This window comes from Vreelandella sp. H-I2 (assembly GCF_052959335.1).
Genome location: NZ_JBRAMC010000003.1, coordinates 453,521 through 511,191, shown reverse-complemented (window position 1 = coordinate 511,191; position 57,671 = coordinate 453,521). Strand labels below are relative to the sequence as shown.

Sequence of the window (57,671 nt, the reverse complement as noted above, 5' to 3'; positions counted from 1 at the left end):
GCGCACCTCGCTGGAAAAGGTTGGCGCTCAAGTACGTGTTGTGGCGCTGCCTGAACTGCCAGAAAAGGGCGACGTTTCAGACTGGCTGAGCGGTGGCGGAGGTAAAGATGCGCTCATTGAGCTGCTTAAAAGCCGTGACTATGACGTGCCATCAACGTCGCTAGCTGCTGGTATCGATGATGCGGCATTAGCCGGAGAAGATGATGAAGGCGATAAGCAGGCGCAGTCCGACAAAATCGTTGCCTTCGTGCGAGCTTGGAGCGACTTGTTTCATGATGATAATGATGTTGCTTATGCTCGGCACCGACAGACCGGCGAAGTAAGGTCTATGTCTAGCAGGTCGTTTCGTAACTGGCTTACCGCTGCTTTTTATGAGCAGACAGAGAAAGCCGTTCGAGACCAGTCTTTAAGAGAGGCCCGCATGACCTTGGAAGGTCTGGCGATGCAGGATCATCGAACCGTTAACATTCGTGTTGGTGGTTCAAACGGAGACTATTGGCTCGACTTAGGTAGGCCCGGCAGCAATCTTGCCGTCCATCTGCGCGCTGGTCGGTGGAGCATTGAAGAGTCGAGTCTCATGTTTTGCCGGTCGGATAGCGCCCAAGAATTGCCCGAGCCGGTGCGTAATGGAGATATCAATCTACTTTGGCGAATTGCCAATGTGCCTGATGAAGCTCGCTTACTGATCATAGCTTGGCTTGTTGACTGTCTGCGCGCTGATACACCTTATCCCATTCTAGAATTACTAGGCGAACAGGGCAGTGGAAAATCTGGCACTCAGACCGCTATCCGCCGCGTTATCGACCCCAATGGCGCAGACTTGCGTGGCGTACCTAAATCTGCCGAAGATCTGTTCGTGACGGGTGGTGTAAACCACGTCATTAGTATGGAAAACGTCAGCCATCTACCCGCGCCCCTGCAAGACGCTATGTGCGTGGTGGCGACCGGCGGCGGCTTCGCTAAGCGGAAGCTGTACTCAGACAGCGACGAAACCGTTATCTCGCTAAAGCGCCCAATCATATCGAATGGTATCGCCGCTGCAATAACTCAGCAGGATGCCGTCTCAAGAGCTGTCACGGTCGAGCTGCCTATCCTTACCGATGCTCAAGCCAAAAACAATTTAGAAGCTGAGTTTGAGGCTAACCGCGCCAGTATCATCGGTGGCTTGCTAGATATCGCTGCCAATGCACTTGTCCACCTCCCCGAAATGAGCCTGCCGGCTGGTGAGCGCCCGCGACTGGTCGAGTTTGCTTATCTCGGCATGGCTGTTGCTAGGGCGATGGGGCGCGAGCCCGAAGAGTTCACAAAGCAGTTCAACACCGCTAGACAGGACGGCTTAGAACGGACACTTGACGCTAGCCCGGTAGCCACCTCCATTCGTGAGTGGGCGGAGAGGCACCCCGGAGAAACCGAGGAGAGGTCCGCCAAAGAATGGCTGCGGGTGATAGAAAGCTATAAACCGCTCGGCTGTGACTCATGGCCCCGCAGTGCTAAAGGTCTCGGTGACGCTATGCGTCGAGCCGCCCCCGCACTCCGCCAACTAGGCATAGAGTGCAAGTGTCTTGGTAAGACTGGCGGCACGGTAAAATGGCGTATAGGTCAAAGAAAGTTATCAAACCAAAGTCCTGAATGTCCTGAAGTCCTGGTTGGTGAGAGCGCAAAGCAGGACATTAGGACTTCTAGGACTTCACATCGGGAACTTTCTTTTGATCGTGTATCGGGGGAGGAATTCTAATGGCCGCACTCGACTACCTCAGAAACCATGATCTTCATGCCGAACCGCTACCCGGTGAACGTCTCTATATATGGCCTAGCGAGAACATCAGCGATGATGTCCGTTCATGGATCAAGTCACACAAAGCCGCCCTACTGCGTGAACTGGTGCCCGCTAACGATAATCGCCGCATGGCTTGGCGGGTACTCAGGGATGGCAAGCCCTTCACCACCCTGGTTGGCCGCTTGATTACACGAGAGGAGGCGCTACTAGCAGCACGATGCCGCTGGCCTAATTGGAAAATCGAGGTGATGCCCAATGGGTAAGGCTGTCACGATTCCAGAGGCCGCACGGGCTTATGGTGCGAGTGACAGCACTGTACGCCGCTGGATTGCCAGCGGCTGCCCTGTGGAGCGCCGCGGAGGGAGGGGGCGCGGTCATAGCACCTTGCTGAATATCGATGCTGTAAACGGCTGGTTGAATTCGTGTGATGGAGATAGCGGTGACGCGCTTGCTGAGTTTTATGGGCGCGTCCCTGAGCTGGTCGCCAGTGCTGTATGGCAAACGTTCGTGGCTATGGAAGGGCCACACAAAAGAGCGTGCGCTGGGACATTGGCTTACAACTGGTATCAGGTATGTGCTTCATTGGCTGATCAAGTAGGGGCAGAACCGCCCACGACTCGACCGGAGACCATTCAGCGCCTAGTAAAAATAGCCAATAACTGAGTATTTTTACAGTATCCGGATAGCCTGTGTATGAACTCACAAGTCACAGGCTATTCAAATATGGATCCGATTCAGCTCGCTCAACTCCACCGCGCCCGCACCTCCCTAGAAGCCGCTGCACGCCCGAACCGCGCCCGAGAATACTTAAAGGCCGTTCAATGCCTGGCTGTCTCTGGGAACCCAGCTAATGCTAAAAACCGTGCTAGCCACCTATATGGCCATGAAAGTAAGGCGGCATCCTTCCTCGCTCGTGGGCTTATCTCCACTGAATCCGTCGCCGACCCTGATGACGAGTTCACCCTGGCTCAACACGACTTCTTAGCCCTGGTGGCCGCACGTTCGTTAATCGGCAAGATCAACGCAGTGAGACCACTCCGCCGCACTCAGTTTTATCAGCCAACGCTTGTGCAGACCGCGCGCAGCAAGCCGTCATGGGTGGGCGAAGGTCAGCCAATTTTGGTCGCTGGTGGTGAGTTCGAACTTCAGAAGCTCGCCCCGGCCAAGATTGGCGTGCTCATTCCGATGACTCAGGAAGTCGCCGGCGGCCGCTTCGAAGATGGCTTCGAGCGCGACCTGACACGAGGCATCGCCATGCTCGAGGGCGAATCCTTCATCGACCCGGACAACGCTGGTAGCGATGAAGAGCCTGCCTCGATCACTCACGGTGCTACTACCGTCCCGTCTAGCGGCATCACTGCCGATGATGTGCGGGCCGATATTGCTGCCTTGTTTGAAGCCTACGCAGGCGACCTCGAATCCGCTGTTATCACCATGCACACTGAAACCGCCTTGAAGCTGGGCCTCATGCAAAGCCCGCTTGGCCAGGTCAATCTGACGGTCAATGGTGGCGACCTGTGGGGCGTGCCCGTCGTGACCAGCGATTCTGTACCTGCCGATTCCAGCGGCTCGAGCGTGGCGATCATGGACACCGACCAGATCCTGTTCGCCGATGAGGGTGTCGTGATCGATGCCAGCACCAATGCTGCCGTGAACGTCACATACGACGGTCAGCCAGGCGTTTGGAACGCGTTCGAGCAAAATCTGGTAATCCTGCGCGCTATCCGCCGGTTGAGTTGGAAGGCTGTCCGCCCTGGCAGCGTGGCCGTTTTAACCAACGTCGCCTGGGGAGCATGAGCCATGGAAAAGCACTATCAACAAGCAATGCGGTTCGCCGAGGAATGCGCGAATAGCTACGCGGAAACCGGCGACCCGGCTTTGGTTGTCACTGCCAAGCGTGAAAATGGCGTCGTGTATATCGTCGGTGAGCTGGTCGGAAACACTGCGCACGCAGCCTTAGATGACGACGGGAGTAGCGTCGAGCTAGTGCGGCAATACTTCGAGGTATATGCGAAAGCGGCCGTCACCATGGCTGACCTGATTGCGGTCGCCCATCGCTCGCGGTCTCAGCCGAAAATCCGAATTGTTGGGGGCGAGAATGAAGCTACTCGATAGCATCAAAAAGCACCTATCGCTTGTCCCGAATAGCGGCGGTGGGTGGCAGCCAATCCACGAACCCTTTGCCGGGGCATGGCAGCGGGGCGAGGAAGAGACACAAGGCACGATAACCGCTTATCCAATCGTGTTCGCCTGCATGAGCCGCATTGCTCAGGACGTTGGCAAACTCCCTTTCCAATTGAGGGCGCGGGACGAGGGCGGCTTATGGCGAGAGGTTCGAAATCCCGCTTACTCTCCATTCCTACGAAGCCCCAACAGCTACCAGACGCCTCAACAGTTTAGGGAGGCGTGGGTACTCAGTCGCCTGCAATGCGGTAACACATATGGCTTGAAGGAGCGGGATAACCGAGGAGTAGTGACGGCTATCCATCTCCTCGATCCGCGCCGGGTACAGGTCTTGGTCTCGAATAGCGGCGATATCTTCTATGAACTGGCGACCGACACTCTGAACGGCATAGAGGAAGCGGTAAGAGTGCCTGCCCGAGAGATCATTCACGACCGAGAGCCAACATGTCTGTTTCACTCGTTAGTCGGCGTTCCGCCTTTGGCAGCGGCCACCATTGCGGCTTCAAAGAACTCTAAGATCGACCGCAGCCAATCGGCGTTCTTCGGTAACTTTGCCCAGCCGGGCGGCATCCTGACCGCTCCGGCTGGCATGACGGATGATGATGCTAAGCGGCTGAAGAAGTATTGGGACGAAAATTTCAGCGGTAAGAATTCCGGCAAAATCAGCGTCATTGGTGCTGATATGAAATTTACCAGCCTGGCGTTCAATGCCGTCGACAGCCAGTTGGTCGAGCAGGTGCGATACAGCGATGAGCAAATCGCCCATGCTTTCGGCATACCGCTATGGAAGATTGGATTAGAGCAGCTCCCGGTCGGCGCTAACGTTGATGGCATGAACGCCAGTTACTTTGCCGAAGCTTTACAGGCTCGCATTGAGGCAATGGAAGCATGTCTTGGTGAAGGGCTAGGACTGCCCGATCAGTACCGCATCGAGATAGACACAACAGTCCTGCTGCGCCTGGATGAACAGCAGCAGACCGAGATCCTGCGCAACCTTGTAGGCTCCGGCATCCTCGCACCGAACGAGGCACGGCGTCGGCTCAACCTGCCGTCAGTGATTGGTGGCGACTCGCCGTTAATGCAGCAACAGAACTACAGCCTAGAAGCACTGGCACGGCGTGACCAAGGCCCTGACCCATTCGCCACCGGTACGGCTGAGGAGAGAGCGATGAGCCCTGGGCTACGACAGTTGAAGGCGATCCACGAGAGGGCAGTGAAGCGGCGCGTTCGATTCGATTGGACGACCGGTAACTGGATGGACGTGTGATGGCGCGACTGAAGACCGTGCAGCCTAGGGTTAGCGTGATGACACAAGCCACGCGCAAGCCCCACACAGTGGCTGACAGGCGCATTACGGGACGCGAGCTACAGCGCCGACGCTTCAGTATGTGGCAGGCCAGCCCGTATTGCGCTGATTGCGGGAAGGTCGTCGAGTATCCGCATGGTTTCCACCTAGATCACAAGACACCGCTCGAACATGGTGGCGCTGACAGCGAGGAGAACTGTCAGCTCCTCTGTGTGGTTATTGAGGATGGCAAAGATATAGGCTGCCATGCCCGCAAGACAGCAAAGGAGAGGTGTGACTAGCCCCATCGGGGGATGCCCTTATCGGCTTTTCGCTGCTTGCGAAAACCTCTCGCCATAATATTTGGAGATTTTTTCCCTTCACGAGTTAACAGTTAACTCATGGCGTTAACTGAACAGGCGGCGGTGAGAGTAACCCCACGCGCACGGGCGGGAGGGCCGTATGTCGAACGAACAAATCAAATGACCGCCCGCCAAACTCTCTTTTATTCGTAACTCACTTGAGAATGTTTTATGAGCAAGCCCTTCAAAGATTTAACTCCTAAAAAAGTTAATGATTGAGGGGTAGGCACTTTAATCCCCTGGCTAACGCTGGGCTTTGCGGTTTGAGATAGAGGAAGTGAAGAGGGATTCCTTGGTATTAAGGGCTCCTCCTGAGGCTAGCCTAAAGCGCGGGAGTTTGTCGGTTTGAAGCCGGAAAAGATGGGCAACCGCATCTTTTAAATGTGGGCCTGCGTCACTTTTGGCCGTGGTCAACCTGACCACCCCAGACGGTCAAATAGACCTTCCCGGCGATGCCCGAGCCATGTGCGTTTTGAAAACGCTAATGGGCTTGGAACCTAGCCGATTGTATCAGGCGCTAACAGAGTCATTTGAAGGCACTCTGTCTTGATGTGGGGAGGTTATTCGATCTAATCCCCTAATGCCGGAGTACCCGTCTTTTCCCCCAACTTTGGGGAAAAGGTGTCTCAGAGACAGAATTAAATAAAATTAAAGACCTGCATGGTCAAATTGACCGACTCGGCTGCGAGTCGTTTCAAGCTACTCACAAATCCCCCAATGCCGGGTATTAGGAAAGTGCTGAGGGACAATTCCTTGGTTCCAAGAATTGGCGGTGTTCGACACGCCAATTAAGTGGGTACTTATTGGGGGCATAATTGGGGGCATATTGTAATTGAAGATAAATGAATTCCGCTATTTACGGCGGTTCTAGGCGTCTTTTTGAGAGACTGTCCCTCCGCCACTAATCTCGAAAGCCCCTGATTCGTCAGGGGCTTTTTTGTTGCCTGAAAATTTTTGCCCCGCATTTTGACCCACACCTTGCAATTGGCTTTCTTCGAAACGACTGGTATGCCTATGGAGAGCTTTTCTATCCCTGCAGCGTCCATTGAGCATCCTTTCCCAAAGCTTTATCCGCATGACAGCCCTAAGCTGCTATTCCAAAGATGACACAGGCTACATACATCGCTATTGTTGTCTAAGAATTATGAATACTTGTTATAGACAGATGTCGACCCGAAGCTGACGGTCGGCTTGGCTTAGGTTCAGATTGAGCAAGCCGGCCTCTCACCCAACCGCTCTACCAACCTTACGAGATAACCATTGGCGATGAATTCGCGTTGGCCTACTTCTATTTTGTCAGCCCGATACCAGGTGTCTTTGCATTCTCGATAGAGTGGAAACCCAGCCTGATCAAGTTCTTGGATGATGGATGCGACAGCTACAACGTCAATCTGTAGGTTAATTCCTCTTCCAAACGGCTTAGACAGGGGGCAGTCAGCCATTGACCCGCTTCCGAATCAACCTGCTCAAGCATTACTTGAGCGCCATTCAAATCGAGATACGCGAATCCGTCTTCTAGGCGTTGATAAGCTAGTTCGAATCCCAGGCAGGAAACCCAAAAGTACAGGCTGTTAGCCAGGTCAGTGACCATTAACTCTGGAACCAGTTTGCTACGTTCGAACATAAGGTGACTTCCATTTCAACAGGCTCATTCGCTGGGAGCGGACTGGGTACAAAGCGGACTCGTGAAGTCAGACTCTGCACCTCTGGCACTTGTACCACAGCAGAAGGGTGGCGAGCATCATGATGCTCGGTCGGCGGAGGATTATCGAGTTGAGTTGAATATCCGCTCCTGGCCGAAAACAGCCTTCCAAGGCTCTCATGTGTCATTTCCAGAAAGTGACTACCTGAATGTTCTCAGTGGGCGCATTCACCTTTTGCCTTAGCCATACGCTTGCGCCAAAAACGCGATGTCCGATCGGTTGAACCGTCGAAACCATGAACGTAGTCAATGGCAGGGTAGGGCAACGCAGGCTTGATAAAATTCAGGCGTTATGGCCAAAGGTTTTGCGCCAGTCGCGTGGGTTGACTTGATGATGATGCCTAAAGTGTTGCCGGAAAGAGGTCGCTGTGTGAAATCCAACCCTCTCTGAAATCGCTTCCACCGACAAGGAGGTGGTTTCCAGCAGTTCGCGCCCACGTCGTAACCGCTCGTTAACTAACCACTCCACGACAGTCATGCCGGTCGCTTTTTGAAAGTGACGCGTGAAGGTACGTCTGCTCATGGCGGTACGCGTCGCTAGGTCATCAATGCTATACGAAGCGGCTAGGTTTTCTCTCAAATAGTCCAATAAGCGATTGATGTGGGCATCCTGGGTGGAGGTAGCCACCGGTTGTTCAATGAACTGCGCCTGACCACCCTCACGATGCGGCGCAACTACCATAACCCGGGCTACCTTGTTGGCAATTTGCGCGCCGTAATATTCGCGCACTAGGAACAAGCAACAATCCAGGCCAGCAGCAGTGCCTGCAGAGGTCACCAGCCGATCCTCTTCCACATAGAGCGCATTGGTATCCAATTTGACCTTGGGGAAGCGGCGACTGAAATCCTGCTCGGCCAGCCAGTGGGTCGACGCCCGCTTACCGTCGAGCAGCCCCGCGTAAGCCAAGGCGTAGGTGCCATAACAGAGCCCTACCACATGAGCACCCCGCTCATGACAGCGGATGAGCGCTTTAACTAAATCGGGCGGCGGGGCTTCGTTCAAGTCATGCCAGCCAGGCACCACCGCGATATCCACGTTGTCCAAGAGCTCTAAACCGCCATCGGGACGGATCGTCATGGCGTGCTCGGCCTCCAATGATTCTCCGCCTGGAGCCACAATGGATAGATCGAATAGTGGGCGATCGATCATCACCATGCCGAACAGCGTGTAGGGCACTGAGAAGTGGAAAGGGCTAATACGTGGGTGGAGGATCAGTCCGACGCGAGGTAGAGACAAGACTTGGCTCCTAGAGTTGTATTTACTCAATACTACTACGCTGGCCCAAAAGTTTCGATCATTGGCTTTCAGGCCAATGTTTCTATTGTTTGAACGCCACTACACTGCTCGTTATCAACCCACCCACATTTTGATAGGAAGAACGTAGATGTTATTTAAAACATTAGCCAGTTCTCTCGTCCTAGCCACAGGACTCATTGCCGGTAACGCCTTTGCGGACTCAAACACCCAGGCGTCAACGCATCAAGTGCAGCAGATTCGTAATGCAACGGTGAAAATCACCTATGGGGACACCACCTTTTTGGTTGATCCGATGCTGGCCGAGCAGGGCGCTCATCCTGGCTTCGAGAATACCTATCGTAGCGAGTTGCGTAATCCGCTTGTGGGGCTACCCATGCCCTTTGAGGAGATGATCGATGACGTCGACGCTGTCATCGTTACTCACACACACCTCGACCATTGGGACGATGCCGCCCAGGAGCTTCTGCCGAAGGACATTCCCCTGTTTGCACAGAATGCTGCCGATGCTGAGCTGATTTGCTCACAGGGTTTTAGCGATGTGCGTATTTTGGATGGTGATGCGGAATTTGGTGGAGTGAAAATGCATAAAACGGGCGGTCAGCACGGCTCGGATACTCTCTATGCTGTTCCCGAACTGGCAGAAGCCCTCGGTGACGTTATGGGTGTCGTCTTCGAAGTCCCTAACCAAAAAACCACGTATCTAGTGGGCGACACCATTTGGCGTGACGAGGTTGAGCAGGCACTGACGCAATACAGGCCCGAGGTGATTGTGATGAATGCCGGCGCCGCCGAGATGACTGCTTTTGAAGGTGACCCAATCATCATGGGTAAGGAAGATACGCTGCGTATGCATCAGGCAGCCCCTAATGCTGCAATCATCGCGGTGCATATGGGCGCCGTGAACCATATGACGCTAAGCCGTGACGAGCTGTCTGATTACGTGCAAGAAGTTGGGATCCAGGATCACGTCTCTATTCCCGCTGATGGCGAAGTCATCTCCTTTTAATGCCATGGATCGCCTGTGATGGCGGCCTGTTTCTTTTTATCAATGTCTAAACGCTGGCACGTTGGCTTATTGCCTTCATTTCCCAAGCATCAACGCACTGGCTACCATACTGAAAAAGGAATAACCCCATGAGTAATCGCGCCATTATCGTCGTCGATATCCAGAATGAGTATTTTTCCGGTGGCAAGCTTCCACTAGAGGGAATTGAAAAGGCAGCGGCGAATGCCGCCAAGGTCATTGAGCATGCGCGGTCGGCAAAAGATTTCGTTATCTATGTCCAGCATGAGTCTGCTGATCCAGAGATTCCTTTCTTCACCCCGGTACGTCAGAGGTCGACATCCAATCCATGGTCGCGCCGTTGGAGCAGGAAACAGTTCTAGTGAAGAATTTTCCTAACTCGTTTCGCGAGTCTGGCTTAAAAGAGAGCTTGGCCCAACAACACATTGAGGAGGTCGTCATTATTGGCGCCATGAGCCATATGTGCATCGATGCAACCAGTCGGGCGGCGTCGGACTTCGGCTACAAGACAATCATCATCCACGATGCCTGCGCCACGATGGATCTTGACTTCGAAGGCGTTACGGTGCCAGCGTCTCAGGTTCACGCAACGATAATGGCAGCTTTGGCATTCGCTTATGGCACGGTAACTACAACGGAGTACTATATCGGGTAATGGCATAGCCCTGTACGACGTGGCCACCTCATCGCCGCCTTCGAAGCACCACGATGGGAGGCTGCACTCGGGAACTGGTTCACTCCTGATGACTTCCCGCGTGAATCGACTTGAACCAGCTGAGCAAGAGGGAAGCAATCTCATTTTTGATCTTTGCGAAAGCGCTGACACAAAGATGGGATCCCAAAGTCAAAAATGCTAAATTAATTTAAATGAGAATTAACTGAAAGACCGCTCTTGGTCGGAAACGGAGGTTAGGTCTATGCTGATCAATGGTGGCTATAGTTCATGATTCTTATGGTCTTTCCGGGTGTTTCTTGTCTGTTTACCGATCTTAGGTTTTAAGACTTTAATAAATATTTATGGGTTATATTAATACATTAATTTTAGTAAAAAAGACAGGAAGTTGCGTATATTGGTCTTAGATCTGGATGAGGTTTAAAAATAATTTCCATCGAGCTTTAGGAGATTGCGATGAAATTATCGATTGCAAATATTTTCTTGATATTCATTGTCGTCTTGGCGCTTTGGGCTACCGTATCCTACGCGGCCTACTTTTATTTCCAAGATTGGGCTGTGCTTGGACAGTTTGGGAGTTTGTTTGGGGCTGTTAACGCTCTTTTTGCTGGCTTGGCATTTGCTGGGGTTGTGACGACTTTGTTGCTTCAAATGAAAGAGATTGATGCGACACGCAAAGAGGTATCTATAACAGCAGAGCTGCTGCACAAGCAAACAACGATCTTGGCATCCCAAGCACGTTTTCTTGAGCTACAAGAAGGTGTTCAATATAGGCAGTTGCAGACTTTAGGTAATCAGCTTCGTGCTGAAATACTCCAGTTTATGTGGCAAGCGGAGAAAAGTAAGTTAGAAGGTGTAGAAGACTCTAATCAAGAAAAAGTTATTCGCCAAAATATGAAGCTATACGAGGACAAACTTAATTCAATATTTTCATCGCCATTTGGCTAACGTTTTAGATTAATTGACTATAGATGTTATGTTCCTTAGATATCGAATCTGGGGTGGCGCATATAAAGTGTCGACTGAGTTTATAACAAGGTCAGGCACTACGACGGTTTTGCCTCTAATAAAAAGCCTCGCGTCCTGACAGCATTATATTACTTTCACCTAAAAGACCGCTTCTGGCCGATGGTCGCTGCTAGCGAGCCAAAGACGACATGTACGAAAAGACAGCATGCGCGTTCAAGTGGAATATTAAGCACGCTATCTAATACAGCATTAGGTAGCAGTCATTCTCGTTGGTGATCAATATCTTCGCTGTGGCTTGGTCATGGTCTATACCCCTGCATGGCCAACCTAGCAAGGCATCATTTAATCGACAGCAGACAGCAAAACGATGACGCCTGCACCGGCAAGCAGAAATCCGCTGATCCGACTAACCCGTTCTGCGTGTGGGAGTAGCTTCTCTGCCAGAAAATAAAGAGCTAGCCCCGCCATCCAAATCAGGCTCATGACGCCGCCAACAAACATCAGCAGCATCAAAGCCCAGCAACAGCCGGTACAGTAAGCACCGTGTCTGATCCCCATGATCAGCGCTCCAGTTTTACCTTCACGCCACTCGGTCATCAGAAAGCTCAGCGGCGAGCGGCACTTGCTCAGGCAGGCCTGTTTAAGGTCGCTGAATTGGAAAGCGCCTGCAGTCATCAGCAAGGCGCCCCCCAGTAGTGGGCTCACATGCCCCATGGATGAGCTCAGCAGGGCACCCTGCTGCAAAGCCCACTGTATAATGGCGGCAACCATCGCAAACGCTAGCCACACTACAAGGTAACCAGCTACGAATATCCAGATAGCAGAAAGTGTCCCACCTACGCGCCCGTGTTGCTGGTTGATCCGAAGGTAAGTGAGAATCATCGGGCCTGCGCTGGGCAGCATCATGGCCACCATCATCACGCTCCACATTAGGGTGGCCATCCCGAGTAATCTCAGGTCGGGATAGCTTGCTCTGTCCATGCTCTCGTTCATCGGCATCTGCATGTGTAGGCCGTGCATAATCAGGTAACCCCACGCCAATATTGCCAGCGTCATCAGCGCCAACCAGGTCAATAAGCGCTCTCGCGCATGAAGGGTGCTCAACGTCAGTTCCATCGCAATTACTCCCCTCATGGTCCGCTGTAAGCGAAGGGTGAATAAAAGGCGCTGCGTTCACTGAGATCAAGGTTGATGCCGTGAGAACGATGCAATAACGACTGCGATTTTGCGACTACCAGCGTCTCGCCTGGAGCTACCGCCAGCGGATGATTGTGGATGGTAACCTCGGCCCCATTCTGGCCCTCCACAGCGGTGATTTCGGTTTCGGCGGATTCGCCGAGTTTCAGGTGTCGACGCCCCTGTTCCACTACAAAATGGATCGGAAGGGACTCTATCGCGACAACCTCGCTGATGAACGATGCCAGTAACGCCGGGTGGCCCCCGACCTGGCCGCCGAATATGCTGCCGAGTGCTTCCTGTTGACGAACGTCTGCTCGTTGGTCGATATAAAGCACCACTTTCCAGTTACCTTCAGCCATGTGGCCGGGGGAGTGCAGGGCTATAGCTACATTCCTATCGCTGAGATCCACCTCTTCGAACAGGCCCTGGGTGATATGCCAGCCCACCAGCGCGGTACATTCGCCCTCGGTAGGATTGCCGAGGTAAATGCAGGGGCAGGCGCCTTTGCAATTACAGCTTTCAAGGTATTCGCCTCGTATGTACCATTGGTGACTCATGTCGAGCTCCTCCTAGCGTCGTTGGGGGGTATTCGTCTTCTGTTAGTTTCGGTATAGCGCTAAATGGCCTGCCAGGTGTGAGGAGCTGATGAGAATTACGTGAGAATTATTTCTGAAGGTCTAGTTGTGAGCGCAGTTACTGCCCCGGCGGGTGTTTGAGACTATGCTGAACTTAGGTATCAGCCAGGTCTGAATACAAAGGGTAACCAGCCATGTGGCAATGGATGTCGGATGTGACGACCAGTCGGGTAGATAAGGCTTTTATTGGTCGCGATAGTGAGCTTGATGCCCTTCGCGGCGTGCTTGCGATAACAGGGCCTCAGGTGGTGCATGTCTATGGTATTGCTGGCATCGGCAAGACGGCACTACTGGACAGGTTGGCGACCGAGGCGAGAGACGTAGGCGCTAGCGTCATCCGGCTAGATTGTCGCCATATAGAACCCACGGAGGTAGGGTTTCTTCACGCGCTAGAAGGCACCATTGGTGGTGATCCCAGGATAGATGCACTCGTGGAAAGGTTGGGCTGGCTTGGGCCTACAGTTCTCATCGCCCTGGACACCTATGAAGTATTTAGATTGCTCGATACCTGGCTGCGGCAGATATTTGTGCCGTTGTTACCTGACAACGTACGGATTCTCTTTTTTAGTCGTCAACGCCCTTTAGATAACTGGTTTTCGGCTCCGCGCTGGGGACGATTAGTTCAGTGCGTGCCTGTACTGCCTTTGAGCCAGTCGGAGGCAAAAGCACTCCTGAGCATGCATGGCATAAAAGAAGAGGATGCGGTGTCCCTTGCTCGGGCTACCCATGGGCATCCGCTGGCGCTGACACTGGCGGCTACTGCCAGCCGAGAAAATCACGCCCGGGCATGGCCGCAAGAGACGGTGCTGCAGCATGCGGTTGATGAACTAAGTCGTATGTTTCTTGCTGATGTGGACGATCCGGTGAGTCGGCATGTGCTGCAGGGAGCTGTGGTGCTGCGCCGTGCCACCGTTACACTATTACAGGCAATGTTTCCTGAATTTGGCCCTCAAGATGCCTACGAGCGGCTGCGGAGGTTGCCATTTGTGGATGGTGTGCATGATGGATTGATTATCCATGAGGCCATTCGTGATTCGCTTGCTCGCTCCTTACATGCAAGCGACCCTAGCCGATATCTAGACTACCGGCGGTCAGCTTGGCGACAACTGGTTTCCGAAGCGCAATCCGCCGCTTGTGACGATCTGTGGCGCTACACCGCGGACATGCTCTATTTAATTGAAAATCCAGTGGTGCGTGAGGCCTTTTTTCCTACCGGTACAGCGCTTTACACGATAGAAGTAGCACACTCTCAAAACACTGAATCACTTACCAGGATTGTCCGAACCCATGATGGACGCCAGGCCAGTGAGCACCTTCTGCAATGGTGGCGGCGCTTGCCGCAGACCTTTTCTATTGTACGAGGGCAAACGGGGCAGGTTGAAGGCCTGTACTGCAAGCTGCGTTCCGACCAGATTGAACCCGCGTGGTTGTTCAATGACCCTGTGACCGCTCAGTGGTGTTCACATATAGAACAGAACCCTATGCGGTCGGGGGAAGTAGCGCTATTTTGTCGCCGTTGGCTTAGCCTCAATGAAGGCGATTCACCCAGTGAAATACAGGCGGCAGTCTGGCTGGATCTTAAGCGTAGCTACATGGAACTGCGCCCTCATCTTCGCCGGGTCTATCTTACGGCTACCGACCTAGGTGCCTACAGCCAAGTGGCACAGCGACTGGGATTTGAAGTGCTTGCCGGGAGGGAAGTTGAACTGGATGGTGTCAGTTATCCTAGTGCGGTGCTCGACTTCGGTCCAGCGTCTGTGGATGGTTGGCTGAAAGAGCTCGCCGCTGCAGAGCTGGGAATAAAGCGAGCCCATGCCTTGTTGGATGAAGAATCTCGGCAACTGATCTTGGCGGAAGGCCCCATTGCTCTTACTCCGCTGGAGTTTGGCGTCATGCGGTACCTAACTGAACGCCAAGGCAAAGCAGTGTCCCGAGGTGAGCTTTTGCAACATGTCTGGGGCACACATTATCAGGGAGGCAGCAATGTGGTTGATGCCATTGTGCGCACCTTGCGCCGCAAACTTGGCCACCTCTCTGCGCGGATAGAGACGGTGATAGGGGTGGGTTATAGGCTGCGATGATCGATAACGCTTATCCCTTCTTGATCAGTGACAGAGAAGAAAGTGACAGGCTTAGACTAATTTAATAGCTTAGCAAATCGCCACGGCTACTCTAGACGCCCGTTGGGTTCTTAGAAATAACGCCGTTCATGCTCGACCGGTGACAAGTTATTACTCCTGCCACCGTCTCGCCATTACCAGAAACGGTCATAGAACACCCGCCAAGGGCCTTAACTCTTTGGAAGATTCATATAATTAGAATTACGCAGTATTGTCTTTCGTTCAGTCGTCTGCCCTTCGGCCTGCGGTGCGAGTGAGGTAAAGATATGATCGACCACGATTTTCTTTCCGAAATGCTGCGCAGCGTCCGTCTGTCCGGCGCGGTGTTCTTTGAGGTGGACGCGGCAGCGCCCTGGGTGGCGGCAGCGCCGCCCAAAGAAACAATTGCGCAGACAGTGGTGTCTGGCGCGCAGCACGTGATCGATTTCCACGTCATTGTCGAAGGTAGCTGCTGGACAAGGCTGACCAATCCCGACAGCCAGCCGATCAAGCTGGGGTCAGGAAGCGTAGTGGTTTTTCCGCACGGCGACACGCATGTCCTTGCCAGTGATCCGGGACTTGATGCGGAGCCGAACCTAGCTGCATTCGATGAGGTTGCGCGCGGGCGCTCGCTGCCGTTCCACATTGACTTCAGGGACGGCGAAGTTGGTACCACTCGGCTTCTGTGTGGCTTCCTCGGCTGTGACGGGGCACCCTTTAATCCGCTGATCTCGGCGCTCCCTCGGGTCATTCATGTACCTAATGGTTACGGCAGCGGCGACGGATTCCTTGGACATCTGATCGGCGCTGCTGCGCGCGAGACGGAAGCGACCGATGCTGGCAGCGGCGGGGTTCTGGTAAAGCTGAGTGAGCTCATCTTCATAGAGGTGATCCGGAGGCACGCGGCTTCCCTGCCTTCTAATGCGGATGGCTGGCTCGCCGGTCTACGCGATCCAGCTGTAGGCAGAGCGCTGCGCCTGTTGCACCGCAATTGCGCCCGCCACTGGACGGTTGCAGAACTCGCGCGCGAGGCGGGAATGTCGCGCACCATTCTTTCAGAGCGATTCACAGCGCTTCTGGGCATACCGCCCATGAGCTATCTCACGAGTTGGCGGATGCAGCGAGCGGCAAGTCTGCTTAGTGCAGGGACGGCAACGCTCGCCCAGATTACGGACGAGATCGGTTATGAGTCCGAGGCCTCGTTCAGCCGTGCCTTCAAGCGGATGACGGGCCTATCACCAGCGCACTGGCGGCAAAAAGCGCGGCATCGCTGACTGCCCCGGAAGCTCGCGTCCCCGAGGCTATCCCCAGCGGCACATTATGAGCATCACCCGGCCAGCTGTACCTCAGCGTCGGGTACTATGTTCTGGTTGAGACGGAACCGGTTCTCCGGGTCGTAGCAGGCCTTGACTGCGGTGAGCCGGGCATAGTTTGCGCCGTAGGCCTCAGCCACGCGGGCGCTTTCCTCGGCCGGCATGAAGTTGACGTAGACGCCCGCTGAGTAAGGAGCAAGTGCCTCGAAAAGCCCTCGCGCCCAGCCACGGGCTGCGTCGTCCTTTGCCGGATCCTGCCAGCGAGTGTGAATGTTGACCACGTAATGGGGGCGGCGCTGAACGAAGGCGGTCTCATGCGGGGCGACGCGAGACATTGCGCCGCCTATGTGAGCGACAAAAATCTCCGTTTCCGCGTCGGGCAAGCGATCAACGGCCTCGATAAGCGCTTCGACAGCGGTGTCGGGTAATTCGAGCAAGTCATGGGACTTCCAATAGTTGCGCGCACCTGGGATCAGGAGCGGATCGAAGATCTGCTGGAATTCGACAAAGGGCTGAATGCCCGCCAGAAGCGCGAGCGGGTTGTTGATCGCTCTGAGCGGAGCGATTGAGGCCTCGCCCTCTTCGGGTTCTCCTGCGTAGCAAAACGCCATCATTGCGATACCGGTGCCGTGTGATTCCTCGGGCAGGAAAGGCATCGGTGGCGCATTGCGCACCACCATCCACGTCGTCAACGCCTCCGAGCCGCCTTCCATCAGCTCCCGCTGAAGCATGAAGAGCTCCCGTGCCCGTTCGAGCGGCAGGAAGAGTAGGCCGCACAGCAGGTTGGACCGGACAACCCTTGCCTGGAATTCGAAACGGGTGATAACACCAAAGTTGCCACCTCCACCGCGGATCGCCCAGAAGAGATCGGGGTTCTCGTCCGCTGTAGCACACAGCCGCGCGCCATCAGCGGTGACGACATCGGCCGCAATCAAGCTATCGATCGTGAGTCCGTGCGCACGCGTCAGCCAACCAAAGCCGCCGCCGAGGGTGAGACCTGCAATGCCGGTCGTCGAGTTTATGCCGACGGGTACCGCAAGCCCGTAGGGCGTGGTCGCCGCATCGAGAGCGGCCAGCGTGGCGCCGGGTCCCACCTGGACGCAGTGTGTCGCAGGGTTCACATCGACACTATTCATCGCGGAGAGATCAATCATCAGGCCGCCTTCTGTAACCGCGTTCCCCGCTATATTGTGCCCGCCACCTTTTATGGAGATGAGCGCATCGGTCTGGCGTGCGAAGTTCACTACTGCGGCGACATCATTGGCATCGGCGCAACACGCGATCAGAGCGGGCCGATTGTCAATCATCGCATTCCAGACGCAGCGGGCCGTGTCGTAGCCCTCACCGCCAGGCAGCAGCAGTGGGCCGGTCATATCAGCGCGCAGCGCCGAAATCATCTTGGCCGGAAGGCTTCGTGTTCCGCCGTCGAGTGTTTTGAGAATGAAATCGGTCATGGCTTTGATCCTTTTGGAGAGTATGAACCGGCTGCCGCGCTGCCCGCCGTAAGGGCGGGGAGCTACCGTAGATCCCTCTTTCGAGGGCACTCCATAAGCATACGAGCCGGCCGCATTACCAGGAATTGCCGTGCGTCCGGGTGAAACTGCCGTTCGTCCGGAATAGCAGGAATTGAGGGTCAACCTGCTCAGGTTGGTCACTATCAGAAGAGCGCCGGCATGGTTGGCCGCGCGCAGGTAGCCAAACCAGCCCTGTTTGAACGATACGCGCTGCAGGCAATAAGGCAGGTCAAGGCTTGGGCCGGTATGAAAGCTGTTCTGCGGGGCTGGGATAACGGTGGAGTAGGGTTACAGTAACAATAGCTTATTTTTTTATATGAAAATATCTTGAGTACTTAGGGCAATTCAAATATTTACTGCGGGCAGGTGAGGGCATCTTTTGTGCTAGAGAAACCTAAATGGGTAAACCAGGCTATTGCATTACCTCCTGCATTATCGCCATCGCTCATTAAAGCAATGCCATCAATATGGCTAAGATAGCTTCCGAAGAATTCAGCGAAGTCAGCACGTACATCGCGAACTTCAGCTACCCAATCGCCAACACGATTTTCACCGCTTTGTAGAGCGATTGGCTGTGCTCGTTGCGTAAACGCATTGGGCCAGATAGCGTCCTGGGTTGGGTGGAAGCCCACACATAGTTCACCGACTCCACCTGCCAAGGCAAAAGTCCCGTTTTACGTGCAACATAAACGCGAGCAGGGTAGTCATCGCCAGCTTTAGTAGTTTCGTCCCACCCTGGGTAGGTATTGCTGATTTGCCAGCACCAATGCAGATAAGGTGTTTTATTTAAGTCGATTTCACGTTCAAGTTAGCGGGCAGATGCTTGGCCCTGGGATTTGGCTTCCAATACAGGACGGCCTGATTTTTCAACGATAGCGTATCGGGTTTCACCCTCAAAACTGCGGGTGGGCCAAGTCATGATCTGGTTAGGACTGAAATACACTTCCTGGGCGAGTGCCTCCCCAATAAACGGTGAACCGCATATACTAGCCGCTAGCATTAAGACCGCATTGCTACGATTAATACGGGGCATGATGATCGCCTTTATCGTTTTACTAACTTGCCCATTCCTGCAGGAACAAGACGACTTCAAAAAGTTTTCGGTGAGTATTCGGTGTAGGCAAGCCAGAAAGAAAAAACATAAGTTTTAGTAGTCGCCAACTAGGCTCAGTTTTTTGAGCCTAGTTGGCGGTTTAGCGTTACTCCACCTCACCGACTCCCTTGGTCACATCGGCCATGCTGCCATACTCCTGGTCGGGCATGTCGCGGATAACATCACGGACATCTTCTTCTGCTCCGTTTTCCTTGGCATGTCTCTCAAGGTCGGAGCGGCTAGCGGGAAAATCTATACCGCTAAGATGATGCGTCACATTAGCGGGGGATTGACCACCAAGGCCTCTTGTCATGATTCGCCTCCTTTGCTGAAGTTTCCTTTCCAACAGTTTCCTTACAAAACCGAGCAGGTACGAATGTCTCAACATCAACCTGTCTTTGTGAAGGTAGAAGATGCTAAAAGGGAGGAGCAAGGAATTTACTGTATTTACGTTTATTTAACATTTTTAAAGTTATGACGATGTCTCTTTATGCAGCCTGTCAGCATATAGAGAGTGTCAGTGAAAGGAGGCATGTGGCTAAGTTTCATTTCCCTTGCAAAGGTATTCGTATTGGCTACCTTGGAAAATACTAGGCAGTTGATTCATCCTATTAACGGGTATAAGTCTGTCTTGGGTTATCCGCCAGGGCAAAAGCTATCTCATGGAGAAGAGGGAGCATGGTGTTTTAGTTAGGCGAAGCGATTAATTGAGAGGACAAGGAAGTCGATGTCAAATCAAAGACGAGGGAGTGTGGTGGTTTACCCTGGCCCCGATCAAGAAGCCGAGCACGAGCGAGCCACACATCACGAGATTGCCCGGCGGCTCGCCAAGCTTCAAGGTCTGGATTTCGCCGGTGAGTACGACCCGGCGAAGGATTACCCCGAGCCACTTTATTTCGTACCGGTTGACGTATTTGTGGGCGTGGAAAAAGCCCAGCGATTAGACATACGGAACGAATATGATCTGTTCGGTGGTGTCGTGCCCGAGCACTTCATGGCCACGAAATCGATTGCGCACCCTTTGGTCGGCCCCGAGTCGAATGCACCGTTAGCTTGGCCAGAGGAATTTTGTCGACGTGTGCATGAGGTTGTCCTCACCGGATACTCGGCATTTTCATTGGAAGATGCGCAGGTGGCGGGATTGCGTCTACTTGAGTACGGCCCGGTTCGCATGAAGTCGGTACGGGCCACTGCAGGGCGAGGCCAAGCCCTCATCACTTCTGCTGATGAACTCACTGATAAGCTAAATTCGTTGGATGCAGAGGAAGTGGCGAGACACGGCCTTGTGCTCGAAGAACATCTTGCTGATATAACCACCTATAGTGTCGGACAAGTGCAAGTTAGTGATTCCCTGATTTCCTATTATGGTACACAGCACCTCACCACCGATAATCAGGGCGCCGTCGTCTATGGTGGAACGGATCTTGTCGTCGTTGAAGGTAGTTTCGAGGCGCTGCTTGCGTTGGAACTCTCTGACGAGGTCCGCAATGCGATAGCGAAAGCACGTGTTTTCGACACGACGGCAACGCAGTGCCTTCCTGGCTTTTTTGCCTCACGCCGCAATTACGACGTAGCATGCGGGGTGGATGCGACGGGGGCCCGACGCGTTGGCGTACTGGAGCAGTCGTGGCGTATCGGTGGCGCAAGCAGCGCGGAAGTCGTGGCGCTGGAAGCCTTTCAAACAAAACCCGCTTCGAAAATCGTGCACGCTTCATCAATTGAAATCTACGGTACAGAGAGACACCCACCTCCCGATGCAACCATTCTCTATAGCGGGGTTGATGCAGACGTGGGACCGATAACGAAATGCGTCATGTTGGGCTGTTATGACTACATGTAGTGAAGCGATCGAGATCGCGGTCGATAAGGGTAAGGTGGCTGGCACCGTACTGTCTCCTGAAGCCAGGAAACCAGGCGTATTGTTTGTGCATGGGTGGGGTGGTAGCCAGGAGAGTGATCTTATACGCGCCAAGCGTATTGCCGCACTTGGCTGTATTTGCCTCACTTTTGACCTTCGCGGACATGGCGATACGCTGGCGCAGCAGCAAATTGTCAGCCGAGCCGATAATCTTCGTGACGTGATCGCAGCTTACGATGTGCTTGCCAACAATCCAGATATCGATCGCTCGGCGATTGCCGTGATGGGCAACAGTTATGGTGCGTATTTGGCTTCCATACTGAGTACGCAACGCCCGGTAAAGTGGTTAGCGTTGAGCGTTCCTGCGCTTTATCGGGATGCGGAATGGGACGTGCCCAAGAGGCAGCTGGATCGAGAGGATTTGGCCGAGTACCGCAGCATGCAGGTGATTTCGAGTGAGAACAGAGCGCTAGCTGCTTGCGCTCAATTCGAAGGCGATGTGTTGCTCGTCGAAGCTGAGCACGATCACTTGGTCCCCCATGAAACCATCATGAACTACCGCAGGGCCTTCGAGAAGGCACATTCGATGACCCATCGCATCGTGGATGGTGCGGATCACGCAATGACTAGTGAAACCTGTCAGCAGGCGTATACCTCTGTTCTTTCCGCCTGGGCGATAGAAATGATCGTTGGACGCCGTGTTGGTTTCATGGAATCGAGTATGCTGCGCGCACCTTAAGATGAGCGGTCTTATGTGGTGATTGTGCGTTGTCGAGTCGAAGGAGGAGATATGACCCCCCGAGAGTTACGGTACGAAGTGATGCGCGAGCAATATCAGACTCAGAGGGATCGTCGTGAGCAAATAAGGGGTAGCGTGGCAACACCCGTTTCAGCAATGGCTTTTACAGTTTTTAATTTGTCCACGCTTGCTAAGCATATAAACACTCAAAGTATGAATGAGCCGTTGGGGCTTCTACTTGTAGTAATATTCATTGTCAGTATCGTTTTACTTCTTGTTGGCGCTACGTATATTATCATGGTCGAAAGAGGGTTTATTTATGTCGATCCGCCTGATTTGAGAGAAATGCTTTTAGCCGAGGAAAAATTTAGGGGGCGAGAGGAAAGAACCAGTGATGAAGAGGTCGGCGAAGACTTAAAGGAACTGCTTACTGGGAGTTTTGATATAGTTTATCGATGGTATTTTACAGCCAATGAAAAGGCAGCGAGGGAAAGAACTCGTGGCCTGCATCTTATCCTCTTAGCTCTTATTATGATTGTTCTCGGTTATTCTATTCTCCCTTTTACGGTTGAATAAAATGTTTAAAATTTTTAAACGAAATTTAAAGCGAAAGCACATCCATCGTAAACCCGATGAGGTGCCGCCCTGGGTGAGAAAAAGGCTCTATTTTAGCCTGCTGCATCTTCTTGAGGAGGAGCAGCACGAGAAAGAATTATTAAATTTGCCCATTAAGCCAAGGCTCTGTGTGGTCGATGAGGAACAGGTAGTGATGATAAGACCTGTAGACCGCAAGGAAATACATGTGGATGACCAAATGCGTCAGGCCAGGGCAGAAAAGCGAGAGGAAACCGAATCAAGAAAGGAGAGTCGATGATTATAAAAGGTGCTTTAGTGATAACCTACTAACTTATTGTCAAAAGCTGTAAGCCTTATTAACTGCTTTTTAGATGAAAGGTGCGCCTGTAAAACGGTAACAATTAAATTTTTTTCTAGGTAAATAGGTAGATAGGTAGATAGATAAGTAGCTATGTAATGTAATCTCTGGCTTTTGAATGTTGGCATAGCTAGGCCCCTTTAGATTTGCTTTTTGTTAATAAATCCATAGAAAGGATTCGTAATTTTACCAAACACTCCATTTAGGGCTATGGTTTTATTATTAGGCTTTTGGATGCACTAGTCATTCGGTTCTATCGCTGGTCAATGGCATCGAAAATTTAATTGAACACAGGGATTGGGGGTTGCAACGACTTCTGTTTGTCAATCCCACCTGCCAATAAATGTACTGGTCAGTGAGTTTTTTATTTGTTAATACAATAGCAATAAGTGCATCGTCTGCGGTTCTTAGCGTATCTGGAGTACTCCCTGTAACACTTGGGCTGATGTGCAAAATTCAGGATGGGCTGGGTCTCTCCTTACAGAGTCATCCATGAATACTGACACAACGGATAAGCCTGACGTAGTAAGGAGCAGTGAAATGAAACCGGTCTTTATAAATTGCATTGCCTCAGCGGTCCCGGATTTTGATATACATAGCAAATTTATCGAATACTGCCCGCGGCTTATGCCGGACAAGCGGTCAATCAAACTGTTCCAACGGATGGCGGAACGGGCGCAGATAGAACATCGATACTCGTTTCTACAACCCCATCCTGATGAGGATAAGTTGGATGTGGAGGAGTTCTACAGGAATGACGCTTTTCCTGACACGCAGGCACGCATGCAATATTACGAGCGTTTTGCGTTCACATTAGCGAAGCGTGCACTGGACCAACTTGACCTCACCGGCACAACCCATTTAATAACCACTACCTGCACTGGTTTTTATGCACCGGGGTTGGACCACCAATTGATTCGCCATTACGGGCTGCCAGGCAGTATCGAACGCACTAACGTCGGTTTTATGGGCTGTTACGCGGCGATTAACGCACTGAAGTTGGCTCGGCATATTGTCCGTTCCGAGCCACAGGCGAAAGTACTGGTGTTAAACCTTGAACTCTGCACTCTCCATCTCCAACCCACAGGAACACTCGAAGAAATTTTATCGTTCGCCATTTTTGCCGATGGTTGCGCGGCAAGCATTGTGTCAGCGCAACCCGTCGGCATCGAGATAGAGAGTTTCCACTCGGATGTGTTGCCGGAAACGGAAGATCTGATTACTTGGCGTGTTGGTAACCAGGGTTTCGACATGCATTTGTCAGGCAAAGTACCTGGCACCATTGCCAACAATCTACCGCTTGTAATGAACACGCTACTGGACGGCTATAGGCGCAGTGATATTGCGCATTGGGCAATTCACCCAGGCGGACGTACGGTGTTGGATGCTGTGAGAACGGGCGCGGAACTTGAAGAGCATCAACTGACCGAGTCACGGGAGGTACTTAGAAAGTTTGGCAATATGTCGTCGGCCACCATTATGTTTGTACTCCAAACCATGTTGAGCAACGCCAAAAAGCCGGGGCCAGGCCTAGCCATGGCATTTGGGCCTGGCTTAACGGTCGAAAGTATGCGCTTCGTACTTTAGGGATACATCGAGTCATGCCGGACTTCAGTCAACGCAGCGACGAAAAGGAACTCATGGATGAAGAAGATATTTCATTTGAAGAATTCCACGATTGCCTCGTCGGCCTCGAACGTATCAATCATCTAACGTTGGCCTATCGGCCAACTTTGCAATGGCTTCATCCTTGGTTCGAAAACAACGAACATCTTGTCATACTTGATGCCGCTAGCGGCGGTGGGGACATGTTGCGTCAAATCGCCAAGAAATGGCCTAATCGTGCTGCGGCTGAGATGGGTTGGGATCTGGTAGGGGTTGATTTGAACCCGTGGTCGAAAAAGTCTGCTGAAACTCGACCGATGTCTTCCGCCATCAGTTACAAAACGGCGAATGTGTTTGAGTTCGAGCCGGACCAGCCCATTGATATTGTTATATCGTCGCTATTTACGCACCACCTTACCGATAAGCAGATAGTGGAGTTTGTGCGCTGGATGCACAGGCGTGCACACAAGGGCTGGTTTATCAATGATCTGCATCGGCATCCCATTCCTTATTATTTTATCAAGGGAGCCACTGCACTATTTAGCCGTAATCGGCTGATCCGTAACGACGCCGCTGTATCGGTGGCGCGCGCATTAACGATGGCCGATTGGCAGCGGCTGATTAAAGAAGCGGGGCTTGATGGCCATGTGCGTGTTCAGTGGTTTTTTCCTTTCCGTATCTGCGTTTCCTGCAATAAAGAATCACCAACCCAATGAGCGACGAGACGATCATCATAGGCGGTGGGCCAGCGGGGTCTGCGGCGGCAATTAAATTAGCCAAGCAAGGCATGCCTGTGCGCCTTCTAGAGCGCAAACTGGGCCCGCATCATAAAGTTTGCGGCGAGTTCATCAGCTATGAAGCTGCGCAATACCTTGATGAACTGGGTTTGGGCCTAGCGGCGTTAGGTGCTGAGCCCATCCGTCACGCTCGATTTTATAACGGTGAAAGCGAACTTATATTCAACCTGCCTTTCACTGCGTGGAGCCTTTCTCGATGTAAGTTGGATTCGGCTCTGCTTGAGCAGGCTGCATCTGCGGGGGCGAAAGTAGAGCTTGGCACGACGGTCAGACACTTATCTCGCGCAGGCGATGAGTGGGTGTTGCTTACCAGAAATCGATCTAGCAACGGGCAAACCGGCACAGAACTTTCAGCAAACACGGTCTTTCTTGCTAATGGTAAGCATGAACTGCGTGGCTGGAAGCGTCGTACACGTGCGTACCGTCATTCGTCCAATCACCACAACGTCATTGGTCTGAAGATGCACTTTAGCCCCAGCGCATTGCAGCAGGTCGCATGGCCCGGTACCGTTGAGATTCATTTATTCAAAGGGGGCTATGCCGGCCTGGAGCCGATAGAAAAGGGAGGGATTAATCTTAGCTTTTTGATCCAGCAAGATATCTATAAAACATGTGGTGGCCATTGGCTCGGGGTGCTTGACTGGCTTAGACGGACGTCTTCCCACATGGAGCAACGCCTCGCCAATTTAGTGCCACGTTGGGATGAACCCTTGGCCGTTTCCGGTGTTCCTTATGGCTATATTCATACACCCGGTGATTCGATACCAGGCCTATTCCCGCTGGGGGATCAAGCAGCGGTTATTCCTTCATTTGCAGGCGATGGAATTGCCATCGCATTGCATACGGCGTCACTGGCTACCCGCGTTCACGCCTCAGGTGGCGATTCCAAAACGTACCAACGCATGGCCTACAAAGATCTAACGCCTCCTGTACGTAATGCGGAGCTACTTGCCAGCGTGTTAGCCCATCGCCTAGGGCGAAAGGCGGCCTTCATTTGCGCGCGGCAATGGCCAGTGTTGCTGAGGGCAATGATACTCCACACGCGGGTTGGTCAATATTAGCCAATACAGCTAGTTTGCACGAATTGGCCTTGGCTCCTATCTTGGTAATTATTAGCTTGGGCATAAATAGACTAATGGGCTGATAGCGTTTTTTGCTTGTTAACGCGTATTGATCTGAATGATTCGATAAAGGAGAAGTCGAATGTTGAAATTTTTGGCTAGCACCGTAGGGATAATTTTCATGATAGGCCTGTTAGTGGTCATCGGTCTTCTGATGTTGATTTTCTAATCAACCCTCATGTTTATTTAATTATAAACCTGCACTACCAAATTCTTGAGGAAGCGGGCCTTATGGTCATAAGATCTGCACTTCCAAAAAGCAGGCTATGAGCAAGTAGGCCTGTTATTTGGGTTCGCTTCTTCTTGGTAGCTTTGGTCTCTTCCTGACGGCCCCATTGATGGCTCGCCCCCCAGTACACCACGCTATTGCACTGCACTTGAGGTTTTATTCTCGTTGAGGAAAGCGGTGAGAATTCATTTAGCGTACTTCCGTAAAACATAAATTTTCGCTAACAGTTTGGCATGATCGGTAAATTACTCCTATGTTGTCGAAAAGACGCGGGGGTAATGATGATGGAAGCACTAGCGAGAAAGCTGCGGCTTAAGACTGATCCCACCATTTTTTTTACCTCTGCAGGGATAATGATCCTTTTTCTAGTGGTGCTGCTGATTGCGCCTGAGGCAATAGGGGAGGCCTTTGGTGCTGGGCGTGAATGGATCGTTACCAACCTTGGCTGGTTCTTTATTTTTGGTGTGACGAGTTGGGTGGCATTTCTACTGTGGGTCGCGATCAGCCGTTTCGGGTCGATCCGCCTGGGTGGTAATGATGCGAAGCCGGCCTATGATAACGTCTCCTGGTTCACCATGCTGTTCGCGGGCGGTATCGGTACGGTGTTGATGTTCTGGGGTGTGGCCGAACCTATTTCACACTTTGCTACCCCACCAAGGCCGAATGTCGAGCCCTTCTCGGTGGAAGCTGCCGACGATGCGATGAGTTTTTCGATCTATCATTTGGGACTTCATACATGGTCGATTTTCACCATGCCAGGCTTGGCTTTTGCCTACTTTATTTATCGTTATAACCTGCCGATGCGTTTCAGCTCGGTATTTTATCCGTTGATAGGCGACCGCATTTATGGGCCCCTCGGTAAAACGCTTGATGTCTTTGCCATTCTCGGCACCCTCTTTGGTGTATCGGTTTCTCTTGGTTTGGGCACCCAGCAAATTAATGCGGGGCTAACGGAATTGTTTGGTATTCCTGATGCAGTGGTGACCAAGGTGCTTATCATCGCCATCCTGACAGCTGTTGCCGTGGGGTCGATTGTGGCAGGGTTGGATTCAGGCGTGAAACGGCTTTCCAACATCAATATCGGCATGGCCGTTGGCTTGATGCTGTTTGTGCTTTTTACCGGTTCGACTGTTTTTCTTTTACGTGCGGTTGTAGAAACCTTTGGCCTTTACATATCCAACCTACTCCCCATGGCGTTTTGGAATGACACCCTGGCGAGTTATACCAGTGATGATGGAAGTGGTTGGGGGTGGCAGGGCAGTTGGACAGTGTTCTATTGGGCCTGGACAGTGACCTGGTCACCTTTCATCGGGATCTTCGTCGCACGAATTTCCCGTGGCCGGACCATCCGTGAGTTCGTCCTAGGCGTGCTGTTTGCGCCCTCTGTTTTTACACTGGTCTGGTTTGCAGTTTTTGGCTGGTCTGCCATGGAGATTGACGGGATTGGGGCCGACGCACGAGCGGCAATGGGGGCACAAGCCGGTGTTTTATCTGATGCCGTCGGTGAAAGCATTCCTCTTGCCATGTTCGCGTTTTTCGAAAATTTCCCCGCGGCTACCTTAATCCAGGGCCTGGCAGTAGTGGTTGTCGCCATCTTTTTTGCCACGTCATCGGACTCCGCTTCCTTGGTCGTCGATATGCTATGTACCGGCAATGCGGATCCTGGCCCCTGGCATCAACGTGTATTCTGGGGCGTCTCTGAGGGTATGCTGGCTGCCATGCTCATCGTGCTGGCAGGCGATGCTGGGCTTACCGCACTGCAAGAGGTGATCACCGTTGTCGGCCTGCCGATGTTTATTTTGGTATTTGCAATGATGATTGCATTGTTCCGCGGCTTAACCCATGAAGATCTCAGCGAAGTGAAGGTAGGTGCCCCACCCAAGCCCGAAGAGCTGGCACCGGATGACTAATTTAAGAAGGAACTTGAGACATCAGCTTGAGGTGCGGTCATCCTTTGGCTGTGACTCGCTACCCTCTTGGAGACGTTCGATAGACGCTTTTCCCTGCTGCGATAAAGCCGCCAAACGATCAATCTGCTCATCTAGCCGGGGCAGGGCATCCTGACGATAGGTCGAGAGATCATTGATTGCGCCCATCACCTCGCTGAAGGCCTCCTCAAGCACTTGCATGTCGAGCATCGCAGAGGAGGCCCGTTTTTGGATGTCCACGCCTTGCTGGCGCAGAGCTTTCGCAGTCCCGCTAATCATCTGCGCAGTGGTCGTATTGAGCGCTTCGATGCGGTCCAGCACCAAGCGCTGATTGGCCATCGCCATAGCAACTGTCACAGCAACGGTAAGGGCCGACACGGTGACATTAATGGCCCTGTCAACGCCGCGCATCAATTCTCGGTTGTTGCGTATAATAACCTCTAGCGCCAGCACGCCTTGTTGACTCACCGCCAGCTGCTGCTGAAGGTCGACAATGCGTTGGCGTAGAGGAAAAAGCAGCTCTTCTTCAAGGAAGTGACGCCTTGGGTCATCGGGATCGCGAGCGGCGATCTCCTCTTGCAGGCGGTGGTCGATCAAACGGCCCAGCGCAATTTGGCGGTCCAACTCGGCAAGAATTTTATTTAACGCCTGCTGGTCATCGCTCAGGGTAAGGTTGTCGCGATACAGCATATCGCGACCGCCTGTTAAATCATCGATGATGGCGTCCAGTGCCTGCTGGGCATTTTCGAACTTTTGGAAATAGCGCTGCAGGCGGCTGTCAATGCCGGGAATGATCGCCAGAATGCGGTCCAGAGCATTCGGTGCCAAGCGGTGACGAGCGGGATCAAGCCCTTCCATACGCCCACGCAGATCGGTCAGTGCCTTGGCTACCGGACCGCCTTCGTCGCTCTGGTGGGCCAACTGGCGTAGCGGCGTCTGTAACATTGCACTGCGGTGAGCGGCTTGCTGCTGTAGTTCAAGCCCCATCTCATCGACGGCTCGGCGCTGGCGCCCCTTTGATACGTCTTCACCCTCAGCGAGGATATCCTCGATAAAGCGGTCGGCCTTTGCTTCTAGCTCGGCGTCGGATGAGTTAGCCTGGCCATTGCCCAGTTGGCTAGCGATGTCATCTACCGGGGGTAGGGAGAGGGGTTTATCACCGGATGGCTGCGTCATGTAAATCTCCTGATTACTCTTTGCGGGCATAACGATCTGCGCCTTCGACAAAGCGGCGCAGGTCCTCCAGCGCCTTCTCTGTGGTGACTGAAGCCTGAGGGCGAGCCGTTTCGATGCGCGCCATGGAAACAGCGGTATCGTCGAGCACGGTCAGGGCAGACTCGATGCGGGCGGTAAGCCCATTCAGCCGGTGTTCCGTTTCCACCAACAGGTCCAGGCGTCGCACCAGGGCGGCGCGTTCTTCCTCGCTTAATTGCCTACCCTTCTGAGAAAGGCGATGGCGCACGTAATTCCCGTCCACACTGACCACCCCGCGGGCCTGGGACGCCATTGTGGTCAGCGTATCCACTGCCCCGAGACAGACCTGAGTCACCAAACCGCGCGAACGCTCGAAAGCCAGCTCGCCAGTGTGGAAACGGCTACCCAGGACATCTAGCAAATGACGATAACGGCTATATAGCCGATCCGCCTGAATTGCTAGATCGGGGCGATGTACGTCTAGCAGGTGCTGCTTAGCCCGGCACATGGCGAGCACCAGCTCATCTGCTCCTTCGGGCGGTCGTGCCGGGTCGAGCACTGACACTCCCGCTTCATAGGCCTTGTGCTCCTCCTGAACACGTTGTTTATGTGCTTTGGCCACTCTTTGCGCCTCCGCGCGACGTTCACGTCGGCGGGCCAGCCAGCCACGCAGTGTTCGCTCGATTGGCAACGCCACAGGAATAGCAACGAGACCCGCTAACCAACCAAACAGGCTGGGGCTGAAACCACCCCACAGGGAGGTTAGCCATAGCAGCACACTGAGGGAGGGAACCACCAAGCAATAGCGCAATATCACCTGCAGTCGGCTAGGCGCCAACGCCGGATGCGCCAAGCCAGGGTTGAAAAGGCCAACCAAGAGCCAGGGCAGGCAGGTCATAAAAAGACCGTAGGAAAATCCCTGTAGGAATCCCAACATTGATTCGACCATCCTTCATTCATGAATCGCAAACACCCAGTGTAGAGTAACTGAGATAGGGCGCTAAGCACCATTGGTCAGCTACGATCTGGCAACGATGCCTGATCTCCCTCGCCACGCTTATGACCTACTGCCTTCGCGCACTTAGACGGCTTTAAAGCACTAACTTTATACGCTGCTTGAACATTTATGCTGGTGTATCGAAAAGCGAGAGGGAACTTAGAAGGCTTGATTTATATGCCGTAGCTTAAACGATGAAACTTAATGACAAAGATTTATCGTTTTTTAATTTTAACTTTTAATATGCTAGAAGCTTATAAAATATTAATAAAAATAAAATTAATGACCCGTTATGCTGCCTTGTAATCATTGAATTTTGATTTTTTAATTAATATAAAATTATCCCTCTTAGAGGCTCTTATAACGTCTCGACAATACTAAAGGCGTTTACTACGGTTAGTAGAATCACGATTCCAACAGGGATAGAGGGCGTCTTATGGTCAAGGAGAACGACTGCACCATTGTCTATGATGGGAAACAGTTGTCGGGCAGGGCGGGCATGCCGCTGATCGACTTTCTTGAACTTAATAATATCGATTTGCCACATGTTTGTTATCACCCCTCGCTGGGTCCGCTAGAGACCTGCGATTCTTGTTGGGTGGAAGTAGAGGGTGAGTTAAAGCGTGGTTGTACGCTGAAAGCCCAAGAAGGATTGACGATTACCAGCCAGAACGAATTTGCTGTGGCTGCACGCCATGAGGGCATGGATCGCCTACTCAGCAAGCACGAGCTCTATTGCACCGTGTGTGAAAACAATACCGGTGACTGCACTTTACATAACACCATGGCAGAGATGGATATTCCCATCCAGCGCTACGAGTTCCAGCGCAAGCCCTACGAAAAAGATACCTCAAGTCCGTTTTATACGTACGACCCCGACCAATGCATTCTATGTGGACGCTGTGTAGAAGCCTGCCAGAACGTCGAAGTTAACGAAACGCTAAGCATTGACTATTCGATGGAAAACCCGCGTGTGCTGTGGGACGGCGGCAAAAAGATCGACGAGTCTAGCTGTGTGCAGTGCGGCCATTGTGTCACTGTTTGTCCTTGTAACGCGCTGATGGAGCAAACCATGCAGCCCGATGCGGGGCCTTTCACCTCAATGCCGCAGTCGCTAAAGCGGCCAATGATCGACATTATCAAAACTGTCGAGACCACCACAGGCGCGACGGCTGTTACCGGTCTGTCCAAAATGGATATGCATTGGCGCCAGCCCGAAATCAAGCGCACCAAAACAGTATGCACCTACTGCGGCGTGGGTTGTTCCTTCGAGATGTGGACCCGGGATCGGCATATCTTGAAGGTGCAGCCTGTGGTTGACGCGCCGGCCAATGGGATCTCGACGTGTATCAAGGGTAAGTTCGCCTGGGATTTCGTTAATAGCGAGAAACGGCTGACCATGCCGCTTATACGTGACAACGGGCGTTTCCGTGAAGCCAGCTGGGACGAAGCGCTCGATCTGGTGGCTCGGCGTTTGCTGGAAACACGTGATAAGTACGGTGCCGATAGTTTGGGATTCATTGGTTCGAGCAAGGCGAGTAATGAAGAAGCCTACCTGACGCAAAAAATTGCCCGCTTGATCATCGGTACCAACAGTGTCGATAACTCCTCGCGTTACTGCCAAAACCCGGCCACCAAAGGCCTGTTCCGCACCGTTGGTTACGGTGGTGATGCGGGGTCCATCGAAGATATCGAGAAAGCTGAGGTGGTGGTTATCGTGGGTAGCAATACCGCCGAGAACCATCCGGTGATTGCTTCGCGTATTAAAGCAGCACAGAAACTGCACGGGCAAAAAGTCATCGTCATTGATCCGCGCAAACATGAAATGGCTGAGCGTGCTGATCTGTTCTTGCGCACTAACGCCAGTACCGATCTGATATTGGCGTCGGCATTGTCGCGTTATATGTTCGACCACGGCTATGCGGACCAGGGATTTCTCGATAAGTGGGTCAACAATGTCGATGAATACCGTGCCTCGCTGGAGCCGTTTACGCTGGAGTTTGCCGAGCAAAAAACCGGCGTCTCCAAGCAAGAGTTGGTTGATGCGGCTGAGATGATTGGTAAGGCGAGCAGTGTTTGCCTGCTGTGGGCAATGGGGATTACGCAGCATAGCCATGGCTCGGATACCAGCACGGCGCTTTCCAACCTATTGGTAGTGACGGGTAATTATGGCAAGCCAGGCACAGGCGGATACCCGATGCGTGGGCATAACAATGTGCAGGGGGCCAGTGATTTTGGCTGTTTACGTAATATGTATCCAGGTTATGAGAAGGTCTCAGACGATTCGGCGCGCGAACGCTGGGCGAAGGGGTGGGGCGTTCCTAAGGAGCAACTCTCCGACAAGGTCGGTGAAGGTAACTTCTTAATGGTTCAGGCTGCTTCTGAGAATAAACTCAAGGCCATGTATGTGATCGGCGAGGAAACCGCCTTCTCCGACGCCGACTCGCACAATGTGCACTCGGCGTTTACTGACCTGGATTTTCTAGTTGTGCAGGATATCTTCTTGAGCCGCACCGCCGAATTCGCCGATGTGGTGCTTCCGGGGGCGCCCAGCGTCGAGAAGGAGGGCACCTTCGTCAATACCGAACGGCGTATCCAGCGTTTTTACGAAGTACTACCGCCGCTTGGCGATTGTCGGCCAGACTGGCGAATTCTTACCGACTTAGCGGCACGTATGGGGCACGATTGGGGCTACACGCATCCCTCGCAGATTATGGAAGAGTGCGCGAGCATTTCACCTATGTTTGCCGGTGTGACTTACGAACGCCTCGCCGGTTGGAAATCTCTCCAGTGGCCGGTCAACGCGGATGGCACTGATACCCCTCTTCTCTATACCGAGGGTTTCCCCAACGAGGACGGCAAAGCCAATCTGTATCCGCTGGAGTGGAAGGAGCCAGCAGAAGCTCCGGATGAAGAATATCCCTTCTCGATGGATAACGGGCGAATGCTCGAACACTTCCAGGCGACGAATCAGACCGGACGCGGACCACGTGTTTGGTACGAAGCACCCGGCTGGTTTGTCGAAGTTAGCCCGGAGCTGGCCGACGAATATGGCATTGAAGACGGTACCTGGGTGAAGCTCACATCGCGTCGTGACAGTATCGAAGTCCGAGCGTTGGTCACCGATCGTGTTAGCGGGCACACGTTGTTCCTGCCGATACATCAGGGCAAACCTGGGGTTAACGGGCTTACCGGCGAGCACCACGACCCCGATGTTGATACGCCCGCCTATAAGGAAACGGCAGTCAATCTCGAAGTATTACCTCGAGAAAAAGGCGCGCCGCCATTGAGGAGCAATAACTTCCGGTTTGGCCATCGCACTCCTAAAAAAGGTGTTGAGGTCGAGGTTAAGTGGGACAGAAGCGATTACGAGTTACCGCCTGCTCAGCTATCCAACCCGAGGAAAATGTAATGGCAGAACGAATATCACATACCGTCACGCCGCCTAACATCGGGCCGGATGCGCACGAAGAGCTGGAGCGGCTGCTGCAGACTTTGCATGAGCACGGCGTGCTGCGCTTTGCCAACGACTTGGTCGGCGCCAATACTGAGGTTGCCCAGGTGCTGGTCAATGGGCTTGGTAAGCCGGGTACACTCAATGCTATTCAGAACATTTCAATCCTAGGGATGATGTTGTCTCGTATCGAGCCCAGCGACTTCTACCGAGTTACCTTTGCCCTGCGCGATGCAATGGAAACGATCAGTCAGCATCAACCAGGGAAAGACGGAGACAAGGAAGGACACGATGCGCCAGGGGTGACCGGGGCTTATAAGATGCTTCATGATGACCAGCTCTGGCACGCTATCCTGCCTATTGTTGACGGGCTTAAAGCCTTCGCTGAACGCCTTGATACACCCGTTGATAAACCCGTGTCGGATTACACGGGAAAACCCACCAGTGGGCCATGATTGGTCGAAAGAAAACAGCTAGGACAAAACGGCTAGTAAAAAACTGCTTGCTAGCCGTACCGTCATGTCTTATTTGCTTCTGTGGTGCAGGCTGACGATGCAGGCAAATGCTGAGTATTACAGCGCAATCCGCCGGTTGAGTGCGGAAAAATAACTGTCTGGCTTGTCCAATAGCGCCTGTGGCGTCCCCATTTCATGGAGATGTCCATTGTCGAGAACGGCAATCCGGTCCAGTCGAACAAGGCCTATAGGACGATGAGTCACCAGTAACAGTGTCCGCCCCTGGCAGCGTTGCCTTATCTCGTCCAACACTTGGAGCGCCGTGGTTTCATCAAGTCCTTCGGTGGGTTCATCAAGCAGCACGATCGGCGCTGAAGATAGCAGGGCGCGGGCAACCCCAAAGCGGCGAAGTTGCCCGCCTGACAGCGAGCTGCCGCCTTCATCCGGGTAACTATCGAGCCCGGCGGGTTGCTCGCTTAGCCAATGCCTCAGGCCTAATGCCTCTAGTAGCTCGATCATTTCGTCATCGCTAGCTTCTGGATTGGCCAGTTGTAGATTCTCGCGGTAGCTCGCCACGAACAAGTGAATGTCCTGCGGTGCGACAGTGATTGCTTCCCGTAGGGTTTGCTCGCTTAGGTTGTGTAGCGCGACTTGGCCCAACGACAAGCCGCCTCTTTGTGGCTCGACGAAGCGTACCAGCGCATTGAGTAGCGTGGTCTTGCCACTTCCGGAAGGCCCCACTAGGGCGAGGTGTTCGCCTGCGTTGATAGTTAGCGAAACGCCAGTTAGCGCCTGACTACCATCGGTAAAGCCAACGTGAAGATTCTCAATATTGAGGCTGGCATCGCGGGGTTGAGCATGATCTTTAAGAGGATAAACCACTGACGGTACATGAGTACGGACTGCCTCAAGTCGGCTAGCCGCGTGAAGCACCCTGCCTAGCGTTTGCCAGGCCTGGGGCAGTAGTGAGATGGCCTCGAAGCCAGCAAGCACCGTCAGGCCCATCAGGGCAATCAGGGTCGAATCGAGTGATCCGAGACTGATTAGCCAAGCGGCCAGCGCCAGCGTGATAGCCAGGGTCAGGCCCAGTAACGTTTGGGACAACCACTGCGATAACCCCCACACCCTTGCTGTATGGCATTCGGCAGCATCGCGCTGGCGCTGCGCTTTGGTGAGTGTCGTGGTTTCGGCCTGCCAACGGCCGTAAAGCAAAAGTTCAGGCAGAGCATCCAGCCTTTCGATTAACTGCGCGCGCAGGCGGCTATTGAGAGCTTGCCATTGCGACGTAGGGTAATGGCTCAAACGCCAGGCAAGCCAAGGGCCGAGGGTGCCTGAAAAGAGTAGGGCTAAGGCGGCAAACAAGCCGATACCGGGAGAGAATACGCCAATGATAATTCCACAGCCGATAATGGCGAGCAGGGCGACGATCGACGGCGCCACGACCCGCAAATAAAGGCTATCCAGGGCATCGATATCGGCTGTCAGTCGGCTCAACAGCTCGCCACTACCGTAGCGTTGCAGAGCAGTAGGCGATAGCGGCTCGATGGCGTCGTAGACTTGTCTGCGAAGCTGCGATAAAAGGCGTAACGTTCCTTCATGGGAGGCGACACGTTCACCGTAACGACCGGCCGTGCGAGTGAGCACAAACAGACGAATGCCCGCCGAAGGTAGAAAATAATTAAACGTTGCCGCCGAGGTGGCCGAGAGTCCGGCCAGCGCAGAGGCGCTTAAGAACCAACCCGATAGCGCGATCATGCCGATGCTGGAAAGCAAGGTAACCAGACTAAACAACATGCCAAAGCTCAGCCAGAGGGAGAACGGCAGCATCTCTTTAAGGTAGGGCCAAAGTAGGCTGGCAGAAGGTGTCTGCTTCGTATGATCAGACATACTTATCCTCTGCTGTGTCCTCAGCCCTGTTTAAAACCTTACCCTCCGAGAACCGGAAAGAGGCGTTGAATAACGCCGGGTGGGTTGCGTGCAGCTCATCGAGGGTACCCATGGCACGAACCTGGCCGTGTTCGAGCACCAGAATGCGGTCGGCTAACGCCAAGAGGTCGAGACGGTGCGTCAATATCACCAGGGTGCGGGCCTGCTTGAGCTTGGCAAGCGCATCGATGACGTGTGCTTCGCTAGCACGGTCCAGGCTGGCGGTGGGTTCATCAAGCAACAGCAGCGGCGAGCGGCGCAAAAAAACGCGAGCCAGGGCAATACGCCTCGCCTGACCGCCCGCTACCGGCTGGCCTCCGTCACCCAGTAATGTTTCCAACCCTTGGGGCAATGAGTCAACCCAGTCGATCAGATCTACCTCGCGAAGTGCTTGGCGAAGGGACTCATTGTCAGCATCAGCGTCGGCCAACCGCAGGTTATCGGCCAGGGTGCCGGTGAGAATCGTAGGTCGTTGTCCCAGCCAGCCAATGGCACGTTGCCATGCTGCTGGCGCCAGTGAATCGACCTCTATTCCGGCGTGCGTTGTCAGGGACCCTGACGCAGGCGGCAAAAAGCCCATCAGTAGATTGAGCAAGGTCGATTTGCCTGCGCCGCTCGGGCCGATGACGGCTAACGTCTCACCTGGGCGAATGGTGAGGCTGACCTTGTCGAGGGCAGGAGAGTGCTGATCGGCGTAGCGGCAGGTGACATTCTCAAGGGTAACTCCCAATCGCTCGGGCACTCGCCAATCGTGGTTATGCGTTGCGTCAGGCACCGGCGGGGTGAGTAGGGGCATCAACTCTTCCGCTGCAGCCTCCGCTTCGGCTTTGGCATGGTAATGCGTTCCAAGATCACGCAGGGGTTGATAAAAGTCAGGGGCAAGTATCAGGATAAACATACCCGCGAATAGCGTTAGTTCACGTCCCCAAACGCCGAACTGGAAGTGGCCTAGGTAAATAAAGCCAATATAAATGGCCAGTAGCGCAATCGAGAGCGAGCTAAAAAACTCCAGCAGAGTAGAGGATAGGAATGCCAGCCGTAATACACGCATGGAGCGTGCTCGAAAATTTTCTGAAACTTCATACACGACCTCGGCTTGGGCACGGCTTACCCCAAACAGCTTTAGCGTCGGCAGGCCACGCAACGCCTCCAGAAAATGTCGGCTCATGCGGGTCATTTCCTGAAACTGTGCCTGATGCCGCTGCTTGGCACCAATGCCGACCATGGCCATGTTGAGCGGTATAAAGGGCGCAGTGACCAGCAGGATCAGACCCGCCGCCCAGTTCAATGGGAACACGGCGATCAGAATGAGCAAGGGTGTGATTAGGCAAAGCACTCGCTGAGGGCGGTAGTCAGCATAATAGCCGTGAAGTGAATCAACCTGATCCCACACCCGATTACCCAGGGTTGCACTGTGTTGTCGGCGTGCCCATAGCGGGCCGAGTTCGCCTATGCGATGGAACAGTTGGCTGCGGATGGCCTGACGAACTTGCACAGAACCGCGAGTGGCGGCTTCGGTCTTCACCCAAGCCAGTGCACCACGACCACAAAAGGCCAACGGTAGAATCAACAGGGGAACAGTCAAATCGGTGAATGCCGTCTTATCAATCACCATGCGCTGCGTAATGCTGGCAATCGTCCAAGCCTGCACGAAGAGCAGTAGCGTGGAGGCGCTGCCTGATACGACGGTAATATAGGACCAGCAACCACCATGCCGGGCTTGGCTTGCCAACCATCGCCGCAACGCCAGTTTATCCTGTGTCATTCTTCGCTCTCGCGTACCTTGCCACGGAACAACCAATAGCTGTAGGCGGTGTAACCGAGGGTAATAGGTAGCAAGGTGGCGTAACCCACTAATAGGAATTGCTGGCTAGAGCGGCTTGATGCCGCATCCCAGAGCGTGATATCCGGTGGCAACATCACGGGGTAAAGACTAGCAACCAAACCGACCAGGCCCAGCACGAACATGACCCCAATTTGTATGAAAATACGTTTCTCGTGGCGGCGGGTGGCGCTGCGAATAGTTATTATGGCCAAGATCATCATTATTACCGCGGTTATCCCTAGCCACAGCAAGTTGGGCCACTTAGCCCAGCGCTCGGCAATCAGTTGATTAACCAAGGGAGTGATGGCTACCACGGCTAGCATGGCAAGGAAAAAAAGAATCATCAGTGGTCGGATCAGTCGGTAAAACTTTTTTTGCAGCTGGCCCTCGGTTTTGATAACCAGCCAGGCAGCCCCCAGCAGCGCGTAGCCGATTACCAGGGCGATGCCAGTGCATAATCCAAACCACGAGAAGGCACTCAATACATTCTCGGCGAAGTTGCCGTCATCGGTGCCCAGTCCGGCAATCACGCTACCCACAATCATGCCTTGAAGAAAGGCGACGGCAGTCGTCACAATGCAGAAGCCGATATCAAAACTTTTAAGCGAACTTGCTTTGGAGCGAAATTCAAACGTCATGCCGCGAAAGAAAAGACACATCAACATTAAAATCAAAGGCAAGTAAATGGCAGGCAGTAATGAGGAATAGACCAAGGGGAACGTGCCGTAAAGGCCTGCGACGCTGAGAACGAGCCAGGTCTGGTTGCCATCCCAAAATGGCGAAGCGGTCGTCAGCATAACACCGCGTTGTTCAGCGCCTTTGATAAAGGGAAACAGGATGCCTATACCCAGGCTATAGCCATCTAGAATGACATAAATAATCAGCGCAAAACCGATTAACCCGAACCAGATGATGGGGAAGAGTTCATTATCCATAGAGGCTTCCTATTTCATTGGCTCGTGCGAGGTTGCATCCCTACAGGCAAACTCATGGGTTGCGATGAGAGCGTCGGCTGAACGGGTGCCTAGGGAGATTTTGCTCACGAGCTTCGTCATAATCTTCTTTATCTGACAATATACTTTCGGGTGTGGGGCGCACCAATTTGACGAAAAAATAGGCACCTATAAAGAAAATCAGGGTATAGATTCCCCATAGTCCTACCAGGCTGGTGACCAAGGTGGCTACGCTAAATGGTGAAACGCCATCGGCCGTGCGCAATAAGCCATAAATAATCCAGGGCTGCCTTCCGGCTTCAGTGGTAACCCATCCGGCTTCGATGGCCACCATACCGATCGGCGTCGCCAGCATCATGAGGATTAAAAACCAGCGCGACTCATAGAGCTGTTTACGTTTTCGCATCCATAGCGACAACGCGACAAGACCGAGCATGGCGAATCCTAGATAGACCATCAGTCGAAAGGCGTAAAAAATCAGCGGCACGTAGGGGCGCTCGTCTTCCGGCCATTGCTCCAATCCCTGGATCTTGCCTGTTAACGAGTGGGTCAGGTAGAGGCTGCTTAGACGGGGGATTTCCAAGCTAAAACGATTTTCCTCTTGTGCAGGATCAGGCCAGGCAATCACTACCATGGGCATGCCTTCACGCTCAGGTTCAATTTTCCAATAGGCTTCCATGGCCGCCACCTTGGCGGGCTGATGTTCAAGGGTATTCAGGCCATGCACATCTCCCGCAAGGATCTGCAACGGGACGACGAAGGTCAGCATCCACAGTGCCATTGAGAACATTCTTCTGGCGACCGCATCTTGGTGATTACGATACAAATGCCAAGCGGCAACGCCAGCTACCACAAAGGCCGTCGCGATAAGGGCAGCCAACGACATATGCACAAAACGAAAGGGCTGGGAGGGATTAAAGATGACTTCCCACCAGTCTTCGGGAATGATTCGGCCATTCTCGAAGGCATAACCTGCCGGAGTTTGCATCCAGCTGTTCGAGGCGAGTATCCAGAATGTCGATATATAGGCGCCAAGCGCGACCATGCAAGTGGCGAAGTAGTGAACCTTTCGACTAACACGCCCTTCACCAAACATCATGATGCCAAAGAACCCAGCCTCCAGAAAAAAAGCCGTCACTACTTCATAGGTCAACAGTACGCCACTTATGCCGCCTGCTTTTGATGAGAACACACTCCAGTTGGTGCCGAACTCGAAGGCCATAATGACCCCGGACACTACGCCCGCAGCGTAATTCACGGCGAAATGAGGCAGCCAATAATGGTAGATACCCAAGTAGATGCGATTACCCGTCTTTAGCCACATCCCTTCAAGAAAGGCCAGATAGCTGGCTAAACCGATACTCAGCGCCAGAAAAATGATGTGGTACATCACGGTGGTAGCAAACTGAAGGCGGGCCAAGTCGACGGTATCTAACCCCAGCATGGCTGGACTCTCCTTGTCCGAACATCAAACGATGATGACGAGGCTGAACCGAGCCTCTAGTAGATCAGTTATATAGGCTAGCGGTGTGTTAAAGAGATTAGTGAGCTTAGCCAGGGAAACGTTTAAAGTTGCTTAAATCTTGAAAGCATAAGTGGTTTATAACAAATTTTAAAATAGTTTTGAGGGTGCAAATGAAACGCTACTAGCGACAGGGGAAATCACTAGTAGCGTTTAAACTTCCTTGCTTTGTTCTTTCCCACCTTGGGAAGAACTTTCAAGACTTAGCGGCCGCCACTATGGCTATTCTGTCCGCCTTTTTTTCCAGCCTCGGATGCTTTTTCTGGATCATTGGCGAAGTTGCCGCCGCTGTTGTGGCCTCCTTTCTGGCCAGCTTCTGAGGCTTTGTCAGGGTCATTGGCGAAGTTACCGCTGCTGTTTTGGCCACCTTTATGACCGGCTTCAGCTGCTCTCTCCGGGTCATTGGCGAAGTTGCCGCTGCTGTTCTGACCGCCTTTATGACCAATATCTTCGTAGAATTCTTTATCGTGGGTTTTAGCAGTGGTATCACCGCCTTTTTTACCCGCTTCACTGCGTGACATTTTATCAGCCATTACGTTCTCCTTTCAGTAAATTATCAAAGAAATGTATACCTTGGCGAAGTTGCCTAGTGTACTCATTCCTTATCCTTCACTGGCTGACCCAGTGAACTCAGCAATCCTGCGCTGGTGCATTCAACATAGGGTTGAATGATGGTCTACACAAGGTGGAGAAAGTTTTTTTAATGTTTATTAACTAGCATATGGCGAGCTATTCAATTGACTAAAAGTTGCTAGCTTAATCAACATTTAAGGGTAAAAGGATAAACAAAACTTATACAGTTTAATAGCTAATGTGTAAGCTATTCACGCGCAAACTTTTACCAACCTTTCTCCTTATAAGAAGGCAGCATGTGCAAACTAACGTGAGCCTCAAGTGGTCTTCTTAAGAGGGCTGACCGCGTTTTGCCAAAGGATGAAAAGAAGGCCCTTCAATCACTTCGCCTTCTAAATCAAAGCGACTTCCATGACAGGGACAATCCCAGCTCGCTTCAGCCCCGTTCCAATGCACCAGACACTTCATATGCGGACAGACGGCAGAGAGGATGGAAAGCTGACCGGTTTCGTCGCGGTGGATAGCAAGCTTTTCACCCTCAGCTGTCACCACCTTACCTTGACCTAGCCCAATCTCTTCAATTCCCTTCAGTTTTTCAGTGCCGAGATAATCCTTGAAGAAGCTCTTGCTAACGGAGGCATTTTCTTCAACCCATTTCGTGGCCGATTTAGCCGGGGTGAAACGTCGCGCATCGAAGGGTTCATGCCAGGGATTTTCCCGCCCGACGATAAGATCGCTAATGATGTGCCCCGCGAGTGTTCCCCACACTAAACCATCGCCGGAAAACCCGGTAGCGAGATAGGAATGGTCTTGGCCATGAAATTTCCCTATATAGGGCAAGCTATCAGCAGGGCTGTACTGTTGGTTGGACCATTGATGACAGTAGTCTGTCACCTCAAAATGGCTGCCCATATATTCACGCAGATTGTCAAAATGGGCGTTGTTTGAATCACCTTCTCCTGTCTTATGCTGTTCACCGATTACCATTATGTATTGTTCATTTTCATGCTGGTAGCTGCGTATCGAGTGAAAAGGATCGTGCACGAAAAATATGCCGTTAGGGTATGCATCGCTGTTGATTTTAGCGCTTACACCGTATTCGCGGGAGGGCAGTAACATCGTCTGCAGTAGGCTAATTCCCTTAGGCGTATGCGTCGCATGAACAATATGCTTTGCACTAACGTGCGCTGTATCCGTCTCGATAAGCCCTTGATAGTAGTCTATGTTTCGTACCGGACTATGTTCATAAATTTCAACACCCCGTTGGCTAATCGCCTTAGCGAGCCCATGAACATAACTCAAGGGGTTAAACTGAGCTTGTCCTTCTATTTTTAATCCTTGCTCCATTGAGAAAGGCAGGGGAGAGTCCTCAATGGTATCTACCTTTAGTCCTGCGACGACCATTGCTTCATGTTCGGCATCGAGTGTCTTGATGGTTTTCTTGTCTTGGGTTGTTGCGATTCGATATAAGGGGCGACGATGAAACTGACAATCAATACCGAAGCGCTCCACGGCCTCTTCTATGTAGTCGATTGCCTGGGCACGTGATGTGACTACTTTTCGAACCATATCGTCGCCCCATTTCTTACGTAGGGGCGCTAATCCTGTGGCCATGATGCTATAAAGGTTACCCGTCGATCCGCCTGTGCAACCATTACCGACGGTGAGCGCTTCGATCACAACCACACGCAGTCCGGTGTCGGCTAACCGCTCCGCGGTGGTAAGCCCGGTAATACCTGCCCCAATGATGGCAACGTCTGCGTCAATATGACGATTTAAGGTTGGATAATGATCTGCTTGATTGCAGCCTATCTTCCAGATAGCGTCCATACTAACTCCTTAACTACGATTCAAATGGCAAGTTCACACTGTGCTTAATATCTGTATTACCCTGGATGAATCCTGTACGCAGTGTCTCGAACCTTCTTAATATTCAATCGGTATGTACGAGTATAGTTAAACGTTTAATAAAAATTCTTTTAATTAACTATGGCCCATCATCGCGAGGCCTGCTAGCGCCAGAGGCGCGGAGTTGTGGCGCTAGCGGTCATTTGGAATGCGAATGTAGCCCGACAAGGGGGAGCCTAGGAGCCCTGGGGCGATTCAAGCTTTAATAACTATTTTGCTAAAGACGTCATATACATGATGACATATCATTTTTTTAACTTTAATCAAATTATCCTCTATGGCTCTAGCATTCACCGCAAATGGTAAGTAGAAATGTAAACAAGGAAGCAAGTGAGCGCAGCTAGGCGCTTGGAGAACGCATGGAGGCAGTAGAATGAAACGGAATATTTTTATCCCCGCATTGGAAGAACAGCAGCGTACTGAACTTGAAACCGTTCGTAATGCTGAAGATTTTTCTTTTCACAGTCTGTTGGATGTTGAAACATTGGTCGAGGCTGAATCCTTTTCATTCAACGACCTTTTGAATAAAGCGCGTCAGGAACTAAAGAAAACGGTCGATTCTGTCGGCTCCGTCGATGCCATCATTGCTCATTGGGATTTCCCGACCAGTGTCATGGTTCCGATTCTATGCAAGGAGAATAACCTTCCGGCGCCGCCTCTGGAGAGCGTGCTGAAGTGTGAGCATAAATACTGGAGCCGACTAGAACAAAAGAAAGTGATTCCCGAGCTTGTGCCTGATTTTTGCTCTATTGATCCTTTCGCTTCGGACCCTTTAGCACAAGTGACCCTTGATTATCCGTTCTGGCTCAAGCCGGTCAAGGCGTTTTCTTCTCAGCTTGGCTTTAAGATTGAGAATGACGAGCAGTTTCACGCCGCTATAAAAGAGACGCGTGAGGCGATTCGTCATTTCGGCGAACCCTTCAACGAAGCGCTAGAGTACGTCGACTTGCCTGCAGAGATAAGAGAAGCCAACGGCAATACCTGTATTGCCGAACAAATTATTTCGGGTATGCAGGGTGCGCCTGAGGGCACCATGTATAAAGGTGAGTTCAATGTTCATGGGGTGTTCGATCAACCCGTGGATGAAGGTGCGATGCTGTTTGACCGGTTGGAATATCCTTCTAGCATGCCGGAGCGGGTTCAGCGACGTATGATTGATGCGAGTAAGCGCTTTCTAGAGCATATCGGTTTTGATAATGGCTGCTTCAACGCCGAGTTTATGTGGGACGAGGAAAGCGATCAGCTGTGGTTGGTTGAGTTCAATACACGTATCTCACAATCGCACAGCGAAATGTTCATAATGGTCGATGGCATGTCCAATCATGAGGTGGCTATCGATATTGCCCTAGGTGAGCGACCCTCGATGGCCAATCGGCAAGGTCAGTTCCCTGTGGCCGCTAAATGCCTTATTCCTCAAAAGCGAGAAGATGCCATTGTTAAGCGCATCCCTAGCCAGCAGGAGTTGGCTGAACTGAGAGAGCGATTTCCGGGAACCTTGGTCAGGCTGGATATTGAGCCGGGCATGCGGCTGAGTGACTTGGCTAACCAGGACAGCTTCTCTTACCACATTGGTACCATTTACCTGGGTGCAGATACTCACGAGGAGTTGCGACAGCGATATCAAGCCTGCTTGGATACGCTGCATTTCGAATTCGATTACGTGTAACGGGTCGGGCGGGCTTAGGGCGCTAAGCCCGCCCGACATAACGCACTACCTCGGTGTTAGTCGTGTCCTCTTCGCATTACGCCGCACTGGCGACAGGGCGCACAACAATGTCGGTGGTATCGACGTCCGCTGGCTGCCCGACGGCATGAGCGATAGCGTTGGCGATCGCCTGGGGCTTGAGTGCAATTTGGCGGAAATGTCGCATGGCTTCTGCTGCTGACGCATCGGTAATCGTGTTAGCTAGTTCAGATTCGACCACGCCGGGGTAAACACAGGTCACACGAATATCGCTGTGTTCCTGGCGCAGTCCGTCCGAAATCGCGCGTACGGCATACTTGGTTGCGCAGTAGACGGCACCGGTAGGGACGACATATAGGCCGCCGATTGAAGAAATACTGATCACGTGCCCGCTACCTTGGTGCTGCATGGTGGGCAGCACTGCGGCGATTCCGTGCAGCACGCCCCGAATATTGACATCAATCATACGATCCCACTCATCGACCTTGAGAGCCGCGACCGGTGATAGCGGCATTACGCCAGCGTTATTAACGATGACATCGATGCGGCCGAACTTTTCTAGCGCGTAATCGGCAAATACCTGCAAGTCCTCGCGACGAGTCACATCAACCGCACGTGCGATTGCCTTGCCACCAGTAGCGTTGATATCTGCAACCAGTTTTTCAAGCCTATCGATGCGTCGTGCACCGAGGACGACGCTGGCGCCTTGATCGGCAAGAAGGCGGGCCGTTGCTTCACCGATGCCGCTGCTGGCGCCGGTAATAAGGATTACTTTGCCTTTAATGTTGCTCATGTCATTCTCCTGGGAAGAGGGCTGTTACGCGACAGAACTTGCTTCTGCTAATCCGTTTCTCCTGTCAGGCGCTCGGGGCCGAACGCATGGAAGAACTTTAGCGCCACCTCTTTATTAAGAGAAGCTACCCAGGGCTAACCAAATTGGTTAGTATTGCTTACCAATGAATGCTGATTTTAATCTCTTAAACGTATTTCTAGCGGTCGCACAGGCCGGTAACTTTCGCGCCGCTGCCGACCAGCTAGGCGTTACCCGCTCGGCTGTCAGCCAGAGCATGCGGCGGCTTGAAGATGATCTTGGCATCGCGCTGGTCCACCGTTCCACGCGCAGCGTTAGCCTAACCGAAGCCGGTAGTCGTTTAAGGGCGCAGATAACGGAACCATTTACGACTATCGCCTCTGCATTGGAAGACGTCGTGGATGATGGTCCGCCCCGTGGGCTATTAAGAGTAGCGGTTACATCGATCGCCGAACGCTTTCTTTCAGGCCCGCTGATCGTCGCCTTTGCCGAGGCTTACCCCAGTATCACGTTGGACGTGACGGTGACCGACGAGGAATTCGACATCGTTGCTGCTGGGTTTGATGCAGGCGTGCGCTTGGGCGAAGTGATTGAGCAGGATATGGTGGCGGTGCCGCTTACCGGGCCACAACGTCAAGCAGTGGTAGCCTCTCCACGTTATCTGCAGCGGCATGGGACGCCCTTGGAGCCTAATGATCTGCTGGACCATCTATGTATCGGCTGGCGGCCTGCACCCGCCGTTGTACCTTATCGCTGGGAATTTTCGGAGAATGGGCGAGAGTTCGATGTCGGTGTCAATCCACAAATCACGACCAACGATATGTTGCTCATGATACGGACAGCCCTCGCAGGGGGAGGCATTACCATTGGTATGGAGGAGACATTTCTTCCCTGGCTAAAAAGCGGGAAGCTCGTGTCGTTGTTACAACCGTTCTTGCCGTCTTTTCCCGGTTTTTATCTCTATTTTCCCAGTCGACGTAATCAACCCCCGAAATTACGGGCATTGATCATGCATATAAGGGCCTATCGGGAAGCGGTTGAGCCTTCGTGATTGTATGCTCCCAGGCAAGCTATCCAGGTACGTTCTGACAGTGCAGGTAGGCCGGGTCAAACTGAGAAAATTGCTTTAACCGATCCCAGTCAAGTATCGTCAAGCGCTTTTTTTCCAGCTTCACTAGGCCTTCGTGTCGCAGCTTTTGAAGAACGCGGTTGATATGTACCTGCGTTAGCCCCATCGATTCACTGAGTTCCGCCTGGGTCAGCGGAAACTCTATCTCATCATCTTCAGCACAACCAGCAATACGCGACCGTATCAGCATCTCGCAAAACACATGTGCCAAGCGCGCCTCGGCCGGCCGGGTGCCCATATTAACCAGCCATTCTCGTAAAACGGCTTCATCCACCAGTGTTGACCAGAAAAGCGCTCGCGCCAGACGAGGATGATTTTCCATGATATTGCGTATCTCATCCGCTGGAAACTTGCGCATTGTCACCGGCGTAAGCGCACGTATCGAGTGATCCATTTTTTCGAGGATCGTGATATGGACATCACATAAGTCGCCTGGAATCAGGAAGGCCATAATGTGGTTATCACCATTTTCCAGAAGTTTATAGCGACACGCCCACCCCTTTTCTATGAGATAGACGTGTTCAGGCCGCTCGCCTTCATCGATAATAACGTCACCTTTCTCCACCAGAATACTTCGGTTACCTGCTGTTTCCAGTAACTGCTTTTCATCTTGAGAGAGAGTCATGTAGTAGCTCAATTTATTAAACAGGGGCGTAATCATTATCTCTCTCCTCTATGTGGTTGTCTCATTTACAAATAATTATTTTATAGATCAAGGTATTATGGCAGGCATTGAGGAGGGGAAAAGAGGAATTTCCTAGATAATATTGATTAGGGTTTACTACTGTAAAGTCGAATTTAAAATCGAAAATTTCCTCTAAAGAAGTGACTGCGAATCTACTGCCAGTATTGGGCAGCTTGGTTTCGTTTCATAATAGGATGTAATCACCGACTACACCGCCATATTAATAGGCCACCCTGTCATTGTGGATAATGCCGACCTCAAAGGGCCGACCGGGATTCAAAATGCTGAAGACGCCGCTGAACACGACATCAGCGCATCAGAAAAGGGGCAAAGGGAATCATAGCCCCCATACCGATCTAACGTTGCGGGTTTGAGTATAGAAAAGCAGGCCCCCAGCGTTGATAAAAAACATATATTATGAGGACATAGGAATACTCAATATTATCCGTACGAGATTAACGCATGTCCCCACCGCACGATCATCACGCTATGGACGCCCTGCCAATTGTAGGCATCGGGGGATCGGCGGGATCACTCCGGTCTCTTAAATCCTTCCTGACCAATTTGCCTGCCGATACCGGTGCGGTATACGTGATTGTTACCCACCATCCCAAAGGCGAGCGCAGCCTGCTACCTGAAATTTTGGGGCCACATGCGGCGCTGCCTGTGCAGATTGTAGAGGAGGGCGAAGCCCTAGCACCGAACAGGGTTTATGTGGCATTGCCGGACGAGGGTTGGATCCTTAGTCGAGGACAGCTAGTCCGCTCCGAAGGAACCAGCAAACGCTCGGAGGCAAGCTCATCAACGGAAGTGGATCGTCGAGCTGGCCCTCCTCATCCGATCGATACGTTGTTTTACTCGCTGGCGGAGGAGGCGGGACACCGAGCTCTCGCGGTTGTTCTTGCTGGAACAGGCAGTGACGGTACCCTTGGCGTTCAGGCCATTAAATACCAAGCCGGTATGGTCATGGTCGAAGACCCGGATACTGCCGAGTTTGGTGATATGCCGGCGAACGCTATTGCCACCGGCCAAGTGGACTATGTGTTGCCCCCAACGGAAATGCCGGCCACCTTGGCCAGCTATCTGGCATCCCAAAATCACCGTCAGGCGACCCTGAAAAGCCACGAGACCGCGATTCCGCAGGGCCTGTTGAAAAAGATATTGCAACAGGTGAGAAACCGTACCGGTCACGATTTCTCGGGCTACAAAATCAGCACGATTAATCGCCGCCTGGAACGCCGCATGGACTTGCAACGTATCCACGAACCCCAGGCGTACTTGGTCTATTTGCAGGATCATCCCGAGGAGATTGACCTGCTGTTCCAAGAGTTCATTATCAGCGTCACCAACTTCTTTCGGGATCCCCACGCCTGGCTTTCTCTAAGCGAGCAACTACCGGCGCTGCTAAAGCAAGCGGCCCGAACCGGGCAGGAGTTCCGCGCCTGGGTGCCGGGGTGTGCTACCGGAGAGGAGGCCTATACGTTGGCAATCCTCATCCAGGAATGCATAGCGGACTGGGAGCAGCCTCCTGCGGTAAGAGTATTCGCCACGGATGTGGATCAAGCGGCTATTGAGAAAGCCCGGGTGGGGCGTTATCCAAGAAGTATCAGCCAATTTATGAGCGAAGCGTTCATGCGGCGGTATTTCTCCGCTGAGAACGACATCGTTAGAATTGGTCGTGAGGTGCGCGATATTGTGGTATTTGCCGAACACAATGTCCTTCAAGACCCGCCGTTTACCAGTCTGGATCTTATTACCTGCCGCAATCTTATGATTTATTTTGAACGCGACCGTCAGGAGCGCCTCCTGGTACTGTTCCGCTATGCTTTGCGTAGCCAGGGGCTTTTGTTGTTAGGACCTTCGGAAAGTTTGGATTATCAGAGCGAGGCTTTCTCTGTAGTGGACAAGGAAAGCCGAATCTATCGTGTTGCCGAAGGATCCTTGCCACCGCGACTGCTGGAGATGCCTGGGCCTAGCCGCCGCCGACGCTCACCACCCTATCAAGAAGCCGACAGAAACCCGGCAGTGGGGACCAACGATAGCCTTACTCGCAATGTGGAATGTCTACTTGCTTTGCAGTTCGCCCCACCATCGGTGATCGTCAACGACCGTGGGGAGGTCGTGTACGTCCATGGTCGAACCGGCCTCTTCCTGGAGCCAGCCAGCGGCCCCGCCCGTAATCAGTTGCTGGAAATGGCACGGCCTGGCCTGCGGGAGCCGCTTAATCAGGCGCTACAGAAGGTGGCCAACGGTGATACCGATCTAGTGAGCCGGCAGGTACAAGTTCTGGCCCATGGCAGTACCGAGAGGGCCCGGTTGGAAGTGCAACTGATCCGGACACCAAAGGCGCTGGCGGGATTTCGCTTGGTGGCCTTACATCATGAGCCAATGTCAGAGGCAGCTAAGACCGAAAGTGAGAGTATTGGCCCAAAAACCGACCTCCAACGCACAAGTAACGGTGGCACTGAAGCCGAAGCTCACCTTATTGAGAAGCTCGAGGCCCTCAGGCAAGAAAAGCAGATTGCGATCAAGGAGATGCAGGCCGCTAACCAGGAGTTACAGTCCTTGAATGAGGAGCTCCAGTCAATGAACGAGGAGCTCCAGAGCAGCAATGAAGAACTAGAAGCCGCCAAAGAGGAAGTGGAATCCCTCAATCAAGAGCTGCGCAGCGTCAATGCCGAGCTCAATATACGCGTCGACGACCTTACCGAGGTCAACGATGACCTTAAAAATCTTTTAGACAGCACACACCTCGCCACTCTATTTCTCGACGAAGCCCTGAATATCAAACGCTTCACTACCCCTGTACAGAAACTGATCGCAGTGCGCTCTTCCGATATAGGCCGACCTCTGAGCGAGCTGACCACTAAGCTGCGTTATAACGGGTTACTGGAAGACGCCGACGCTGTATTGGATACCCTGGTTACCAAAGAGATAAAAGTACAAACAACGACTGGCCACTGGCACCTGCTACGTATCCAGCCCTATCGCAGCACTCGGAATGTCATCCGCGGCGTGGTTTGTACCTTTCAGGACATCCAGGTCGCCCAGGGAGTGATCCGGAACGAGGCCTTTTTTAGAGCGGTCGTCGACACCGTCCCCGAGCCTCTATTAGTGCTCGATGCTGCTTTTCGAGTGGTCTCCGTAAATGATGGCTTCTATCGTATTTTCCCCCATACCCCAGAAGAAGTGGAAGGCAAAAGCCTGTTTAGCCTGGAGGACGGGCAGTGGGATCATCCGGAATTGAGAGCCCTATTAGCAGAAGTACTGCCGCAGCGACAGGCTTTTCATGACTTCGAACTGAGCATGGATCTCTGTGATGCGGTACCGACTTGCTTGCGCATGAACGGGCGCCGCCTAGAATTGGAAGAAGATTCAGCGATGATTTTGCTCTCTATTGGTATTCACAGGCTAACGTCCAAGCCTTCGGAAAGTATCGGAAGGAATCCCAGTCATGGATCAGAAATATCCTCAGCCACTCTCACCGGAGGCACTAAGGAAAGCGGCTCGCGATAGCCTATGTCATGAACTCACTGACGTCTCCAACTGGACCGAGGAGGATATTCAATCCCTGGTCTCTGAGTTGGAGCTGCATCAGGAAGAGCTTCGCATTCAGAATGAGGAGTTATTGCAGACGCGGGACCGGCTCGATAACGCGCGGGAAATGGCTCAGAAATCCTACCGTGACCTCTTCGAGTTGGCGCCGATGGGAATACTGCTCCTGGATGCCAAAGGACGCATCCAGGAGGCCAACCGAGCCGCTGTCCAACTGCTCGATTCGGGCACCAATCTGGCTGGCTGTTTATTATCTAGCTTCGTAGCTGCCGAGTCACAGGATGCGTTACACCTTCACTGGCGCTCACTTGCCTCTACGAGACGCCAAAAAGCCGTCGATCTGACCCTAGCCGTGGACGAAGAGGCCATGCGCACGGTGCGTATGGAGAGCGTGGTTGAGACTTCCGTTGACTCAGCCACTGCTCGGTTTCGTTGCGCTCTGATAGACATAACGGAGCGGCGGCGTACAGAGGATAAACTGCGCATTGCTGCCAGGGTGTCTGATGAAATCGGTGAAGCCATCGTAGTAATGGATCCCTCCGGCTGCATCCAGTCTATCAATAAAGCTTTCACCGCTATTACCGGCTATACAGAGAGCGACGCCTTGGGCGTTACCATGAGCGGTTTAGTCAAATCTGAACGCCAGGGTCAGTTTTTTTATAAAAAATTATGGGAAAGCCTTAACAAGCGAGGCTGCTGGCAGGGTGAAATATGGGACCGTCGCAAGAATGGAGAAATCTTCCCGGAATGGCTCACCATTAATCGCATTAACGACGAAGAGGGGCTGCCCCGCAATTTAGTGGCCGTATTTTCCGATATCAGCCAGATCAAGGAATCGCAGCGCAAGATTGAATACCTGGCTAGCCACGACGCACTGACGGGGCTACCCAACCGCAGCCTGTTTCGGGACCGGGTTCAACAGGCTATCGCTCAAGCTCAGAACAACGGGGGGCATGTGGCCCTCTTGTTCCTGGATTTAGACCACTTTAAAGATGTCAATGACACGCTTGGCCATGAGATGGGGGACGAGCTGCTGGTGCGGGTGGCCGGCCAGCTTAGGGAGTCGGTGCGGGAGTTGGATACGGTCGCACGGATTGGCGGTGACGAATTCACAATAGTGCTGAACGTATGCGATGCCGAGGAGGCTGGTTTCATCGCACAGCGCCTGATAACGAGACTCGCCGGAACCTTCAAGGTTCGTGGACGTAACCTGCGTGTCACGGCCAGCGCGGGGTTGGCTTTATATCCTCAAGACGGCGAGGACGTGGATAGCTTATCCCAGGCGGCCGACATGGCTATGTACCGAGCCAAGGAGGAGGGGCGCAACCGGCTGCGGCTTTATAAATCGGAACTGCACCAGCAACTGCTTGATGATAGTGCGCTTGAGGAGGCCTTGCGCCGCGCGCTTTCCAATGGGGAGTTACGCCTCCTGTATCATCCGCAATTTGACGCGAGCGACCCTAAACGGCTCTTGGGCGCCGAGGCTTTGCTGCGCTGGGATAACCGCGAGAAGGGACCCATTAGCCCAGAGCGTTTCATTCCCATCGCTGAAAGGTCTGATTTGATTACAGAGCTGGGTTGGCGGGTGCAAGAGTTAATGTGCAAAGATATTCATGAGTGGCAAGCGGCAGGGCTCAAACCACCGGTCATTTCCTTCAATGTGAGTCCTAAAACCTTTCGTGAAGGCAAATTTGCTTCTCGTTTACGCGAAATTATGGCGCGATACGGAATATCACCGGGCCAGCTCCAAGTGGAGTTCACTGAGGGCACGCTCACCGAACACTCCGATACTGTTTACCAAGAAATCCGTGAGCTTCATGAAGGCGGCATTAAACTGGCTATCGATGATTTCGGGACCGGCTATTCATGCTTGGTCAACCTCAAGCGGCTACCTCTGGCCGAACTCAAAATTGATAAAACTTTTGTCGACGGCCTGGGTAAAAACGATCACGACGAGGCCATTGCCCGGGCTACTCTCTCCATGGCCCAGGCATTCGGGCTAAGGACGGTAGCCGAGGGGGTAGAGACGCAGTCACAGCTGGCCTGGCTGCAAGCACACGGCTGCAATCGTATCCAGGGGTTTCTCCTGGCTTATCCCCTTGAGACCGAGGCTTTTCAGAGCATGTTGCAGAGTGCCTAACGCACATTGATTTCCTCTGGTCACATCACAACGCGCAGCGATGAGCTACGCTGACTAATCACTATGCTGACTAGTACTGATGCGAAAAGGAGAAGGGCATGAACAAGGACGTCATCGATGCTATCCGTGCAAAAGAACAGCTACCCGACAGCATGACTGATAGTGAGATAGCAAAGGAATATAAGGGAACGTATACCGCCGCCAGGGCGGCTGTTAGCTTGGATCACAAACCGCTCGATCAAGTGATGGCGGATAGCATGGCGAAGGTGTTTCCTTTCATGCGTAAGAAGAAGTGATCGCAGGATACGTCGATTGCCATTTCTCGTGTTGATTGCTAGCTTTAATCAATACTCTGCAAACGTAGCAAAGCGAGGGATTCGCATGGCGTTACGCCAACTATGTAGCTTTAATTGCAATACGTAGCTTTAATTGCAAATAGATAGCACTAGCCGCCAATAGAGAGGGACCTCTATGCCTCATAACCCGCATCACCACAAAGCGATGCCTATGACATCAATGAAGAGCGGTGACCTCTTCGAGGTACTGCCCGATGTGGTTGGGCTAACGGTTAAGATAGTTAACGTCTGTTTCGTTGGCCTACCTAAGAGCGGCGATTGGGTGTTGGTTGATGCTGGCATGCCCAAAAGCAAGAACTTGATAGCAGAAGCAGCGGCATCACGCTTTGGTGAGAATTCTCGTCCTAAAGCCATCATACTCACCCATGGCCACTTCGATCACGTTGGTTCGGTTATTGAGCTAGCCGAACATTGGGATGTGCCGATTTACGCCCACGCCTTAGAGATGCCCTACCTGACAGGTGAGAAGGATTATCCCTATCCGGATACTCAGGTGGAGGGCGGCCTCATTGCCAAGCTATCAAGCCTCTTTCCCAACACACCGGTGGACCTGCGGCCACGCATCCAGACCTTGCCTGAAGACGGTAGCGTGCCCGGCATGCCGGGGTGGCGTTGGATAGCAACACCCGGCCATACTCAAGGGCATGTCTCCTTTTTTCGTGACTCGGATCGCGCCATGATCGTCGGTGACGCTTTCGTTACCGTCCGACAAGATGAACTCTATCAAGTGCTGACTCAGCATGAAGAGCTTAGCGGACCACCCCGTTATTTTACTCCTGATTGGGACGCCGCACGCGACTCTGTGCGACGCCTGGCGGCGCTGAAGCCTAGCGTCGTGTTAACCGGACATGGGCGGCCGATGGCAGGTGAGGCTTTGAATCGTGATTTAGAGACGCTAGCTCGGGATTTTGACCACATTGCTCGGCCCTCGCACGGTAAGAGCGTTGAGTAGAGATAGTAATTGAAATAGTAATTGAAATAGTGATTGAAGTGTTTTTTTCACATGGAGGTAGAACATGGCACTTACGGCATTCGCAATTAATTGCACTCTCACACCTTCACCTGACGAGTCGTCTTGTGAGCGGCTTATAGCCGAAACACTAGCAGAGCTTGAACGACACGGTGTTACCGGTGAGCAGGTTCGTGCTGTTGATTATAATATCAAGCCCGGTGTGACGTCTGACGAGGGTGAAGGCGATGACTGGCCTCAGCTTCGTCAGAAAATTCTTGACGCTGATATCTTCATCCTCGGTAGTCCCGTGTGGTTAGGGCACCATTCCAGTCTTTGTCAGCGTGTCCTAGAACGGCTTGATGCCTTTCTTGGTGAGACAGATGACCAAGGCCGGCTCGTATCGTATGGCACCGTAGCGGGAGTGGTCGTGGTGGGTAATGAAGATGGCGCCCATCACATTATTGCCGAGCTGTTCCAGGGCTTGAATGATGTGGGGTTCACCATTCCAGCGAATGCTTCTACCTACTGGGTAGGCGAAGCAATGCAGTCAACCGACTTCAAGGATTTGGACCAGACGCCTGAGATTATTCAAACCGCTACGGCTGGGCTTGCGCGCAATTGCGTTCACCTTGCAAAGCTATTGAAGCAAACGCCTTACCCTAATCAAGAAAGCTGACGCTATATGTGATTTGCCGGAATGGGATCTCTGTAGGCGGCGTATCCATCGTTTGGGTACGGCGTCTAACTAGCGAGCCTCGCTGAGCAGTTCACCTAGCTGGTGCTGTGAAAGCCGCGTGTTGGCCATGTAATAAACGATGTCTCCATCCTGTAACGGGCGATCTGTGGCGGGATTTAACATGCTTCCATCGACATCGTCCTGGCCGCTGGCAATTCCTAGCACAGTAGCGTTGCAGACATTTTTCGCTTGTATAAATAGATCACCAAAGGTGGCACCAGCAGGCGGGTGACTTAATCTGGTTTGGTACTGAGTAGCACCGCGATCGACGGCCAGCAGTTCGTTGACTACTCGAGAAATCCCTGCATCTGAGGCGGATCGAACCAACATTTCTAATGCGAGCGCTTGAGTGCATTCGATACCTGGCAAGGTTCGCCGTAACATCGCTGCCGTATCAGGATTAGCGCAGTGCGCAACGATATGAGCATTTTTCCCTTTAAGGCTATAGGCACTCAGTGCGACCGTGGCAACGCGATCATCGCTTGTGTCGTATATGATGATGCGGCTGGCGCTTTCAATACCTGCCCGCTTGAGAAGCTCTGCATTGGAAAAACTCTCGCCTTTAATGAATTTCAAATCGGCCGGGCGCGGATTGCTCATTTCTTTGGTCACGCAAAGCACTACTTCATCAGGCAGGCCTTTATCGGCCTTGAGAATATCCAATATGCGTTCTGTTGTTTCGCCATGCCAGCCAATGACGAGGGTATGGCCGGATAGATGACGAAAATCGCCTTTCCCTTGCATTTGAATTCTCCAAAAATTTGAAATTGTGACAGTGGCTTTACCGATCAATGCTGCAAATAACGCAATACCGCCTGGGATGAGATAGAGGGTAGCGATCCATTTGCCGGCGACTGTTTGAGGGCTGAAATCACCGAAGCCCACGGTGCTTGATACGACAACGTAAAAATAGAGCCAATCGGTAAAGGTGTTGGCCATCGTTTCGCCAACCATTACAAAAAGTGCCCAGGAGGAACCCATATGCGCGAGCACAACAAGTAGAAGAAAAGTCCACGAGATTTGAAGCGTAGATGCTTTAAGTACGCGGAGTAATCGCTGAATAACGGGCATATCGCTCACTTACTGTGATTTTTTGAAGGCCTAATTTGACTGGCGCAGGCGTCGAGGGGACACTATGTATGCATAGTACGTTATCTTCGTACGTTGTTTTCGTACGTTGTTTTCGTACGTGGACTTCGTACATTGTCTTCGGGCTTTGAATAAACAAAAAGGGCCGCTATTGGCGACCCTTTTATATTTTGAGCAGCATTATGAACACGGACCTTGTTTAAGCGAAACGCTTAGCGATCCAAGAAAACGCACTGTCGGATAACGATTTTTTACCGTGGTGCTCTCTATGCTGACTCCAAACCATGCCGCCTGACACAACCGCAAGGCTCATCAACATTCCGGCAAGAATTAATTCATTCATGGCTTATTTTCCTCATCTGAGGTTTTGTCTCGCTCTACATAACCATAGCCGAAAGACCCTACAAAGATCAAGAGTATACCTAGCCCCACGCCTAGCCAAACATTATCGGTATTTAGGCTAGGATTGGTGACTACCCAGCCTGCTGTAAAACAGGTCGCCACCACGATAACGCCCACGTTTCGAGTCGCTTCCAAGAACTGCTGTCGCGTTGCTCGAGCACCAATTCTACGGCGGGGCGCGGAAGCTCTACGTTCTTCCAGGCTCTTCTTAAACCTGGCGCGCAGGGCGTCCCGTCGTCCTTTCTTATGGTGAGTTTCCTTCAAGGCAGGCTCCTGTCATCAACATCGCAAAAAGGGAGATAGGTAGCTTAGCTGATACGGAACATTGTGTGGAAAGTCGCTGTCATATTTAAAGGTTTCTTTCTTAGGAATAAGCATATGGATCGTGTATTTGCATGGGATCATCATCACAATCAAGTGGTTTATCGAATCCCAGGTCATCAGTTCGAGGACGGCAGAGAAGATAGTGACCTTTCACCGGTATGGCTCCCCGCAGATGAGTCGGATTTGCCAGAGGGGGTGACGGTAGAGGATTTGCGAACAGTCTCTTCTAAAGATGAATGACTGCCATCTTCCTAACGCATCGCTCATTTATATTACAACGGCGAGTTATTACGAGTTATTAAAAGGGGAGGCCTGCGCCTCCCTTCTGTAGTTGGAAAATGACTAAATAAGTAAAGCCTAAACAGATGATGTTTCAAAGAGCTGGCGCTTTATTGTCGCTCAGCCAGCATCGTACTGTTCATTAAGCTGTTGCACTTCTTGGTCAGCCTCGGGTTTTGTTGCGCAGCGATGTCTAACAAGCTCCCCATCCCTGTCACTCTCATCACGGGTATCAACTACCCACCATTCGGGTTGTGAATCGATTTCGGCACCTTCCTTGACTGCTCTGTAGACGATAAATGTCGACATCTTCCTCTCCTTGGTTTTGGAACATCTTTCACTGTAGACCATCTGTGAGAAGGGCGACTAACGGCGCTCTTACAAATGTCGTTTTTTGCGCAATTAAGTGGTTACTTAATGCACTTTTCAAGTCCCTCAAATAGA

51 protein-coding genes and 2 pseudogenes (1 of these 53 cut by a window edge) are annotated in these 57,671 nt (G+C 52.5%); 31 read left to right on the top strand and 22 right to left on the bottom strand.

Going from position 1 to position 57,671, the window contains the following annotated elements; translation table 11 throughout:
• The 7 genes in view from ACUVOF_RS10360 to ACUVOF_RS10330 are tightly spaced (at most 60 nt apart) and all read left to right on the top strand, a layout consistent with a single transcriptional unit that may run on beyond the window.
• Positions 1-1,735, top strand: the 3' portion of a protein-coding gene (locus ACUVOF_RS10360) for a toprim domain-containing protein (RefSeq protein ID WP_447044273.1). It extends 716 nt beyond the left edge of the window; the window shows 1,735 of its 2,451 coding nt (coding positions 717-2,451); its start codon lies off the left edge, out of view; its stop codon occupies positions 1,733-1,735.
• Positions 1,735-2,040 (top strand): hypothetical protein, encoded by a 306-nt coding sequence (locus ACUVOF_RS10355; RefSeq protein ID WP_447044272.1) that lies wholly within the window; start codon positions 1,735-1,737, stop codon positions 2,038-2,040. Before ACUVOF_RS10360 ends, ACUVOF_RS10355 begins: the two co-directional genes overlap by 1 nt.
• Positions 2,033-2,440, top strand: a complete 408-nt coding sequence (locus ACUVOF_RS10350) for a hypothetical protein (RefSeq protein ID WP_447044271.1) — start codon at positions 2,033-2,035, stop codon at positions 2,438-2,440. The genes ACUVOF_RS10355 and ACUVOF_RS10350 overlap by 8 nt, the downstream gene beginning before the upstream one ends.
• A 60-nt stretch (positions 2,441-2,500) precedes the next feature.
• On the top strand, positions 2,501-3,574 hold the full coding sequence (locus ACUVOF_RS10345; RefSeq protein ID WP_447044270.1) for a phage major capsid protein: 1,074 nt from the start codon (positions 2,501-2,503) through the stop codon (positions 3,572-3,574).
• A gap of 3 nt (positions 3,575-3,577) precedes the next feature.
• A complete protein-coding gene (locus tag ACUVOF_RS10340; RefSeq protein ID WP_447044269.1) occupies positions 3,578-3,892 on the top strand; it encodes a hypothetical protein in 315 nt (104 codons plus the stop codon).
• A complete protein-coding gene (locus ACUVOF_RS10335) occupies positions 3,876-5,228 on the top strand; it encodes a phage portal protein (protein WP_447044268.1) in 1,353 nt (450 codons plus the stop codon). Before ACUVOF_RS10340 ends, ACUVOF_RS10335 begins: the two co-directional genes overlap by 17 nt.
• Complete coding sequence (locus tag ACUVOF_RS10330; protein WP_447044267.1) at positions 5,228-5,548, top strand: HNH endonuclease; 321 nt, start codon at positions 5,228-5,230, stop codon at positions 5,546-5,548. Before ACUVOF_RS10335 ends, ACUVOF_RS10330 begins: the two co-directional genes overlap by 1 nt.
• Before the next feature lie 1,438 nt (positions 5,549-6,986).
• Here ACUVOF_RS10330 and ACUVOF_RS10325 read toward each other — a convergent pair.
• Together ACUVOF_RS10325 and ACUVOF_RS10320 are read right to left on the bottom strand one after the other, a co-directional pair.
• Positions 6,987-7,232, bottom strand: a complete 246-nt coding sequence (locus tag ACUVOF_RS10325) for a hypothetical protein (protein WP_447044266.1) — start codon at positions 7,230-7,232, stop codon at positions 6,987-6,989.
• A 361-nt stretch (positions 7,233-7,593) separates the two neighbouring features.
• A complete protein-coding gene (locus ACUVOF_RS10320) occupies positions 7,594-8,547 on the bottom strand; it encodes a GlxA family transcriptional regulator (protein ID WP_447044265.1) in 954 nt (317 codons plus the stop codon).
• A 148-nt stretch (positions 8,548-8,695) separates the two neighbouring features.
• On the opposite strand from ACUVOF_RS10320, the gene ACUVOF_RS10315 reads away from it, so the two are divergent.
• The 3 genes and pseudogenes from ACUVOF_RS10315 (at position 8,696) to ACUVOF_RS10305 (ending at position 11,213) form a co-directional block, all read left to right on the top strand.
• Positions 8,696-9,574, top strand: a complete 879-nt coding sequence (locus tag ACUVOF_RS10315; protein WP_447044264.1) for an MBL fold metallo-hydrolase — start codon at positions 8,696-8,698, stop codon at positions 9,572-9,574.
• Between the two features lie 128 nt (positions 9,575-9,702).
• Positions 9,703-10,247: pseudogene (locus ACUVOF_RS10310) on the top strand (cysteine hydrolase family protein).
• A 474-nt stretch (positions 10,248-10,721) separates the two neighbouring features.
• Positions 10,722-11,213 (top strand): hypothetical protein, encoded by a 492-nt coding sequence (locus ACUVOF_RS10305; protein WP_447044263.1) that lies wholly within the window; start codon positions 10,722-10,724, stop codon positions 11,211-11,213.
• A 363-nt stretch (positions 11,214-11,576) separates the two neighbouring features.
• Here the strand turns inward: ACUVOF_RS10305 and ACUVOF_RS10300 are convergent, their stop codons facing one another.
• Entirely contained in the window at positions 11,577-12,350 is a 774-nt protein-coding gene (locus ACUVOF_RS10300; RefSeq protein WP_447044262.1) for a DUF2182 domain-containing protein, read from the bottom strand.
• A 14-nt stretch (positions 12,351-12,364) separates the two neighbouring features.
• Positions 12,365-12,970, bottom strand: coding sequence for a DUF1326 domain-containing protein (locus ACUVOF_RS10295; RefSeq protein WP_447044261.1), 606 nt, complete (start codon positions 12,968-12,970; stop codon positions 12,365-12,367).
• A 224-nt stretch (positions 12,971-13,194) separates the two neighbouring features.
• On the opposite strand from ACUVOF_RS10295, the gene ACUVOF_RS10290 reads away from it, so the two are divergent.
• Positions 13,195-15,129 carry a winged helix-turn-helix domain-containing protein gene (locus tag ACUVOF_RS10290; RefSeq protein WP_447044260.1) on the top strand — a complete coding sequence of 645 codons (1,935 nt, stop codon included), beginning with the start codon at positions 13,195-13,197 and terminating at the stop codon, positions 15,127-15,129.
• A gap of 305 nt (positions 15,130-15,434) precedes the next feature.
• Entirely contained in the window at positions 15,435-16,421 is a 987-nt protein-coding gene (locus tag ACUVOF_RS10285) for an AraC family transcriptional regulator (RefSeq protein WP_447044259.1), read from the top strand.
• A gap of 53 nt (positions 16,422-16,474) precedes the next feature.
• Here the strand turns inward: ACUVOF_RS10285 and ACUVOF_RS10280 are convergent, their stop codons facing one another.
• From ACUVOF_RS10280 to ACUVOF_RS10265, 4 genes and pseudogenes are all read right to left on the bottom strand, one after another.
• Complete coding sequence (locus tag ACUVOF_RS10280; RefSeq protein ID WP_447044258.1) at positions 16,475-17,914, bottom strand: FAD-binding oxidoreductase; 1,440 nt, start codon at positions 17,912-17,914, stop codon at positions 16,475-16,477.
• Positions 17,915-18,327: 413 nt separating this feature from the next.
• Positions 18,328-18,728, bottom strand: a pseudogene (locus tag ACUVOF_RS10275) (DUF3047 domain-containing protein).
• A 54-nt stretch (positions 18,729-18,782) separates the two neighbouring features.
• On the bottom strand, positions 18,783-19,007 hold the full coding sequence (locus ACUVOF_RS10270; RefSeq protein WP_447044257.1) for a hypothetical protein: 225 nt from the start codon (positions 19,005-19,007) through the stop codon (positions 18,783-18,785).
• A gap of 166 nt (positions 19,008-19,173) precedes the next feature.
• Positions 19,174-19,380 (bottom strand): DUF2795 domain-containing protein, encoded by a 207-nt coding sequence (locus ACUVOF_RS10265; protein ID WP_447044256.1) that lies wholly within the window; start codon positions 19,378-19,380, stop codon positions 19,174-19,176.
• A 414-nt stretch (positions 19,381-19,794) separates the two neighbouring features.
• Between ACUVOF_RS10265 and ACUVOF_RS10260 the strand changes: the two genes are divergently transcribed.
• From ACUVOF_RS10260 to ACUVOF_RS10220, 9 genes are all read left to right on the top strand, one after another.
• Positions 19,795-20,907, top strand: a complete 1,113-nt coding sequence (locus ACUVOF_RS10260) for a DUF3182 family protein (RefSeq protein WP_447044255.1) — start codon at positions 19,795-19,797, stop codon at positions 20,905-20,907.
• Entirely contained in the window at positions 20,894-21,664 is a 771-nt protein-coding gene (locus tag ACUVOF_RS10255) for an alpha/beta hydrolase family protein (RefSeq protein WP_447044254.1), read from the top strand. The genes ACUVOF_RS10260 and ACUVOF_RS10255 overlap by 14 nt, the downstream gene beginning before the upstream one ends.
• 51 nt (positions 21,665-21,715) lie before the next feature.
• Positions 21,716-22,240 (top strand): hypothetical protein, encoded by a 525-nt coding sequence (locus tag ACUVOF_RS10250; RefSeq protein WP_447044253.1) that lies wholly within the window; start codon positions 21,716-21,718, stop codon positions 22,238-22,240.
• Between the two features lies 1 nt (position 22,241).
• Positions 22,242-22,538 (top strand): hypothetical protein, encoded by a 297-nt coding sequence (locus ACUVOF_RS10245; protein WP_447044252.1) that lies wholly within the window; start codon positions 22,242-22,244, stop codon positions 22,536-22,538.
• A gap of 600 nt (positions 22,539-23,138) precedes the next feature.
• Positions 23,139-24,185, top strand: coding sequence for a type III polyketide synthase (locus ACUVOF_RS10240; protein WP_447044251.1), 1,047 nt, complete (start codon positions 23,139-23,141; stop codon positions 24,183-24,185).
• Between the two features lie 53 nt (positions 24,186-24,238).
• Positions 24,239-24,919: a methyltransferase domain-containing protein gene (locus tag ACUVOF_RS10235; RefSeq protein WP_447044250.1), complete on the top strand. Its 681-nt coding sequence runs from the start codon at positions 24,239-24,241 to the stop codon at positions 24,917-24,919.
• A complete protein-coding gene (locus ACUVOF_RS10230) occupies positions 24,916-26,061 on the top strand; it encodes an NAD(P)/FAD-dependent oxidoreductase (protein WP_447044249.1) in 1,146 nt (381 codons plus the stop codon). Before ACUVOF_RS10235 ends, ACUVOF_RS10230 begins: the two co-directional genes overlap by 4 nt.
• A gap of 142 nt (positions 26,062-26,203) precedes the next feature.
• Positions 26,204-26,290, top strand: a complete 87-nt coding sequence (locus tag ACUVOF_RS10225) for a hypothetical protein (protein WP_443089279.1) — start codon at positions 26,204-26,206, stop codon at positions 26,288-26,290.
• Positions 26,291-26,634: 344 nt separating this feature from the next.
• On the top strand, positions 26,635-28,260 hold the full coding sequence (locus ACUVOF_RS10220) for a BCCT family transporter (RefSeq protein ID WP_447044354.1): 1,626 nt from the start codon (positions 26,635-26,637) through the stop codon (positions 28,258-28,260).
• A 21-nt stretch (positions 28,261-28,281) separates the two neighbouring features.
• Here the strand turns inward: ACUVOF_RS10220 and ACUVOF_RS10215 are convergent, their stop codons facing one another.
• Positions 28,282-29,454, bottom strand: coding sequence for a toxic anion resistance protein (locus ACUVOF_RS10215; RefSeq protein ID WP_447044248.1), 1,173 nt, complete (start codon positions 29,452-29,454; stop codon positions 28,282-28,284).
• 13 nt (positions 29,455-29,467) lie between these two features.
• Positions 29,468-30,421: a cobyrinic acid a,c-diamide synthase gene (locus ACUVOF_RS10210; RefSeq protein WP_447044247.1), complete on the bottom strand. Its 954-nt coding sequence runs from the start codon at positions 30,419-30,421 to the stop codon at positions 29,468-29,470.
• A gap of 484 nt (positions 30,422-30,905) precedes the next feature.
• On the opposite strand from ACUVOF_RS10210, the gene fdhF reads away from it, so the two are divergent.
• Together fdhF and ACUVOF_RS10200 are read left to right on the top strand one after the other, a co-directional pair.
• Complete coding sequence (gene fdhF / locus ACUVOF_RS10205; protein WP_447044246.1) at positions 30,906-33,881, top strand: formate dehydrogenase subunit alpha; 2,976 nt, start codon at positions 30,906-30,908, stop codon at positions 33,879-33,881.
• The gene (locus ACUVOF_RS10200; RefSeq protein WP_113267812.1) at positions 33,881-34,378 is read left to right on the top strand and encodes a DUF1641 domain-containing protein; all 498 of its coding nucleotides are present in this window, start codon (positions 33,881-33,883) and stop codon (positions 34,376-34,378) included. Before fdhF ends, ACUVOF_RS10200 begins: the two co-directional genes overlap by 1 nt.
• A gap of 117 nt (positions 34,379-34,495) precedes the next feature.
• On the opposite strand, the gene cydC is transcribed toward ACUVOF_RS10200, so the two are convergent.
• From cydC to ACUVOF_RS10170, 6 genes are all read right to left on the bottom strand, one after another.
• Positions 34,496-36,265, bottom strand: a complete 1,770-nt coding sequence (gene cydC, locus ACUVOF_RS10195) for a thiol reductant ABC exporter subunit CydC (RefSeq protein ID WP_447044245.1) — start codon at positions 36,263-36,265, stop codon at positions 34,496-34,498.
• A complete protein-coding gene (gene cydD / locus ACUVOF_RS10190) occupies positions 36,258-38,069 on the bottom strand; it encodes a thiol reductant ABC exporter subunit CydD (RefSeq protein WP_447044244.1) in 1,812 nt (603 codons plus the stop codon). The genes cydC and cydD overlap by 8 nt, the downstream gene beginning before the upstream one ends.
• Complete coding sequence (locus ACUVOF_RS10185; protein ID WP_447044243.1) at positions 38,066-39,064, bottom strand: cytochrome d ubiquinol oxidase subunit II; 999 nt, start codon at positions 39,062-39,064, stop codon at positions 38,066-38,068. The genes cydD and ACUVOF_RS10185 overlap by 4 nt, the downstream gene beginning before the upstream one ends.
• 52 nt (positions 39,065-39,116) lie before the next feature.
• Positions 39,117-40,526: a cytochrome ubiquinol oxidase subunit I gene (locus ACUVOF_RS10180; RefSeq protein ID WP_447044242.1), complete on the bottom strand. Its 1,410-nt coding sequence runs from the start codon at positions 40,524-40,526 to the stop codon at positions 39,117-39,119.
• A gap of 281 nt (positions 40,527-40,807) precedes the next feature.
• Positions 40,808-41,137: a general stress protein gene (locus ACUVOF_RS10175; protein WP_447044241.1), complete on the bottom strand. Its 330-nt coding sequence runs from the start codon at positions 41,135-41,137 to the stop codon at positions 40,808-40,810.
• A 370-nt stretch (positions 41,138-41,507) separates the two neighbouring features.
• Complete coding sequence (locus ACUVOF_RS10170) at positions 41,508-43,007, bottom strand: FAD-dependent oxidoreductase (protein ID WP_447044240.1); 1,500 nt, start codon at positions 43,005-43,007, stop codon at positions 41,508-41,510.
• Between the two features lie 451 nt (positions 43,008-43,458).
• Here ACUVOF_RS10170 and ACUVOF_RS10165 point away from each other — a divergent pair, with 451 nt between their 5' ends.
• Positions 43,459-44,751, top strand: a complete 1,293-nt coding sequence (locus tag ACUVOF_RS10165; RefSeq protein ID WP_447044239.1) for an ATP-grasp domain-containing protein — start codon at positions 43,459-43,461, stop codon at positions 44,749-44,751.
• Between the two features lie 76 nt (positions 44,752-44,827).
• Here ACUVOF_RS10165 and ACUVOF_RS10160 read toward each other — a convergent pair whose 3' ends face one another.
• Positions 44,828-45,562: an SDR family oxidoreductase gene (locus ACUVOF_RS10160; RefSeq protein ID WP_447044238.1), complete on the bottom strand. Its 735-nt coding sequence runs from the start codon at positions 45,560-45,562 to the stop codon at positions 44,828-44,830.
• 163 nt (positions 45,563-45,725) lie between these two features.
• Here ACUVOF_RS10160 and ACUVOF_RS10155 point away from each other — a divergent pair, with 163 nt between their 5' ends.
• On the top strand, positions 45,726-46,631 hold the full coding sequence (locus ACUVOF_RS10155; RefSeq protein ID WP_447044237.1) for a LysR family transcriptional regulator: 906 nt from the start codon (positions 45,726-45,728) through the stop codon (positions 46,629-46,631).
• Positions 46,632-46,650: 19 nt separating this feature from the next.
• Here ACUVOF_RS10155 and ACUVOF_RS10150 read toward each other — a convergent pair whose 3' ends face one another.
• A complete protein-coding gene (locus ACUVOF_RS10150) occupies positions 46,651-47,370 on the bottom strand; it encodes a Crp/Fnr family transcriptional regulator (protein ID WP_447044236.1) in 720 nt (239 codons plus the stop codon).
• Positions 47,371-47,856: 486 nt separating this feature from the next.
• Here ACUVOF_RS10150 and ACUVOF_RS10145 point away from each other — a divergent pair, with 486 nt between their 5' ends.
• The 5 genes from ACUVOF_RS10145 (at position 47,857) to ACUVOF_RS10125 (ending at position 55,073) form a co-directional block, all read left to right on the top strand.
• A complete protein-coding gene (locus ACUVOF_RS10145; protein ID WP_447044235.1) occupies positions 47,857-50,910 on the top strand; it encodes a CheR family methyltransferase in 3,054 nt (1,017 codons plus the stop codon).
• Entirely contained in the window at positions 50,849-53,089 is a 2,241-nt protein-coding gene (locus ACUVOF_RS10140) for a putative bifunctional diguanylate cyclase/phosphodiesterase (protein ID WP_447044234.1), read from the top strand. The genes ACUVOF_RS10145 and ACUVOF_RS10140 overlap by 62 nt, the downstream gene beginning before the upstream one ends.
• 98 nt (positions 53,090-53,187) lie before the next feature.
• Positions 53,188-53,385, top strand: coding sequence for a hypothetical protein (locus ACUVOF_RS10135; RefSeq protein ID WP_447044233.1), 198 nt, complete (start codon positions 53,188-53,190; stop codon positions 53,383-53,385).
• Positions 53,386-53,596: 211 nt separating this feature from the next.
• Positions 53,597-54,397 (top strand): MBL fold metallo-hydrolase, encoded by an 801-nt coding sequence (locus tag ACUVOF_RS10130; RefSeq protein ID WP_447044232.1) that lies wholly within the window; start codon positions 53,597-53,599, stop codon positions 54,395-54,397.
• Between the two features lie 64 nt (positions 54,398-54,461).
• A complete protein-coding gene (locus ACUVOF_RS10125; protein ID WP_447044231.1) occupies positions 54,462-55,073 on the top strand; it encodes a flavodoxin family protein in 612 nt (203 codons plus the stop codon).
• A 69-nt stretch (positions 55,074-55,142) separates the two neighbouring features.
• Here the strand turns inward: ACUVOF_RS10125 and ACUVOF_RS10120 are convergent, their stop codons facing one another.
• The 3 genes from ACUVOF_RS10120 to ACUVOF_RS10110 form a co-directional block, all read right to left on the bottom strand.
• On the bottom strand, positions 55,143-56,204 hold the full coding sequence (locus ACUVOF_RS10120) for an ion channel (protein WP_447044230.1): 1,062 nt from the start codon (positions 56,202-56,204) through the stop codon (positions 55,143-55,145).
• Positions 56,205-56,421: 217 nt separating this feature from the next.
• Positions 56,422-56,565 carry a hypothetical protein gene (locus tag ACUVOF_RS10115; RefSeq protein ID WP_447044229.1) on the bottom strand — a complete coding sequence of 48 codons (144 nt, stop codon included), beginning with the start codon at positions 56,563-56,565 and terminating at the stop codon, positions 56,422-56,424.
• Positions 56,562-56,888 carry a hypothetical protein gene (locus tag ACUVOF_RS10110; RefSeq protein ID WP_113267834.1) on the bottom strand — a complete coding sequence of 109 codons (327 nt, stop codon included), beginning with the start codon at positions 56,886-56,888 and terminating at the stop codon, positions 56,562-56,564. Before ACUVOF_RS10110 ends, ACUVOF_RS10115 begins: the two co-directional genes overlap by 4 nt.
• A gap of 114 nt (positions 56,889-57,002) precedes the next feature.
• Between ACUVOF_RS10110 and ACUVOF_RS10105 the strand changes: the two genes are divergently transcribed.
• Complete coding sequence (locus ACUVOF_RS10105) at positions 57,003-57,188, top strand: hypothetical protein (RefSeq protein WP_113267835.1); 186 nt, start codon at positions 57,003-57,005, stop codon at positions 57,186-57,188.
• Positions 57,189-57,347: 159 nt separating this feature from the next.
• Here the strand turns inward: ACUVOF_RS10105 and ACUVOF_RS10100 are convergent, their stop codons facing one another.
• Complete coding sequence (locus ACUVOF_RS10100; RefSeq protein WP_113267836.1) at positions 57,348-57,536, bottom strand: hypothetical protein; 189 nt, start codon at positions 57,534-57,536, stop codon at positions 57,348-57,350.
• Between the last annotated feature and the right edge of the window lie 135 nt (positions 57,537-57,671).

Coding starts and splice junctions, on each gene's coding strand:
- ACUVOF_RS10225 (WP_443089279.1), top strand. CDS start 26,204: ATGTTGAAATTTTTGGCTAGCACCGTAGGGATAATTTTCATGATAGGC.
- ACUVOF_RS10165 (WP_447044239.1), top strand. CDS start 43,459: ATGAAACGGAATATTTTTATCCCCGCATTGGAAGAACAGCAGCGTACT.
- ACUVOF_RS10270 (WP_447044257.1), bottom strand. CDS start 19,007: ATGCCCCGTATTAATCGTAGCAATGCGGTCTTAATGCTAGCGGCTAGT.
- ACUVOF_RS10245 (WP_447044252.1), top strand. CDS start 22,242: ATGTTTAAAATTTTTAAACGAAATTTAAAGCGAAAGCACATCCATCGT.
- ACUVOF_RS10285 (WP_447044259.1), top strand. CDS start 15,435: ATGATCGACCACGATTTTCTTTCCGAAATGCTGCGCAGCGTCCGTCTG.
- ACUVOF_RS10290 (WP_447044260.1), top strand. CDS start 13,195: ATGTCGGATGTGACGACCAGTCGGGTAGATAAGGCTTTTATTGGTCGC.
- ACUVOF_RS10350 (WP_447044271.1), top strand. CDS start 2,033: ATGGGTAAGGCTGTCACGATTCCAGAGGCCGCACGGGCTTATGGTGCG.
- ACUVOF_RS10315 (WP_447044264.1), top strand. CDS start 8,696: ATGTTATTTAAAACATTAGCCAGTTCTCTCGTCCTAGCCACAGGACTC.
- ACUVOF_RS10305 (WP_447044263.1), top strand. CDS start 10,722: ATGAAATTATCGATTGCAAATATTTTCTTGATATTCATTGTCGTCTTG.
- ACUVOF_RS10235 (WP_447044250.1), top strand. CDS start 24,239: ATGGATGAAGAAGATATTTCATTTGAAGAATTCCACGATTGCCTCGTC.
- ACUVOF_RS10215 (WP_447044248.1), bottom strand. CDS start 29,454: ATGACGCAGCCATCCGGTGATAAACCCCTCTCCCTACCCCCGGTAGAT.
- ACUVOF_RS10220 (WP_447044354.1), top strand. CDS start 26,635: ATGGAAGCACTAGCGAGAAAGCTGCGGCTTAAGACTGATCCCACCATT.
- ACUVOF_RS10100 (WP_113267836.1), bottom strand. CDS start 57,536: ATGTCGACATTTATCGTCTACAGAGCAGTCAAGGAAGGTGCCGAAATC.
- ACUVOF_RS10125 (WP_447044231.1), top strand. CDS start 54,462: ATGGCACTTACGGCATTCGCAATTAATTGCACTCTCACACCTTCACCT.
- ACUVOF_RS10175 (WP_447044241.1), bottom strand. CDS start 41,137: ATGGCTGATAAAATGTCACGCAGTGAAGCGGGTAAAAAAGGCGGTGAT.
- ACUVOF_RS10250 (WP_447044253.1), top strand. CDS start 21,716: ATGACCCCCCGAGAGTTACGGTACGAAGTGATGCGCGAGCAATATCAG.
- ACUVOF_RS10200 (WP_113267812.1), top strand. CDS start 33,881: ATGGCAGAACGAATATCACATACCGTCACGCCGCCTAACATCGGGCCG.
- ACUVOF_RS10280 (WP_447044258.1), bottom strand. CDS start 17,914: ATGACCGATTTCATTCTCAAAACACTCGACGGCGGAACACGAAGCCTT.
- ACUVOF_RS10210 (WP_447044247.1), bottom strand. CDS start 30,421: ATGGTCGAATCAATGTTGGGATTCCTACAGGGATTTTCCTACGGTCTT.
- fdhF (WP_447044246.1), top strand. CDS start 30,906: ATGGTCAAGGAGAACGACTGCACCATTGTCTATGATGGGAAACAGTTG.
- ACUVOF_RS10355 (WP_447044272.1), top strand. CDS start 1,735: ATGGCCGCACTCGACTACCTCAGAAACCATGATCTTCATGCCGAACCG.
- ACUVOF_RS10340 (WP_447044269.1), top strand. CDS start 3,578: ATGGAAAAGCACTATCAACAAGCAATGCGGTTCGCCGAGGAATGCGCG.
- ACUVOF_RS10130 (WP_447044232.1), top strand. CDS start 53,597: ATGACATCAATGAAGAGCGGTGACCTCTTCGAGGTACTGCCCGATGTG.
- cydD (WP_447044244.1), bottom strand. CDS start 38,069: ATGACACAGGATAAACTGGCGTTGCGGCGATGGTTGGCAAGCCAAGCC.
- ACUVOF_RS10170 (WP_447044240.1), bottom strand. CDS start 43,007: ATGGACGCTATCTGGAAGATAGGCTGCAATCAAGCAGATCATTATCCA.
- ACUVOF_RS10155 (WP_447044237.1), top strand. CDS start 45,726: ATGAATGCTGATTTTAATCTCTTAAACGTATTTCTAGCGGTCGCACAG.
- ACUVOF_RS10115 (WP_447044229.1), bottom strand. CDS start 56,565: ATGAATGAATTAATTCTTGCCGGAATGTTGATGAGCCTTGCGGTTGTG.
- ACUVOF_RS10260 (WP_447044255.1), top strand. CDS start 19,795: ATGTCAAATCAAAGACGAGGGAGTGTGGTGGTTTACCCTGGCCCCGAT.
- ACUVOF_RS10255 (WP_447044254.1), top strand. CDS start 20,894: ATGACTACATGTAGTGAAGCGATCGAGATCGCGGTCGATAAGGGTAAG.
- ACUVOF_RS10135 (WP_447044233.1), top strand. CDS start 53,188: ATGAACAAGGACGTCATCGATGCTATCCGTGCAAAAGAACAGCTACCC.
- ACUVOF_RS10140 (WP_447044234.1), top strand. CDS start 50,849: ATGGATCAGAAATATCCTCAGCCACTCTCACCGGAGGCACTAAGGAAA.
- ACUVOF_RS10240 (WP_447044251.1), top strand. CDS start 23,139: ATGAAACCGGTCTTTATAAATTGCATTGCCTCAGCGGTCCCGGATTTT.
- ACUVOF_RS10300 (WP_447044262.1), bottom strand. CDS start 12,350: ATGGAACTGACGTTGAGCACCCTTCATGCGCGAGAGCGCTTATTGACC.
- ACUVOF_RS10145 (WP_447044235.1), top strand. CDS start 47,857: ATGTCCCCACCGCACGATCATCACGCTATGGACGCCCTGCCAATTGTA.
- cydC (WP_447044245.1), bottom strand. CDS start 36,265: ATGTCTGATCATACGAAGCAGACACCTTCTGCCAGCCTACTTTGGCCC.
- ACUVOF_RS10325 (WP_447044266.1), bottom strand. CDS start 7,232: ATGTTCGAACGTAGCAAACTGGTTCCAGAGTTAATGGTCACTGACCTG.
- ACUVOF_RS10330 (WP_447044267.1), top strand. CDS start 5,228: ATGGCGCGACTGAAGACCGTGCAGCCTAGGGTTAGCGTGATGACACAA.
- ACUVOF_RS10230 (WP_447044249.1), top strand. CDS start 24,916: ATGAGCGACGAGACGATCATCATAGGCGGTGGGCCAGCGGGGTCTGCG.
- ACUVOF_RS10160 (WP_447044238.1), bottom strand. CDS start 45,562: ATGAGCAACATTAAAGGCAAAGTAATCCTTATTACCGGCGCCAGCAGC.
- ACUVOF_RS10265 (WP_447044256.1), bottom strand. CDS start 19,380: ATGACAAGAGGCCTTGGTGGTCAATCCCCCGCTAATGTGACGCATCAT.
- ACUVOF_RS10180 (WP_447044242.1), bottom strand. CDS start 40,526: ATGCTGGGGTTAGATACCGTCGACTTGGCCCGCCTTCAGTTTGCTACC.
- ACUVOF_RS10105 (WP_113267835.1), top strand. CDS start 57,003: ATGGATCGTGTATTTGCATGGGATCATCATCACAATCAAGTGGTTTAT.
- ACUVOF_RS10150 (WP_447044236.1), bottom strand. CDS start 47,370: ATGATTACGCCCCTGTTTAATAAATTGAGCTACTACATGACTCTCTCT.
- ACUVOF_RS10335 (WP_447044268.1), top strand. CDS start 3,876: ATGAAGCTACTCGATAGCATCAAAAAGCACCTATCGCTTGTCCCGAAT.
- ACUVOF_RS10295 (WP_447044261.1), bottom strand. CDS start 12,970: ATGAGTCACCAATGGTACATACGAGGCGAATACCTTGAAAGCTGTAAT.
- ACUVOF_RS10345 (WP_447044270.1), top strand. CDS start 2,501: ATGGATCCGATTCAGCTCGCTCAACTCCACCGCGCCCGCACCTCCCTA.
- ACUVOF_RS10120 (WP_447044230.1), bottom strand. CDS start 56,204: ATGCCCGTTATTCAGCGATTACTCCGCGTACTTAAAGCATCTACGCTT.
- ACUVOF_RS10185 (WP_447044243.1), bottom strand. CDS start 39,064: ATGGATAATGAACTCTTCCCCATCATCTGGTTCGGGTTAATCGGTTTT.